We start from the raw sequence: 57,671 nt of genomic DNA on the forward strand, positions 1-57,671 counted from the left end.
GATCTCTCGTGAGCTTCGACGCAACGCCGCTACACGCGGCGGAAAGCTTGAGTATCGGGCCGGGATTGCGCAGTGGAAGGCGGAGCTGGTGGCGCGCCGACCCAAGACAGCGAAACTTGTCACAAACGACCGGCTACGTGAATACGTTCAGGACCGTTTGTCCGGCAAGATCGAGCGGCCGGATGGCCAAGTCGTTGCTGGCCCGGAGGTGAAGTTCGTTGGTCGGCGCCATGGTCGTCGAGCGGACCGGCGTTGGGCAAAGGCGTGGAGCCCCGAGCAGATTTCGAACAGGCTTCGCGTCGACTTTCCTGCAGATGAGTCCATGCGAATCTCACACGAGGCCATCTACCAAGCCCTCTACATCAAGGATCGGGGCGCTCTGGAGCGTGAACTCGTCACATGCTTGCGAACCGGTCGAGCGCTCCGTGTCCCACGAGCAAGGACCAGCCAGAGAGGTAAGAAGTTCGTCACGCCAGAGGTGATGATCTCCAAACGCCCTTCCGAAGCCGATGACCGAGCGATTGCCGGCCACTGGGAGGGCGACCTCATCATTGGTTTGAACCGCTCGGCGATTGGCACGCTGGTCGAGCGGACCACGAGGTTCACGATGCTTCTCCATCTGCCACGAATGGAAGGCTATGGCGAGGGGCCTCGGGTCAAGAACGGGCCGCCCCTGGCTGGTCTTGGTGCTGAGGCGGTTCGAACCGCGATCGCTGCATCTGTCTGGTGTTTGCCGCGGGAACTCTGGCGATCACTGTCCTGGGACCAGGGGTCTGAGATCGCCCAGCACGCACAGCTGACCATCGACACAGGGCTGCCCATCTACCTCTGTGACCCCCGAAGCCCGTGGCAGCGAGGAACCAACGAGAACACCAACGGACTGCTTCGCCAATACTTCCCGAAGGGCACCGACCTTGCCAGACACTCGCGAGATGATCTCGATGCTGTTGCCCTCGCCCTCAACACCCGACCCCGCAAGACCCTCGGCTGGAAGACACCCACTGAAGCGATGGCCGAGCTTCTAGAGTCTGCTCAACAGCAAAGTGTTGCTTCGACCCCTTGAACCTGAGCAATACCTGTCGATTCGCTACTCGCAGCGCTTGGCCGACAACGACATCGTCGCCTCGGTCGGATCGAAAGGCGACAGCTACGACAACGCCATGGTCGAGTCGTTCAACGGGCTGTACAAGTGGGAGCTGATCTACCCCCAGGGACCCTGGCGGGGCCTCGAGGACGTCGAGTACGCCACCCTCGAATACGTCGACTGGTTCAACCATCGGCGCCTCCACGGAGAGATCCTCAGTGGCCGCCGCAGGTTCACCACCCCCGCAGCCCACGAAGCCGCCTACTACCGTCAAACGAGCACAACCAACACGGTCGTGACTCAATAAACCGAGTCTCTACAGAACCCGGGGTGCTTCACCTCACCTGAACGAGAATCCACAAAGACCCGTCAACCAGTACCGACCCACGCTCCTAGGAGTGTGCCGAGCGACCTACGGTGCGCGTCTCGGGGACCGTTCATGACCCATCACACAGATCAATCCGACCGTTTCACAGGGTCGACGCGCCGTGTCTTCCATTTCGACTCGGTGCACGGCCGTGCCTTCGTCGTGTTGGAGCCGTCATCCCCGCCCCGCGGTCTTGCGATGGTCGTCGCGATACGAAGTACAAAGCGCCCGGTAGCCGGCACCGAGAACGCATCGTCGGTCCGGAGTACTTGTCTCCGGAGTTGATACACTCGCCCGATGCAGCCTGCACGCATCGCCCCTTCGCTTCTCGCTGCGGACTTTGCACACCTCGCAGAAGAGGTCGCGATGGTCGAGCCGCATGTCGAGTTTCTGCATCTCGACGTGATGGACGGACACTTCGTTCCCAATATCACGTTTGGAACTCCGGTCATCGCCGCTCTGCGGCGCTTTTCCTCCTTGTTCTTCGATTGCCACTTGATGACGACGAATCCCGACGCCCACTTCCCGGCGTTGCATACCGCAGGAGCCGATCTCGTCACGGTGCACATCGAGGTGTGCCCGGATCCGACGAGAGTGGCCGCACGGGCACGGGCCGAAGGGTTGTCGTTCGGCCTGGCCCTGAACCCTTCCACGCCGTTCGAAGCTGTGGAGCCCTTCGTCGAACTCGTCGACCTCCTGCTCATCATGTCGGTGCATCCGGGCTTGGGAGGGCAATCGTTCATCAGCGATTCGCTCAAGAAGGTCGAGATTGCGAGAAAGTTCATTGATTCTCACTCTCTGACGACCGATATAGAGATCGACGGAGGTGTGAGCTCTGAGAATGCCCGTGCAGCACGGGACGTCGGAGTTGACGTGTTCGTGGCCGGAAGCGCGATCTTCGGGTCACCGGATCCGGTCGCAGCCGTACGGCACCTCAGAGCGGCAGTCGAATCGATGGAGTGAGATGGCACAGCGGATTCTGGTGGCGGACGACGATCCGGACATCCTGCAGTTCATTCGCGTGAACTTGGAGTTCGAGGGGTTTCAGGTCACCGAGGCGCGAGATGGTCTCGAAGCGATCGAGTCGGTCATGAAAGAACCTCCCGACCTCGTCCTTCTCGATGTCATGATGCCCAAGTTGGATGGTTTCGACGTCCTCCGTCGTCTGCGGACGCATCCTTCGGCTGCGAATACGTCCGTGATCCTGCTCACGGCGCGAACGATGCCAGAAGATCGCATTCGTGGTCTCGACCTCGGTGCAGACGACTACATCAACAAGCCCTTCGATGTCGAAGAGCTCGTCGCGCGCGTCAAGGCCGTCATGCGCCGCTCCCAGACGATGCGAGACGTGTCACCGCTGACGGGGCTACCGGGGAACTTCAGGATATCCGAGGAGATGGAGCGGCGTGTTGCGGAGCGCGGGCCGATCGCCATCGTCCACGCCGATCTCGACAACTTCAAGTCGTTCAACGACCACTACGGCTTCATGCGAGGCGACCAGGTCATCAAGTACACGGCCCACGTTCTGCTCGAGGCCGCGGCGGAGAACGAGGATCCTCGAGTCTTCGTCGGACACATCGGCGGTGACGATTTCGTCGCCTTGATCCACCCGGAATCGGTCGTGGCGTTCTGCGAAGCGACCATCCGGATCTTCGATGCGGGCATTCTCGACTTTTACGACACCGCGGACGCGCTGCGGGGATACGTGGAGGTGGCCGACCGGCGGGGAGAACAGCACGCGTTCCCCATCATCTCGATATCGCTCGGCGTTGCCACCAATCGATACCGGGCCATCACTTCACAATGGGAGGCCTCGGCGGTGGCGGTCGAGATGAAAGAGTTCGCCAAGGCAACGGCCGGATCCGCCTACGAAATCGATCGCCGCACATCCTGAGCAGGGCGCCCTCGTTGCCGACCAAGACACGAGGGCCTCGACGAGCAGCTCCTGGGCCGTTGCGTAGGCCGAGTCGCGATACGAAGTGCGGACCGAGTCGGTGAGCGACGTTCCTGGCCTGCTGTCGACACCATGGTTTTCAGATACCAGGGTGTCACTAGACTGTTGAGCAGCCCCCTTCAGGGCAGGGTGCAATTCCCGACCGGCGGTGAGAGTCCGCGACCCCTTCGGGGTGGATCCGGTGGAACTCCGGAGCCGACGGTGAAAGTCCGGATGAGAGAAGGAGGGCGTCATGCGTTCGCGCGCGTCCGCCCCACAGAAGAGGTGACGTGTGGACGAACACTGGATGGCCCGGAGTCTCGATATCGCACGAGATACGTATCCCCATCCGAATCCGCGTGTGGGAGCCGTCGTTGTCGACGCGAAGGGCGAGCCGGCAGGCGAGGGCAGCCACGCCGGCCCGGGCAGACCCCATGCCGAGGTGGTTGCGCTCAACAGCGCCGGCATTTCGGCGCGAGACGGAACGATCTACGTCACGCTCGAACCGTGTGTCCATGTTGGTAGGACTCCACCTTGTGTCGGCGCCATCGTCGCTGCCGGGATCCGGCGTGTCGTCGTGGCAGCCGAAGATCCGGATGTCCGTGTTGCCGGCAAGGGTATGGAGGCGCTGCGGGCGGCGGGACTCGAGGTCGAGGTCGGTGTGATGGCGGACGAAGCTCGAGCGCTCGATCCCGGTTACTTCCACCATCGCAGAACGGGGCGTCCGATGGTCACGCTGAAGGCGGCGGCGACACTCGACGGTCAGGTGGCGGCCCTCGACGGTTCGTCGCAGTGGATCACCGATGAGGTCGCACGAAAGGATGCACATCGTCTGCGTGCCACGGCAGATGCCGTGATGGTGGGAGCCGGGACGCTGCGCGCCGACGATCCCCGGCTGGACGTTCGGCTGCCGGAATACTCGGGTCCGCAGCCGGTGCCCGTTCTCGTCGCTGGGACACGGCCGATTCCCGTCGATGCTCGGCTGGTGGCTCGCGACCCGATCGTGCTCAGCCCCGTGGCGATCGAGGGCCTCGACACGATCGTCGCGCCTGCAGACGGAGCGGTCGATCTTCGGCTCGGCCTCGAGGGTCTCGGCAGGCGGGGCATCGTGGATCTTCTGGTCGAGGGCGGCCCGAGGCTGGCTGCTTCGTTGCTGTCCGAAAACCTCGTCGACCGGATCGTTCTCTACCTCGGCGCCCGAGTTGCCGGAGGTGCAGGGAAGACCGTGTTCGAAGGGGAGTTTGCCACCCTGTCACAGAGTCGGCGGGTGCGCATCACACATGTGGGGACGGTGGGTGTGGACGTGAAGATCGAGGCCATCTTGGAGGATGATTGATGTTTACCGGAATCGTTGAATCGCTCGGCAGTGTGCGGGGCGTCACGGTGACCGACCTGGGTTGTCGACTCGACATCGAGACGGAGCTTTCCGGGCTCGACATCGGTGACTCGATCGCGGTCAACGGCGTGTGTTTGACAGTCGTGGCATGCCCGCAAGGGGGCTTCGAAGCCGACGTCGTGCACGAGACCCTTCTGCGCACCGATCTGGGCGCGTTGGAGGCGGGCATGTCCGTTGATTTGGAACGTCCGCTACCGGCATCGGGGCGCTTCGACGGTCACATCGTCCAGGGGCACGTCGACGGGGTCGGGCATGTGCGGGCACTGGAGCCCGAGGGCGACAGCCTGCGCATGCGTGTCGGCGTTCCGGAGGCGATCGCACCGTACGTGGCGGAGAAAGGATCTGTCGCCGTCGACGGTGTCAGCCTCACGGTGACCTCCGTGGGCGAGGACTGGTTCGAGGTTGCGCTGATTCCGCACACGCTCGAAGTGACGGTCCTCGGGCTTCGAGGCCCAGGTGACCCCGTGAACATCGAGGTCGATGTGATCGCCAAGTATCTCGAACGCCTGATGGAGATGAAACGATGACCTTCGCACCGATAGAAGACGCAATCGCAGCGATCTCGAGCGGCGAGTTCGTCGTCGTTGTCGACGATGAGGACCGAGAGAACGAGGGCGACCTCATCCTCGCAGCCGAGAAGGCGACACCGGAGAAGATCGGATTCATGGTGCGTCACACGAGTGGCATCATCTGCGTGCCGCTCACGGGGGAACGCCTCGACGAGTTGCGTATCCCGATGATGGTGATGCAGAACACCGACGTCCGAAACACCGCCTTCACCGTCTCGGTGGACTACGCACCGGCGACGACGACGGGAATCTCGGCGGCCGACAGGGCTGCGACGATCCGAGCGATGGTCGATCATGCGACCGAGCCCGAGGATCTCACGAGGCCCGGTCATCTCTTTCCGCTGCGGTATCGGGCCGGCGGAGTGCTCCGGCGGGCAGGCCACACCGAAGCCGCGGTCGATCTGGCCACCTTGGCCGGACTCCGACCCGCCGGAGTACTTGCCGAGATCGTGGGTGACGACGGTTCCATCGCTCGCCTCCCGGACCTGGAGCGGTTCGCCCGCAAGCACCATCTCGTCATGATCCAGATAGCGGATCTGATCGCATACCGTCGCCGGCGCCAGCGGTTGATCCGGCGCGGGGCCGAGGCACGCATTCCAACGGAGTTTGGTGTCTTCGAGGCGATCGCCTACGAATCCCTCGTCGATCATCGTGAGCATCTGGCGCTCGTCAAAGGGGAGATCGCGGGCAAGGGAGACGTGCTGGTGAGGGTTCATTCGGAATGCCTGACCGGGGACACGCTCGGCAGTCTTCGCTGCGATTGTGGTTTCCAGCTGCGGGACGCGATGAGCAAGATCGCCGCCGAGGGGAGTGGCGTTGTGCTCTATCTGCGTGGACACGAAGGCAGAGGAATCGGGCTGATGCACAAGCTGGAGGCATACGCGCTGCAAGACCACGGTCGCGACACGGTGGAGGCGAATCTCGAATTGGGGCTGCCAACGGACGCCAGGGACTATGGAGTGGGTGCCCAGATCCTCGCCGACCTGGGGATCACCACGATGCGACTGCTGACGAACAACCCGACGAAACGTGCGGGTATCGAGGGCTACGGCCTCGAGATCACCGAGACCGTCCCACTGGAAGTGAGGCCGAATCCCGAGAACCTCGGCTATCTGACGACGAAGGTCGAGAAGCTCGGGCATTCCATTCATCTGGAGGATGTAGATGCGACTTGATGAGATTCGAGGGGAGCCGACGGGTGCCGGGCGCAAGGTTGGTGTCGTCGTCGCTTCTTTCAATCGTGTGGTCACCGACGGTCTGCTCGCCGGCGCGCTGGAGGCGCTCGAGTCCGCCGGTACCGAACAGGTGAGCGTCGTTCGGGTTCCCGGATCACTGGAGATTCCCCTTGCCGCGCAACGTCTCGCGCAGACAGGATACGATGCAGTGGTTGCGATCGGCGCGGTGATCAAGGGGGGAACCGACCATTACGAGCATGTGGCGAGTCGGTCGATTGCCGGGATCGCGAACGTTTCGCTCTCCACGGGGACACCCGTGGGCAATGCGATCCTCACCGTGACCGAATTCGAGCACGCCAGAGATCGTTCGTTGCCAGGGTCGGCAAACAAGGGGTACGAGGCCGCCATGGCGGTGCTCGTACTGCTCGATGTGCTCGAGAAGATCGGTTGAGGCCGAGTCCGGGTTGCGAGCGGTCCCCGTTGCCGGAAGTCGCCGCATTGACAGGATGAGGCCCAACCGTATACTGCTGCAGACAATTGAGCACAAGTGGAGACCATCCCACCCGGCCACCGAAGGTGCGCCGAGGTTCTGTTGAGACGGCAGTGGGCTTTGCTTGCTGTCGTTTTCCATAGAGGAGGATTGCGATCGCCGAATTACGCGTCAATGGCTATATCCGAGCCCGAGAAGTCAGAGTCGTCGCCCCCGACGGGGGTCAAATCGGAATCAAGAAGCTGCAGGAGGCCTTGTGGCTGGCCGAGCAGCTGGGTTTGGATCTCGTTGAGGTGGCACCGAGCGCGAATCCGCCGGTTTGCCGGCTCATGGACTATGGCAAGTACAAGTACGAACAGTCCGTGAAGTCCCGGGAAGCTCGAAAGAACCAGACCCGGACCGTGATCAAGGAAGTCAAGTTCAAGCCGAAAATCGGCCAACACGACTATGAGATCAAGCGGAATCGGGTTCTGAAATTCCTCGAGCACGGTGACAGGGTCAAGATCACGATCTGGTTCCGAGGTCGTGAGATGTCCCGTCCCGAGTTGGGGCTGAAGATCATCGATCGCCTCGTCGAGGAGATCGGCGACGCTGCCAAGATCGAGCAAGCACCACGACAAGAAGGACGGAACATGCACATGGTCCTCGTGCCGGTCCGCCAGAAGAAAGTCGTGAGACAGGACGAAGGTGCAGACGTCACCGAGGAAACCGTCCCTGTCGGAGCCGTCGTTCCTGTCGAGGGTGTCGAGGGTGCGGATACCGACGCCGAGATGCCCGGGGACGCCGTTGGTGTCGAGGGTGTCGAGGGTGTGGATACCGGTGCCGGGACCGATCCAGATGAGAGGAGCAGCTGATGAAAACGAAAAGTCACCGGGGTGCCGCAAAGCGTATGCGACGCACCGGATCAGGCAAGATCGTGCGAGCGCGCGCGGGTCGAGGCCATCTGAAGCTCGCCAAGAGCCGGAAGCGTTTCCGTCAGCTCAAAGGCACTACCGAAATGACTCGCGGCGATCGGCGTACGGCGTCGCGTCTGCTGGGCCGCTAGGAGGCATCGTATGGCACGGGTAAAACGCGCCCTTCACGGTCGGAAGAAGCATCGCAAGGTCCTCAACCGCGCCAAGGGCTACAAAGGTGCGAAGAGCCGCAGATTCCGCACGGCGAACGAGCAGGTCATGCATGCGATGTCCGACTCGTATCGAGACCGTCGCGCGAAGAAAGGCGAGTTCCGACGGCTCTGGATCTCCAGGATCAACGCCGCGGCACGGCAAAACGGGACAACCTATTCTCGCCTGATGGCCGGGTTGAAGGCGGCAGACATCGAGGTCGACCGAAAGATGCTCGCAGAGATGGCGGTCCATGACCCCGCGTCCTTCAGTCAGATCGTCGAGGCAGCCAACGCAGCCCAGCACTGACCCGATCCGATCGACGCGAAACTCGCGGGTCGCTGCAGCCCTGAGGCTTCGGCGCTCCCGCGAGCGTCGCGCCACCGGTCGGACGCTCCTCGAAGGCCCCAACCTGGTGCTCGCGGCGATCGCCGCCGGCCATGAACTCGACACGATCTTCGCCGTGGTGGGTGATCCTGTGGTCGAGGATCTCTCAGGGGTCTCCTATGTGAGTGAAGAGGTGCTCGAGCGGCTGGCCCCAACACAGCATCCGAGAGGACCCATCGCCATCATGAGGATCCCGGCGTCGGCAAGGGTCTCCCGCTCCTGCCTGTTGCTGTGGGGTGTCGGCGACCCGGGCAACATGGGCACCCTCATCCGCTCTGCGGCAGCCTTCGGCATGGACGTGGCAGTCGATTCGAGGAGCACGGATCCATGGTCCCCGAAGACGCTGAGAGCTGCGGCGGGCGGCCATTTCCGAACGGCCATCGAAAGGGAGGCGACACCGGAGAGCCTGCAGGAGCGGGGCTTCACGACGGTGGCCGCCGTCCCGCGAGGCGGGATCGACCCGGTGGAGCTTGCATGTCGAGACCAGATTGCGATCATCGTCGGGCCCGAGGCTCACGGCCTTCCCGCAGACGTCGTGGCCGCATCCGATCTGTTGGTCACCATTCCCATGCCGGGGGACATGGAGAGTCTGAATGTCGGAATCGCCGGAGCGATCCTGGCCTACGAGCGCAGCCGACATCATCTCGGGAGGGAAGACACCTGAGAATCCGTCGCGAGCGTCCGGTGCGGCACGTGCTCGTCTCGGCACGATTGGAGGGCAGCAGCCGCGGGCGCGCTAACCTCCCGGCACGATGGACCGCATCAAACAACTCCGCGCAGAGGCCCCCGGCCGTATCCAAGCGGCTGCGAACCTCGATGTGCTTCAAGACCTCGAACGAGAACTGATCGGAAGATCGTCGATCATCGCTCGGCAGCGCAAGGCACTCGGCAAACTTCCGCCCGAAGAACGACCCGCCGTCGGCGCGGCGCTGAACGAGGCGTATCAGGAGTTGAAGGCGCAGCTGGACGCGCGACGAGTCGAGCTCGAAAGGGCCGCGGAGGACGAGCTCCTGGAGGTCGAACGCACCGATATCACGTTGCCCGTCTACGAGATTCCGAGGGGCCACCATCACCTGCTCACCGAAACCGTGGAGGAAGTCTGCGACATCTTCACCGCCCTCGGGTATGCGGTGACCACCGGGCCCGAGGTCGAGACTGCCGCCTACAACTTCGATGCACTCAACACGCCGCCGACACACCCTGCGCGGCTCGAGTCGGACACGCTCTATGTGGATTGGGGCGACCCGGCGGACGAGCTGCTCTTGAGGACACAGACGTCGCCCATGCAGGTCCGTTACATGGAGCAACATGAACCGCCGGTCTACGTGATCGTGCCGGGAAGGGTGTACCGGTCCGACGCCCTGGACGCGACCCATTCGCCCGTGTTCACGCAGGTCGAGGGCCTTTCGGTCGACGATGCCCTCACGTTCGCCGACTTGAAGGGAACGTTGCAGTATTTCATGGAGCGGTTCTTCGGCGCCGGTAGGAAGATACGCATGTACCCGCACTTCTTTCCCTTCACGGAACCCTCCGCAGAGATGGCGGTGTCCTGCTTCAACTGCGAGGGCAGCGGATGCCGGGTGTGCGGGCAGACCGGATGGATCGAGCTTCTCGGGTGTGGAATGGTCGATCCGAACGTGTTCGAGGCCGTGGGCTACGATCCGACGGCGGTGTCCGGATTCGCGTTCGGGGTCGGGGTGGAACGGCTCGCGATGGTGCGGCACGGCATCGGGCACATCAAACACTTCTTTGACAACGACCTGCGCGTGTTGGAGCAGTTCCGATGAAGGTTTCCCTGCGCTGGTTGAAGGAGTTCGTCGCCGTCCCGACGGACGATCCTGCCGAGCTCGCCGAGGTGCTTGCATCGGTCGGTCATGAGGTCGAGGGGTACGAACTCTTGGAGACGGCGTTTTCGGGCGTGGTCGTCGGAAGGGTCGAGCAGATCGAGCGGCATCCCAACGCAGATCGACTTCGCTTCTGCAAAGTGTCTGTCGGGGGAGCCCCACAGGACATCGTGTGTGGAGCCGACAACTTCGAGGTCGGCGCGCTCGTGCCGGTGTCGCTCCCCGGGGCGGACCTTGCAGGGGGGCTTCACGTGGAGACTCGAACGATTCGAGGGGTGCAATCCCACGGGATGATCTGCTCGGAATCCGAGCTGGGTCTTGGTGAGCGACACGACGGGATCATGGTGCTCGACCCCTCGACGCCGGTCGGCACGGACTTCTCGACGCTCGTGCCCTACCCGGATGTCGTCTTCGATCTCTCGATCACGCCGAATCGTGGCGATGCAATGTCCATCCTGGGAATCGCGCGGGACCTGGCTGCCTACTACTCGCTCGATCTGACCGTGCCGGCAGTCGATCTCCAGGAACACGGCGAGGCCTCGGCGGTTTCCATCGTGCTGGAGGATCCGGTGGGATGTCCGCGGTACGTGGGCCGCGAAGTTCGCGAGGTGACGGTGGCGGATTCCCCGCTGTGGATGCGTCTGAGGCTGCGAGACGCCGGAATCCGCTCCATCAACAACGTTGTGGATATCACGAACTACGTCCTTCTCGAGTATGGGCAGCCGTTGCACGGCTTCGATCTGGACACGATCGCCGAGGAGACGATCATCGTGCGCAGAGGTCGGCACGGAGAGAATCTGCGGACGCTCGACGGGGAAGAACACGAAATCACCTCCGAAGACCTGCTGATCACGGATCCCGAGCGAGTGATCGCCTTCGCCGGAGTGATGGGAGGCGAAGAGACGGAAGTCGGCCCGACGACGAGGCGGGTGCTCATCGAAGCTGCCCATTTCGACGCTCCCACGGTCATGAACACGGCGAAACGACACGGGTTGCGGACAGAAGCTTCGTCCCGTTTCGAACGAGGCGTGGATCCGGACCTTCCGGCACGGGCCGCGGCTCGTGCGGCACAACTGATGGCACAACTCGCCGACGGTGTTCCCGCTCCGGGGACGAAAGACGCGTACCCGAGTCCGATCCATGAGGGAACGGTGACGCTCCCCCTCGGCGAGCCTGAGCGTCTTCTGGGGATATCCCTCCCCCGGGAGGAGATCGTCGATCTACTGGAACGGCTCGGCTTCGGCGTGCACGGAGACGATCCCTTGGATGTCACGGTGCCGACGTATCGCCCTGATGTGACACGGCCTGCGGACCTTGTCGAAGAGATCGCCCGCCTGTACGGGCTCAACCGCATACCATCACGGCTGCCACACGGCCCCGGATCCGGACTTGGCCAATCCGCCCGGCGGGCGAGAGTGCTCCGGGCGGCTCTGGTTGGAGCGGGCCTCTCCGAAGCGTCGACGCTGACATTCCTCGCTCCGGAGGATCTCGAGAAGCTGCACGTGGACGGCACGACCCCCATTCGGGTGCGAAACCCGTTGCGTGAAGAGGAGTCGCTGCTGCGCACGACGCTGCTCCCCGGGCTGCTGAAGTCGGCACGATTCAATGCGGGCCACGGGTTCCCTTCCGTCGCCCTCTTCGAGACCGGGAAGGTGTTCATCGACACCCCGGATCGTGTCGATCCGAGAATCCCGTTTCAACCGGACACCCTGGCTTTCGTTGTCGTTGGACGATTCGGCGCCAAGACGCTCGGTGGGAAGAGCCGCCCGGCCGATTTCGCCACCGCAGGAGCCGTCTGGAGGGTGATCGAAACAGCCATGGGTCTGGAGGGAGAAGTGCGCGCGGAGCACGTCGCAGGTTTCCATCCCGGCCGCGCCGGGAGGCTGTTCCTCGACGAGCAGCCGATCGGCGTGCTCGGAGAGCTGCACCCCGGCGTGACGCGCGCCTACGGAATCGAAGGACGTGTTGCGGCCGGCGAGTTCCGCCTGGAGAGGCTGCTCGAGACGCACGGCTTCTGGACGTTCGAGGAACCGAGTACCTATCCGCCGGTCGTCTTCGACCTGGCGTTCGAGGTGTCTGACACCGTGCCCGCCTCCGAACTCGTCAAGGTGATCAGGGTTGCAGCGGGTCCCATGCTCGAGTCGGTGCGTCTGTTCGACGAGTTTCGCGGAGGCTCGGTGCCCGAAGGCCACAAGAGTCTCGCCGTCCAGCTCACCTTCAGGTCGCCCGACACGACGTTGACGAACGAGGATGTCCGAGAGGACCGAGGCCGCATCATCACAGCCGTAGCCGACGAACTCGGAGGGCGACTCCGAGGGGGAGCGTAACAATGGATTTTCTGCGTATCGACGACCTCACACCCGACGGGCTGCGTGCCGTTCTGGCCAGCGCCGAATCCGCCCGCCATGATCCGTCGGCCGTGGCCGGACGCCTCACCGGGCAATCGGTCGGCCTGTTCTTCCAGAAGCCGTCGACGCGGACCCGTGTCTCCACGGAGCTCGCATCCGCTCAACTGGGCGCGATTCCCGTCGTGCTCGGCCAACAGGAAGTTGGTTTCGGTAGCCGAGAGGCCGTCAAGGACGTCGCAGCAGTTTTGGATCGATACCTTGACGTGATTGCCATGCGGGTGTTCAAGCACGCCGACCTGGTCGAAGTGGCGGAACATGCGCAAGCTCCCGTGATCAACCTGCTCTCCGATGTGGAGCATCCATGCCAGGCTCTGGCAGATCTGCAGACCATCGCCGAGGAACGCCCCATGGCCGGTACGACGATTGCCTACGTTGGTGACGGGAACAACGTGCTTCACTCGTTGATGGTCGGTGCCGCGATGATGGAGATGAACGTTCGCATAGCGACACCTGACGGATATGAACCCGATCCCGAGTATGTCACGAAGGCCGAATCGTTCGGTGACGTGTTGATCACCAACGATGCCGAGGAGGCCGTTCGGGGGGCCGACGTCGTCTACACGGACGTGTGGGCCTCGATGGGTCAGGAAGAAGAGGCGGAGGAGCGCAGTCGCTTGTTCTCGCCGTATCGAGTCGATCTCGCTCTCTTCGAGCAGGCGGCGGAAGACGCCATCTTCCTGCATTGTCTGCCGGCACACAGGGGGAGCGAGGTCACCGACGCGGTTCTCGACCATGTTCGATCTCGGGTGCTCGATCAGGCCGAGAATCGGCTGCATACCTTCAAGGCCTTGCTCCTGCATGTGATCGAGTGAGCACTCTGCCCGAAGGTCCGGTCGAGGAGGTCGCGAAACGTCTGCTCGGTGCCCGACTGCGGACCGAGTTCGACGGTCTCGCCACGGAAGTGATGCTCACCGAAGTGGAGGCGTACGGTGGAACCGACGACCCTGCCAGCCACGCGTTCGGGGGGGTCGGCGAGCGTAACAGGGCGATGTTCGGCCCGGCGGGCACGCTCTACGTGTACCGATCCTACGGTGTGCACTGGTGTGCCAACGTGGTGACGGGGCCGGTGGGGGTCGGGGAGGCGATCCTGCTCAGAGCCGGAGTCCCGACCGAAGGGGAGGAGACGATGCAGCGGCGCCGGGGGAGGGCGGACCATCTGTGTGACGGTCCCGGGAAACTCTGTCAGGCGCTCGGGATCACCGGGAGTCAGGATGGGACCAGTCTGTTCGAAGGACCCGTGAGGCTGCGCCTGCCTGCAGCCCCTCCGTCACAGACCGTGCTCGCCACAGGCCGCGTCGGGATCAGCAAGGCGAAGGAGCGACCGTGGCGCTTCACGATTCTCCCGTTCTCGTGACGTTTCGTGGGAATAGTCCGATCCAAGCGTCACGAGAACGGATCAAGGGTTGACCCAGAGCGTGACCGGCCTACCGGCGGACGTCCCTGGGATGGGTTCCTGCTTCCAGACGACTCCAGTTCGTCGGGCGGCATCGTTGGGGTTGGCTTCTGCTTCGGTGACGATCTCGACCGCGGCGCCGATCGCCTGCAGCTCCGAAACCGCCTGACCGACGGGAAACCCGAGCAGCGATGGGATGACCGACCCGGGCTCCGGGCCGGCGACGACGAGGCGGATGCGGCTTCCCGCCTGGGCGGGAAAGCCGGCGGATGGACTCTGGTTGAAGACCGTCCCTGGAGCGAGGGCCCCACCGTCGGTCCAAACGATACGGTTGGCGAAGCCGACAGCGGTCAACGCCTCGACGGCAGATCCGAGATCGAGTCCGATCACGTCGGGAACGGTTGCCGCGCCGGCCTCAACGACACCGGCGGGGTTGTGTACCGGGCACACTACGGTCGGAACCTGATCGGCCGGAACGCGAATGCGCGCAACGTGAGACCTGGGGCAGTAGGGACCGGCGAGGAAACCGGTCGAGAGATCGACCTCCACCGTGACCATGCCCTCCGTGTCGGCCTCGGCGAGCCGGCCGTACGGAGTACCCGCGAGCGCCCCTGACGCGAAACGCGCCCAGATCTGTGCCGGCCACGACCCACCGGTGATCGTGAAGGGAGTTGTCGGAGGCTCCATGGCAATCTGGCCTTCTGCAAAGCCGACCCAGACGGCTGCCGAGAGTTCCGGCGTGTAACCGACGAACCAGGCGTCACGATGTTCCTGCGACGTCCCGGTCTTTCCGGCGATCGGCCGGCCGATCTTCGCCTGCTGGCCGGTACCGCGGCGGACCGTCTCCGTGAGTGCCGCGGTGACGGACTGTGCCACCTCCTTACTCATCGCCTGTGTGACGATCGGAACGGGTTCCCAGATGTTCACGCCATCGTGTGTCTCGATAGAGGTAACGAGAATCGGATCGATGTGGATGCCATTGGCGGCGAACGTTCCATATGCGGAGGCCATGTCCAGCGGAGTGACCTCTTGAGCACCGAGGGCAATGGCCGGAAACGGCCGAAGGTTTGTCGTGATGCCTGCGGCCTTGGCGACGTCGACGACATGCTGAGCGCCAACGGCGGCGACGACCTGCGCGTACACCACGTTGACGCTGTACACGGTACCTTCGAGCAAGGTCAGATTCGGAAACGCGGCATCGTTGTAGTTGTCCACGGTCCAGGGGCCGGAGTCGGTCTGTATCGTTATCGACCGACCACCCTGGAACATCGACTTGAGTGTGAAGCCCTGCTCGAGGGCTGCCGCCAGTACAAAGGGTTTGAACGCCGATCCCGGTTGTCGGCGGGCCTGGACCGCAAGATTGAACTGGGCGTGTGAGTCGGTCGGATCATAGAAGTCCCGACCGCCGACCAGTGCCAGGACGTGGCCGGTACGGGGGTCCACGGCAGCGACCGCTGCGGACGGGTTGCCGCCCTTGATCACGGACGCCACGGCTGCGCGGGCCGCTTCCTGCGCCACCGGATCGATGGTCGTGTAGATGCGCAGACCACCTCGAAACAGCGCGTTGTAGCGGTCCTGAGGAGTCGCTCCGAGGCTCGGGTCGGCGAGGAGGCGTCGTTTGACCTCTTCGGTGAAGTACGGGAAGCGATCCTCGTTGGAGCGTTCGCGCGGTCGAAGAATCAGAGGCTCCCGGTCGGCAGCCTCGGCATCGCCAGAACTGAGCCAACCGAGTTCGACCATCTTGTTGAGCACGACCCTGCGACGTCGCAGGGCGGCGTCGGGGTGCCGGTAGGGATCGGTGTCCGATGGCGACTGAATGAGTCCGGCGAGGAGAGCAGCCTCACCCACGGTGAGGTCGGCGGGTGCTTTGCCGAAGTAGTGCGCCGTCGCCGTGCCGACACCGTAGGCGCCGTCGCCGAAGTAGACGGTGTTGAGGTAGCGCTCGAGGATCTGCTCTTTCGTGAGCCTTTCCTCGAGGCGCAACGCGAGGGCGGCTTCGGTGAGCTTGCGATCGAGCGTGACCTCGGGAGTGAGCACGACATTCTTGAGGTACTGCTGGGTGATGGTGGACGCTCCTTGCACGACACCACCAGCGTCGAGGTTCGCGACGATGGCACGAGCGAGAGCGTGAAGATCGACACCGGCGTGCTCCCAGTAGCGCTCATCTTCGATGGCGACCACCGCGTCGATGAGAGAGCGGGGGAGCTCGTCATAGGCGACGAGCGCCCGGTCCTCCTCCGCGTGCCACTGGGCGAGCACGGAGCCATCGGAGGCATAGACGACGGTCGTCAGGCCCCGTGTACCCAACCCGGGATCGTCGATAGGTTCCAGCCGGCACGACGCTGCGAGCAGCGCGAAGCCTGTAAGGACCAACAACCAGCGCTTCATAGCCATCCTTGATCGTCCCTCGGCCGCGACGGATCTGGGGACGATGCACCACGTGTGGGCCAGGGTACCGAGATGCCACACGAAGGCGTGGATTTGGTGCGAGGGAGTACGGGCCCGGGCCACTAACCTGCCCCTTCGAAGGAGGGCAGATGCTCGACGTGCTATTACGCGGGACGGATCGGGTGGTGACCGAGGAGGCGCTCGCGAGTCGCCTCGCAACGAAGCGGCCACTCAGAGTGAAACTCGGCCTTGATCCCACCGCTCCGGCGGTTACCCTCGGCTGGGCCGTGGTCTTGCGGAAGCTCCGCCAGTTCCAGGAATTCGGCCACACCGCCGTATTGATCGTCGGGGATTTCACCGCTCAGGTTGGCGATCCTTCCGGCAAGAGTGAAACTCGACGAAGGCTGTCGCCCGATGAGGTCAACGCGTACGCGCAACACGTGCTGGCAGGATTCCGGAAGATCCTGCTTCCGGAACCGTTGGAGATCCGCTACAACTCGGACTGGCTCGCAAAGCTCGACATGCAGGCGATTCTCGAACTCACCTCACAGGTGACGGTCGCACAGATGCTCGAGCGCGGGGACTTCGCCAAGCGGTACGCGACGAACCAACCGATCACGCTCATGGAGTTCGTATACCCGCTCCTGCAGGGCATGGACTCGGTTGCGGTCAATGCAGATATCGAACTCGGGGGATCGGACCAGCTATGGAACCTGATGATGGGGCGCGTGCTTCAGGAGCGCGCCGGCCAGGAACCGCAGATTCCCATGACGATGCCGTTACTCGTCGGGACGGACGGCGTCAACAAGATGTCCCAGTCACTCGGCAACTACATCGCTATCGACGATCCGCCCGCCGAGATGTTCGGCAAGATCATGAGCATTCCCGACGAACTGTTGGTCTCGTACTTCGAACTGTGCACGGACGTCTCGGAGGAAGATGTCGCCGATATCGCCAGGGGGCTGGCCGATGGCTCGTTGCATCCGGGCGAGACCAAGCGCCGACTCGGATCCGAGATCGTGAAGATCTACTGGGGAGACGAGGAGGCCCTGGCGGCGGAGGCAGCTTTCGATCAGGTGTTCAAGCGGCACGAGGCGCCGGAAGACATTCCCGAATTCCGGCTACCGGGAGACGACCCCGTCTACCTTCCCTCTCTCTTGCGGTCTGCCGGGCTCGTGGCTTCGGCGTCGGAGGCGAGACGGCTGGTCGATGGGGGAGCCGTCAAGGTCGACGGTGAGCGGATAGGCACCTTCGAGGTCTCCCACGCCGCGCTGCGCGGGAGGGTTCTCCAGGTCGGAAAGCGGCGTTTCGTCCGGTTGGTCGAGTGACCGCCGGGACGATGGCCGACGTTCAGGCTCGGCTTCGACAGATCGTCGATCCAGAATGCGACGTAACGGCCATCGTCCAGGTGGGAAGGGGCAGCGGATGCAGCGTATCCCGCTGTCGGGTCCATACCCGTGCCGGCGAGAAGGATGTTCACATCAAGATCTACGAGCGGGGGATGGACGACTACTCCCGTCTTGGCCCGGTCGACACGGCGAAGAAACAGTTTCTTGCACTCGTCGAACTCCCCCGCTTCGGCATTCGTGTGCCGCAGGTGATCGGCATGAAGGCGTCCGCGGGCGAAGCTGCCATCGTCGTCGAGACGGTTGGCGGCGGAGAATGGGCGCATTCCGCCCGACTCCGTGCGGCCGGGACGTTGTCGCGGCTGCATCAGATCCGCCCCGCGGATCTCTCGGAGGACTTGCAGGCGCTTGTGGGGCGTTCCTGTCCGAATAGGAACCGTGTCGCTCGGGGCGTCGCCGAGTATTGGGGGCAACTGAATCGACAGCATCCGGGTTGGCATCTCGAACGAGCCGATCTGGCTCGGAAGGCCGGGGGAGTGCTCGCATCCGAAGAGCCGGTTTGCTCGAGTCCCACACTCGTTCATGGGGATTTCTTTTCACGAAACCTGGTCACGGATGGTGATGTCGTGGTCATCGATTGGGACCTGCTGGCCCTCGGAGATCCGATGTGGGATCTGGGCCATCTGCTTTGCGCAGATCGGTGCGTGGCCGAAGACGAACGTCGCGAGGTCCTGGCGAGCTATGGCACCGGAGCTGCACAAGCTGGTCTGCGATGGCATGAGGCCGCATGGGCAGCCTTCTGGGATCTACGGGATCTGCTCGAACTCTCCTGAAGCGTCGACGGTGTTCACCGGGCCGGCCGCGACCAATCGGTGCCAACGCCAGATCTCTTCCATGCCCGCGCCGAAGTTCGGTGCCCGGCCGGTGTCGGTGAATGGACTCGACGGCCTCCTGGACGAGGAAGGCTTCGCCTTCCACCGGGACGATGATCGCGGGGGCGAGAGTGCGAGAATCGATGCTTCGTCGAGCAGTGAAGGTGCGATCCGGCGGTGGCATGTTGTTCCGGCGCGGCCGGATCGAGTCGTGAGCGTCGCAGGGACGGCCCGCGAAGCACCTGAGACACCTACGTCGCGGGCTGTGGCTCGAGTGCCGGCTCTTCGATCTCCCAGACTCCGGTCTCGAGGTAGTCGTTGATGGACCGTGCAGCCCTCCGGCCCGCTCCCATGGCAAGGATCACGGTTGCTCCGCCGGTCACGATGTCGCCGCCGGCAAAGACCCCGCGCTTGGTGGTCCGCCCAGTGGACTCGTCGACGACGACGGTTCCCCGGTGTGTCTGCTCGAGATCGGGGGCCGTCTTGAGCAAGAGCGGATTTGGGGCATTCCCGATCGCCATGATGACGATCTCGACGGGCATGTCGTACTCGCTGCCCTCGATCGGCACGGGTCGACGCCTGCCGCTCTCATCGGGTTCCCCCAACTCCATCTTCTGGACACGCATTCCGGTGACCCGGGCGTTCTCGTCGCCGTATATTTCGACCGGGGCCGACAAGAGGACGAAATCGACGCCTTCCTCCTTGGCATGTTCGACTTCTTCGAGGCGGGCCGGCATTTCCTCCTCGGACCGCCGGTAGATGATCGACGCCTTCCCGGCGCCGAGCCGCAGCGGCGTGCGCACGGCATCCATGGCGGTATTGCCTCCGCCGATCACCGCCACCGCTTTGCCGCGCACGTCGAGTACCGGAGTGTCCGCCTCCGGGAGGTACGCCTTCATCAAGTTGACGCGGGTGAGGTACTCGTTGGCGGAATAGACCCCGACGAGGTTCTCACCCGGGATGCCCATGAAGCGAGGGAGACCTGCACCCACGCCGACGAATATGGCGTCGTAGCCTTCTTCGTCGAGGAGGTCGTCGAGCGTGTCGATCATTCCGATGACCTCATCGGTGCGGAACTCGACTCCCATATCTTCGAGCTGCTGGATCTCGATACGAACGATCTCTTTCGGGAGACGGTATTCAGGGATTCCGTAGACGAGCACACCGCCGAGTTCGTGCAGGGCTTCAAATACCGTCACCTGGTGACCGGCTTGTATCAGGTCGGCTGCGCACGCGAGTCCCGCGGGTCCGCTGCCGACGATCGCGACACGCTTGCCGGATGGTTCAAAGGTGCGCTTCTCAGGCTGCGAGTGCTCGCGTTCATAGTCGGCGACAAAGCGCTCGAGTGCGCCGATCGCGATCGGACGACCCTTCCTGATGAGCACACATGCACCTTCGCACTGGATCTCTTGAGGGCACACACGGCCGCAGATGGCAGGGAGTGAGTTGTCCTCCTTGATGATCTTCGCGGCTTCCAGGAAGTGACCTTCGGCCATTTCTTCGAGGAAATCCTTGATACGGATGCTGACCGGACAGCCGTCTTCACATTTCGCCACGGGACAGAGCAGGCACCGGGAAGCTTCGAGCGTGGCGGCGGCCTCGTCGAGCCCCAGATTGACCTCTCCGAAGTTGGAGATACGCTGCAACGGATCCTGCGCGGGCATGTCGACCCTCGGCAACTGCATCCGTTCTTTCCGACTGATCATGTGATGTCTCCGCTCTGTGTCCTGCACTGGAATTCCTGGAGCTTCCGGTGTTCGAATTCGAGATAGGTCCGGTTGCGGAGCGTGAGGAGTTCGAAGTCCACCTGGTGCGCATCGAACTCGGGGCCATCGACGCAAGCGAACTTGGTCTCGCCGCCGACGCTCACGCGACAACCACCGCACATGCCGGTGCCGTCCACCATGATCGGGTTCAGACTCACCACCGTCTTGATGCCGTAAGGCCGGGTTACGTCTGCCACGGCTTTCATCATCGGAATCGGGCCGATGGCAAGAACGTGGTCGATCGTGCGCCCGGTGTCGAGGAGCTCTTGGAGCTTTTCGGTGACGAAACCGTGGAATCCGTAGCTGCCGTCGTCCGTGGTCGGGTAGACCTCATCACACACTTCGCCGAGTTCCTGTTCGAGAATGACGTACTCGCGGCTGCGACCACCGACGATGGCGAGGACGCTGTTGCCGGCCTCCTTGAGTGCGACGGCGGTAGGGTAGGCGATGGCGGTTCCCACGCCTCCACCGATGGACACCGCCGTTCCGAAGTTCTCGATGTGCGAGGGGACGCCGAGCGGACCTGCCACATCGGCGATCAGATCTCCCGATTCCAGCAGGTTGAGGGCCATGGTCGTCTTGCCGACTCCTTGTACGATCAGGGAGATCCAACCTTCTGTGACATCTGCGTCGCTGATGGTCAGGGGGATACGCTCGCCGTGTTCGTCCAGCCGTACGATGACGAACTGTCCTGGCAGGCGCTTCCGAGCGATACGGGGTGCCTCGATGTGGAAGCGCTTCACTTCGGGAGCGAGGAAATCGGCCTTGAGAATACGGAACATGCTGTCTCCTTGTCCCGCCATTCTTGTCCTTTCCGGAGCGATAGTGAAACCTGGCGGGATTCGGATTCGGGCTCGGATGGTCACGATGTACGCGTCCTGGCAGTTCTGGTTGCCCGGTTTGACAACCACCCGGAAACAGTTACAGTTCCACTCCCCGGGGGTTGTCCGCCGGGGTCGGTGCCCGCCGACATGAGTCGGTAGAGCGAATTGAAACCCCCAGGGGTTGGAACGCTGCCCAGACATTGTCTGAGCGCTCCGGGCTCCTTGACAACTAAACAGCGTGCCAAATAGTCAGTAATCCATCTCGGCGGTTCGCCGTTCGAGGTGGACGTACTCCAGCGCGTCTCGGGATGTCAAGCTCGAGGCGCATAGGAAACCTCTCTGACAGTGTGAAGGCGACCCTTCGGGGAAGCTTGAATCTGTACGTTGGAGAGTTTGATCCTGGCTCAGGACGAACGCTGGCGGCGCGCCTAATGCATGCAAGTCGAGCGACGCATATCGGATGGGTAACCAACTGGTATGACGGAGCGGCGAACGGGTGAGTAACACGTGAGCAACCTACCCCAAAGACTGGGATAGCCCGGGGAAACCCGGATTAATACCGGATACCCTCGCAGGGTCGCATGACCCAGCGAGGAAATGGTCCGCTACTTTGGGAGGGGCTCGCGGCCTATCAGCTTGTTGGTGAGGTAACGGCCCACCAAGGCAACGACGGGTAGCTGGTCTGAGAGGACGATCAGCCACACTGGGACTGAGACACGGCCCAGACTCCTACGGGAGGCAGCAGCAGGGAATCTTGTCCAATGGGCGAAAGCCTGAGACAGCGACGCCGCGTGAGGGATGAAGGCCTTCGGGTTGTAAACCTCTTTCAGGAGGGACGAAAAATGACGGTACCTCCAGAAGAAGCCCCGGCTAACTACGTGCCAGCAGCCGCGGTAATACGTAGGGGGCGAGCGTTGTCCGGATTTATTGGGCGTAAAGGGCTCGTAGGCGGCTCAGCAAGTCGATCGTGAAAACCCGGGGCTCAACTCCGGGACGCCGGTCGATACTGCTGTGGCTAGGGTCCGGTAGAGGAGAATGGAATTCCCGGTGTAGCGGTGAAATGCGCAGATATCGGGAGGAACACCAGTAGCGAAGGCGGTTCTCTGGGCCGGTACCGACGCTGAGGAGCGAAAGCGTGGGGAGCAAACAGGATTAGATACCCTGGTAGTCCACGCTGTAAACGTTGGGCACTGGGTGTGGCGGATTTATCAACGTCTGCTGTGCCGTAGCTAACGCGTTAAGTGCCCCGCCTGGGGAGTACGGCCGCAAGGCTAAAACTCAAAGGAATTGACGGGACCCCGCACAAGCGGCGGAGCATGCGGCTTAATTCGATGCAACCCGAAGAACCTTACCTGGGCTTGACATCATGGGAAAAACCATAGAGATATGGTGTGCGGAAGCGTCCATGACAGGTGGTGCATGGCTGTCGTCAGCTCGTGTCGTGAGATGTTGGGTTAAGTCCCGCAACGAGCGCAACCCCTGTCCTATGTTACCAGCACGTTATGGTGGGGACTCATGGGAGACTGCCGGGGATAACTCGGAGGAAGGTGGGGATGACGTCAAGTCCTCATGCCCCTTATGCCCAGGGCTGCACGCATGCTACAATGGTCGGTACAATGGGCTGCGAACCCGCGAGGGTGAGCGAATCCCCCAAAGCCGGCCTCAGTTCGGATTGGAGTCTGCAACTCGACTCCATGAAGTCGGAGTCGCTAGTAATCGTGGATCAGCAAAGCCGCGGTGAATGCGTTCTCGGGGTTTGTACACACCGCCCGTCACATCACGAAAGTCGGCAACACCCGAAGTCAGTGGCCCAACCCTTTTGGGAGGGAGCTGCCGAAGGTGGGGTTGGCGATTGGGATGAAGTCGTAACAAGGTAGCCGTACGGGAACGTGCGGCTGGATCACCTCCTTTCTAAGGAGCAAACCCGAGGCTTAGGCCTCGTAGCTCTTAGTTGATTTACTGAGTATTGTTCACCGAAGAGGCTTCGGTCTCAAACGTGGACATGGCACGCTGTTTAGTTGTGAGGGAGTTCGGTCTAAGGATCGTCTCTCTTGACGGCACCTTGAGAACTGCATAGCGAGCATGTATAACGTTTTGGATTCTATCTATCCAAGCTACTAAGGGTCTACGATGGATGCCTTGGCGCTAGGAGCCGATGAAGGACGCGGCAGGCTGCGAAAAGCCCCGGGGAGCTGTCAAGCGAGCTTCGATCCGGGGATGTCCGAATGGGGAAACCCGGCTGGGGTAATGCCCAGTCACTCCGGTCTGAATATATAGGACCGGCAGAGGGAACCGGGGGAATTGAAACATCTCAGTACCCCGAGGAACGGAAAGCAATAGCGACTTCCCGAGTAGCGGCGAGCGAAAGGGAATGAGCCTAAACCGGTGTGGTGGAATAGCCCGGTGGCGTTGCCACACCGAGGTCGTGGGACCTACCCGACGGGACACCGGAACCGTCAAGGAGTTACAAAATCGAACGGTAGCTGAACCTGTCTGGAACGACAGGCCGCAGAAGGTAACAGCCCTGTAAGCGAAGCCGTATCGATCTCCTGGTGGAGTTCCCAAGTAGCACGGGGGATATCCCGTGTGAATCTGCGAGGACCACCTCGTAAGGCTAAGTACTTCCTAGCGACCGATAGTGAACTAGTACCGTGAGGGAAAGGTGAAAAGCACCCCGGTGAGGGGAGTGAAAGAGAACCTGAAATCGTGGACCTACAAGCAGTGGGAGGGGATCTTTGATCCCTGACCGCCTGCCTTTTGAAGAATGAGCCGGCGAGTCAGCAGTACGTGGCAAGGTTAAGGCGTGTGCCGAAGCCGCAGCGAAAGCGAGTCTGAATAGGGCGTCGAGTCGCGTGCTCTGGACCCGAATCCGAGTGATCTATCCATGGGCAGGGTGAAGCGAGGGTAAGACCTCGTGGAGGCCCGAACCCACCAAGGTTGAAAACTTGGGGGATGACCTGTGGATAGGGGTGAAAGGCCAAGCAAACTCGGTGATAGCTGGTTCTCCCCGAAATAGCTTTAGGGCTAGCGTTGTATGTTTCGCCATGGGGGTAGAGCACTGATTGGGCTAGGGGGCCAACAAGCTTACTGACCCCAGTCAAACTCCGAATCTCATGGCTTTAGAATACAGCAGTCAGACTGCGGGGGATGAGCTTCGTAGTCGAAAGGGAAACAGCCCAGACCGCCAGCTAAGGCCCCTAAATCCGAACTTAGTGGGAAACGATGTGGAGTCGCCCAAACAGCCAGGAGGTTGGCTTAGAAGCAGCCATCCTTGAAAGAGTGCGTAACAGCTCACTGGTCGAGTGATTCTGCGCGGAAAATGTAACGGGGCTCAAGTTCGGTGCCGAAGCTGCGGGATTCTGTCATGAGCTCGACCTGTACCTCTAGGGGTGCGGGTCCAGGCGACAGGATCGGTAGGGGAGCGTCGAGCAGCCCTCGAAGCGGCGGCGTGAGCCAGCCGTGGAGGCTGCCCGAGTGCGAATGCCGGCATGAGTAGCGAAAGAGGAGTGAGAATCTCCTCCGCCGAATGTCCAAGGGTTCCTGGGGAAGGTTCGTCCGCCCAGGGTTAGTCGGGACCTAAGGTGAGGCCGAAAGGCGTAATCGATGGAGAACGGGTTGATATTCCCGTACCGCCTCGCGTGCGATCCGGCCGAATCCAGTGTGCTAAGGAAAGCCCTTCGGGGCCTACCGAACCTGCTGGTAGTAGGCGAACAATGGGGTGACGCGGAAGGGTAAGCGGACCCGGGCGTTGGTTGACCCGGGGTAAGTGTGTAGGGAGAGGTCCAGGCAAATCCGGATCTCGTGATTCCCGAGGCACGATGCCGAGCCGATTCAGGCGAAGCCGCTGAACGCCCAAGCCGCCAAGAAAAACCTCTAGTGAGTGCGCAGGCGCCCGTACCCCAAACCGACACAGGTGGACAGGTAGAGAATACCAAGGCGAGCGAGAGAACCCTGGTTAAGGAACTCGGCAAATTGGCCCCGTAACTTCGGGAGAAGGGGCGCCCCGGTAAGGTGTAGGACTCGCGTCCGAAGCCTGAGGGGGCCGCAGAAACCAGGCCCAAGCGACTGTTTACTAAAAACACAGGAGCGTGCTAAGTCGCAAGACGACGTATACGCTCTGACGCCTGCCCGGTGCCGGAAGGTCAAGCGGAGGGGTTAGCCGTAAGGCGAAGCTCTGAAGTCAAGCCCCGGTAAACGGCGGCCGTAACTATAACGGTCCTAAGGTAGAAGCACTCTTCGTGCAAGAGTGTCTGCCCTCCGCGGTGGCGACATCGCGGGTTGCAGCTGGCTATATGCTGGAAACCCCGTGTATCCGACAGTACTCATTCGTGTCATACCCTCTCGGTAGGGTGAGACACGGAAAGTGAAAATCTGATCGGTGCGGACAATCAGCAGGAAAGGCCAGGAATTGAGCAGTGGGTCGTCGGCTTTGTCGACGGCGAGGGCTGAGTTCGATCTGCAGAGATCGAGCGCAGCCGACACGAAAACCATCGAGTGAACGTCATGCGCTTCTTCGGGAAGCGTACGGGCGGATCTCTTGGAACGTGTCGTGCCGTTCTTCGAAGAGCACCCACTGAGAACCGCCAAGCGAGCAGACTTTCGGAAGTTCGCGTTGCGCGGTCTCGATTCCTGGAATCCTCAGAGGCCATACGCCAGCCAACTCGGCATCGACTGCCGAGTCGAAGATATGGTCCTATCCCCATGGCGACATGGGGGCACAATAGAGCGAAATTCCTTGTCGGGTAAGTTCCGACCTGCACGAATGGCGTAACGACTTGGGCACTGTCTCAACCAGGGACTCGGCGAAATTGCATTGTGAGTAAAGATGCTCACTACCCGCGACAGGACGGAAAGACCCCGGAACCTTTACTGCAACTTGGCATTGGAGTCTGGTATACGATGTGTAGGATAGGTGGGAGACTTGGAAGCGTCGGCGTCAGCCGGCGTGGAGTCAACCTTGAAATACCACCCTTCGTATAGCGGGCTTCTAACCTCGATCCGTTATCCGGATCAGGGACAGTGCCTGGTGGGCAGTTTCACTGGGGCGGTGGCCTCCTAAAGAGTAACGGAGGCGCCCAAAGGTTCCCTCAGCCTGGTCGGCAATCAGGCGTTGAGTGTAAAGGCACAAGGGAGCTTGACTGTGAGACCTACAAGTCGAGCAGGGACGAAAGTCGGGCTTAATGATCCCATGGTGGCATGTGGAAGCGCCATGGCTCATCGGCTAAAAGGTACTCCGGGGATAACAGGCTTATCGCGCCCAAGAGTCCATATCGACGGCGCGGTTTGGCACCTCGATGTCGGCTCGTCGCATCCTGGGGCTGGAGCAGGTCCCAAGGGTCGGGCTGTTCGCCCGTTAAAGCGGCACGCGAGCTGGGTTTAGAACGTCGTGAGACAGTTCGGTCCCTATCCGTCGTGGGCGTAGGAGATTTGCGGGGATCTGTCCCTAGTACGAGAGGACCGGGATGGACGTACCTCTGGTGTGCCAGTTGTCCTGCCAAGGGCACGGCTGGTTGGCTAAGTACGGAAGGGATAAGCGCTGAAGGCATCTAAGTGCGAAGCCCACCTCAAGATGAGATCTCCCACCGAAAGGGTAAGGCCCCTGGTAGACGACCAGGTTGATAGGCCGGATGTGTAAGCACAGTGATGTGTTGAGCTGACCGGTACTAATCGGCCGAGGGCTTGGATTTGAATCCAACTCTGCATACATGCTCGCTATGGAGTGCTCGGGGTGCCGAGCGCTCACCGGGTTTCCGGTGGTGATAGCGGCGGGGAACCACCCGTTCCCATTCCGAACACGGAAGTTAAGCCCGCCTGCGCCGATGGTACTTGGGGTTCACACCCCTGGGAGAGTAGGTCGCCGCCGGATACATATGTGACAGATGGGCCGCCTCGTTGGCGGCCCATCTTGTTGGAGGAGCTACGCATGCCCAGCGATGGACGGAATAGAGACCGAACCAGAAAGTGGCGGGACGGCGACGGTCCGCGGCCCGGTCGGGGAGGACGGGACACGGAGCGACGCATCGTCACCGGCAAGGGCACGACACTCCCCAAGTGGTTACGTGAGGAGATCACGCGGGTGACCCGAAAGGACCGCCTGGAAGAGACCCTGTACCTTCTCGAGGCAGGCACGGACGCGTTCGCCGGCGGGCAGTTCCGCAAAGCACGTTCTCTGCTGCTCAAGACGAAGCAGTTGTCTCCGCGAGCCTCCGCCGTTCGGGAATTGCTCGGACTCAGCTCCTATCGCAGCGGGCTCTGGAAAGAGGCGTTGACGGAACTGAGAACCTACCGTCGTCTCACCGGAGACACCGTGCACATGCCGGTGGAGATGGACGTGCTCCGTGCGCTCGACCGTGACGAGGACGTTCGGCGTGTGTGGGAAGAGCTCATGGAACTCGGCGGAAGACCGGAGGTGGTCAAGGAAGGTCGTGTGGTGTTCGCCTCCTTTCTGATCGACCATGGCGATGCTCGTGCCGCATGGGAGATCGCCAACCCGAAGCGCCTCTCCCAGAATCCTTTCGAGGATGACCTGCGCCAGTGGTTCGTGGCTGCTCGCGCCGCTTCACTCCTCAAGGACCGTGAGACCGCTCTCAAGCTTGCGAAGGCCATCGAGAAGCACGATCCGGCGATGCCCGGGTTGGATGACCTGCGAGCTGCGATACGAAACATCGACGCCTAGACTCAAGCGCAGGGCGTCGGCTGCCGATGCCCACTGTTGTGTCAGGGAAACAGATGCTGCAAAGAGGTTTTCTCGTCATCGCGGGAGTGGTTCTGCTGACGGCGCTTCCTTTTGGGAGTCGTGTCGCTGCCGTCTCCTTCGACGACCCGAACGTTTTCGGGTACGGCGAGGGTTGGAGCCCTCCGGCCGAACTCCGTGTCGGATCCAGTGGGCATGGTGTGGTCCAGCTCCAGCGGCGCCTCGGTGAGATCGGATTCCGACCGGGTCCGATCGACGGGCGGTATGGTGAGGCTCTGAGCGCGGCCGTGGTTGCCTTCCAGAAAGCTCATGGTCTCCCTCGTGATGGCATCTTTCGCTCAGCGGACTGGGAGCTTCTCGATGAGCCCATCAGCGTCGGAGACGCGGCGGCGCCGGATCGTGTGGAAATCGACTTGGGACGTCAGGTGCTGTTCCTCATCGAGAACCAGACGGTGGCGAGCATCCTGCCGATCTCATCGGGGAGTGGAGGCACGTATCGCGGACAAGGCGGGGGACTCTCGAAAGCCCGCACTCCCGAAGGGGCATTCTCCTTCTACCGTCATGTCGACGGGTGGAGGATTTCGTATCTCGGCGGGCTCTATGAGCCGTACTACTTTCGGGGAGGGTACGCGGTTCACGGGTCTGGGAGCGTTCCCGCCTACCCGGCCTCTCATGGATGCGTGCGCGTCCGGATTCCGGACATGAACTATCTCCTCGGACGGTTGCGACTCGGAATGCCGGTCTACGTGTATGGTGACACGTCGAGCAGAAGTGACGTGGTCACCCCTCTGCAGATGCCCGTGATCGAGCGTGTCGAGTTCAGCCTTCCCGCTCGGCTAGCCATCGCCTGATCCCGGCAGCCTGCATCGGCCAGTTGGTCTTTTCGGCATACGAGGCGATCGCCTCCTCCGAATGACCGAAGGCGCGATACTTGTCCGCCGTCCACACCCTGAGGCGCTCGCCCGCCGCTTCGTTTGACATCCCGGAGAATGTCGACATCACCTCCACCCATTCGCGCAGGCGTTCTTCGGCTTCGATCATCGTGGTCTCGACGTCGTAGCGTGGACCGAAGTGGGCAAACCCGAGGAAGCTCGGACGACGATCCAGCATTCTTCCCATTTGTGCAATCTGCTCGTCCGGATCGAAATCCGGCGGCGGTGTCACAGGCTGAACGAAGTGCCCGTGCGGATAGCAGAGGCCGAGGGCGTCCCCGACGAACATGCCACCCGTGTCCGAATCCTGATAGACGACATGGTGTTTCGCGTGCCCCGGCGTGTACATGACGTCGAGGTACCTTCCGTTGCCCAGGGAGATTCGGTCTCCCTCGTCCAGAATCATGAGGCGTTCGGGATCCACCGGTTCCATGGGACCCCATTGGGACGTGAGCCACTCTTCTCCGAATACGTGAATGGCCGAGGCCCACAGACGCTCCGGATTCACGAGATGTCTGGCACCCCGAGTGTGGACCCCCACCTTTGCATCGGGATATCGCTTCGCCATCTGCCCGGCACCGCCTGCATGATCCAGATGGATGTGCGTGACGACGAATGCCGCCAAATCATCCACGCCCAGTTCGTCGAGAGCCTCGATCAGATGTCCGAGTGTTGCAGAGGGCCCAACTTCGATGAGTACCCGTTCGGGCGTATCGAAGAGGTAGCAGGCGAGACGCTCCGGTCGGCCTTCCATCCAGGCGTCGATCGCGTAAAGGTGGTCACCTATTTCAACGGCACGTACGTCATTCATGGGGACACTCTACGTCGTTTGCCGGGCGGACATGTCACACCCCTGTCCTACGGTAACCATCACCTCCCGCCTTCCCCGGAAAGGCACTGTCATGGATCTCAACCTCGCAGTTCTCTGCGGACACCTGGCTGCTCCCCCCGAAGTCCGCACCTTTGATTCAGGGACACGTCTGGTCCGGTATCTCCTCACGGTTCGGAGTGAGCGGCCCCGGCGACGTGTCGACGTCCTGCCGATCACGCTGTGGGATCCGCCGGAAGAGTTGGTCGAAGACGCCCCATCGGCAGGCTCATGTCTGTGGGTGGTCGGATCGATCCAACGGCGATTCTGGGATGGACAGGAGGGTCGGCGAAGCCGTCTCGAGATCGTTGCCGAGCAGGTGACTGTCCGCCCAGAGGAGACGGCGCTTGCTCCGTGAGCGCGGTCGCAACCACTGCCGGCTGTCGGCGGGCCTGGAGACACCCGGCGCGGGCCCATGGTCGCTGCGGGGTCGACGCTCCGGTTACGCTCAGGGCCTCATGACTCGAATCGCCGCTGCAGCAGTCTCGACACACGCGGCCGGCGCCGCCGAACGGATCGCGGATCAAGGTGGCAACGCCGTCGATGCGGCGATCGCTGCATCGATCGCCGGCATGATCTCGGAACCTGGCATCGTTGCGTTGGGAGGCGGTGGTTTTCTCACCATCTGGCCTTCTGACGGGTCTCCCTGCACCGTCGACGGCTACGCGAGCATGCCCGGAAAAGGGAGGGATCCCTCCCGGTTCGGGAGTGGCATGTTCGATGCGTGGATGGCGTACGGTGGCGGCATGACCACCACCGTGGGGCATGGATCGGTGGCCGTTCCAGGCGCACTTGCAGCTTGTCAAGTTGCATCCACTCGTTTCGGGGAGCTTCCCTGGAGGCTCCTGATCGAACCGTCGGTGGATCTCGCCGAGCGCGGGTTCCCTCTCTCCGTTGCGTCGTCGCGTTATCTGGAACACTGCCATGACACCATCTTCGGCTGGCACGAACCGAGCTACGGCGCGCTTCACGATGAGAACGGCAGGGTGTTGCAGGTGGGTGAGACGGTGCATGTCGACGGCCTTGCGGAAAGTTTGCGCTTGATCGCGGAGTTCGGTGCCGACGTCTTCTACACAGGGTCCCTCGCACAGAAGATCGTTGCCGACATAGAGGCCGGCGGTGGGCTCTTGACGCAAGAAGATCTTGCAGGATACGAAGCGATCGTTCGAGATCCCCTTCGCCTGGAGGTCTCCGGATGGGATATCGCTTCGAATCCACCGCCCGCGGTCGGGGGCGTGGCCCTGGCGGCGATGATCGCTCTGATGGATCGGGAGCCTGTCGGCGGATGGACGAAGGAGGCACTCGACCGCCTCGTCAAGGTCCAGCGCTCGGTCTTGGCGTATCGCCGGGAGCATCTCGACGAGGCAGAGGACCTGGCGGTCGAAGCCGAGATTCTGTTGAAGATGATCGATGCAAATGGACCGGCCTGGCTGGACGCGTCTCCGTCGACCATCCACACATCGGTCGTCGACGAACGTGGGCTTGCATGCGCCGCAACGTTCTCCGCCGGCTATGGCTCGGGAGTCATGGCCCCTGGCACGGGGATATGGTTGAACAACTCCCTCGGTGAGATCGAACTCAATCCTCGAGGTCTTCACGCGCTGGTACCGGGAGAGCGTCTCCTCTCGAACATGGCTCCGACGGTTGCCAGAGACGAATCAGATTCGGTGGTGGCCATCGGATCGCCGGGCGCCGAACGCATCACCACGGCCATCCTTCAGGCATTCCTCAACATTGCCCATCTGGGTATGAGTCTTCAGGATGCCGTGGCACATCCGAGGATTCACGTTGAGTTCGTGGATGGGCAGGCCCGGGTCGCCTACGAGCCGGGGCCTGCAGTCGAAGGTCTGGGGTATCCAACGAGGCCCTTCGAGCGTGAGGACATGTTCTTCGGGGGTGTTGGCGCCGTTGCCCTCCATGCCGACGGCACGATGGAGGCGGGAATCGACCCGCGTCGGTCGGGAGCCGCAGTCCTGACCTGAGAGTCGCCGTTCACGTATACGCGGGTGAAACTCCACGACTGTGTTTCCGCAGGTCCGGTGCTCTTGACACGAGCGGTACGGTGAGATCGTCTTCCTCATCCACCCACTCATTCTCTGGAGGTGCACAATGCGATGGTTCTGGACCGACGATCTGGCGGCTGCTCTCACAGCTCACGATCATCTCGGTTCGGAACAGATCGCCCGGTGGATCGAACGTCCGGTGGCCCACGCGGCAGCCGACGACGCTACCGCGCTCGAAGTCGCTCTCGGCCTTCTGGAGGCATCGGAGCAGGACTCGGCTGCATAGAATCCGGAGCCGTTGTGGGGAGCACACACCCCCTCGGCGGTCGGATCCCTCGTGCTCGACACGGCCGTTCTTGCTCGCGGTCACCGCGCGAAATGCTGGTTGCCGGTCTGTCGGAGACTCAGGAGGTACCATCCGTCACGTGACGAAACGTACGAATCGCTGTTCGTGGTGCGGGGGAGAGCTGCCCAAACGCAAGGGCCCTGGAAGGCCAAGGCGCTACTGCAAGCAGAGCTGCCGCCAGCAGGCCCACATCGCTCGCAAGCTGGCGAATGCGCACGGTCTCGGTGCAGACGACGTTCTGGTATCGCGCGGCGACCTCGAGGAGCTTCAGGGACTTCTGTACGGTCTCGAGACGGCGCTGGAGGATGTTGCAGGCGATCTGGATGGAGCCGGAGCGGATGGCGCCGCCTATCGGGAGGCCTTCGAATGGCTGCGTACCGCGGCGGAACCGCTCGCCGCGTTCTGGATGGAACCCAAGGCTGCTCACAGCGGTTCGAAGGTCGCTCCTCGCGCCGATTCGACGACGTAGCAGTGTCCTTGGAGGCCTGTCGCCTCATGGAATTCGTCTTCCACGGCGCGGATGAATCGTTCGGCCGACTCTCGCGTAACGAGGGCAACGGCAGCGCCGGCGTAGCCGCCTCCTGTGAGGCGAGCGCCAAAACATCCGGGTGTGGTCTGAGCAGCCTCCACTATCGCGTCGAGCGGTCTGCTGGAGACTCCGAACAAATCGCGCAATGAGGCGTGGCTCTCGTTCATGAGACAACCGAATTCTCCGAGCGAACCTCGACGTAGTGCTTCTGCGGCGGCGAGTGTGCGTTCGTTCTCCGTTACGACGTGCTTGGCGCACTCGTACAGAGGTTCCTCCAAATCGCCTCTGTGCTCGGCGAGCTGGTCGATTGTGACGTCTCGTAATGCGGTCACGCCAAGCTTTGCCGCGGCGATTTCACACTGAGATCTCCGTCGGTTGTAACCGGCCTCGATCAGGTTCCTCCGGGTTCCGGTGTCCATCACGACGATCGCGGCCTGGGGTGGGATCAGGACATGGACACCCTTGAACGAGAGGCAGTCGATGAGCATTGCATGGCCTTTGTGGGCGCCCGTCACGATGAGTGGGTCCATGATGCCGCTGCGGACTCCAACCCATTCATTCTCAGAGATCTGCTGGAGCTGTGCGAACGAACCGGGATCCCAGCCGAGGTCCGAGACGTTGGCAAAGACGACTTCGATGGCGATGCCAAGCGCTGCCGAAGATGACAGGCCGGCGGCCATCGCGATATCGCTCGCGATGACCCCTTCCCAGCCGTGCAGACGATTGCCGGCCCTTTCCATGGCCCATGCGACACCTTTGGCGTATTCCGCCCAACCCTCGCCGCGTGTCAACTCGTCGAGGTCGAGCCGTGCATCATCGACAAAGGCTTCGGAGCGGAGGATGACCTTTCGGTCGGAACGGGGTCGAAACGCTATCCAAACGGCCTTCTCGATGGCCACGGGGAGCACGAACCCGTTGTTGTAGTCCGTGTGCTCACCAATCAGGTTGACGCGTCCTGGAGAGCGCACGAGCCCTGTTGGCTTGGCGTCATACTTGGTGGCAAAGAGCATCGTTGCACGGTCGCGTCCAGGCACTGTGTCACCTCCAGCCGATCGGTGCCGTCCCGTAGGTCATGGGAGCTCCGGCCCAGATCGGTGCATCGTGAGGACACTAGCTGTACTTCGTAATTCCGAAAAAGGCACCACCGCCGGGGGAGTCGGCGGTGGGCACGGCAGATTGGCGTCTGCTCAGGCGTCGGCTTCGGCGGTCTGTTCCTGGATCTTGCGGTGCACGTCTTCCATGTCGATCTCCCCGGCCTGAGTAATCAGGTCCCTGAGCATGGGCTCGGGAAGGGCTCCCGCCTGAGAGAAGAGGATGACCTTCTCACGAAAGACCATGAGGGTCGGGATCGAGCGGATGCTGAAGTAGCCGGCCAGTTCTCTCTGTGCCTCGGTGTCGACCTTGCCGAACACGATGTCCGGGTACTGTTCCGACATCTTTTCGAATACGGGTCCAAACATCTTGCAGGGTCCGCACCAGTCGGCCCAGAAGTCGACGAGAACCATATCGTTGTTCGTGATGGTGTCTTCAAAGTTGTCTTTGGTCAGTGTGACGGTTGCCATTATCTCTCCACGGGTACGATGACGAGTATACCCCTAGGGGGTACATTCTAGCCTTCCTCGAATCAACGCCGGAATTGCTCCATTCATTCCCGCCGGCTCGCGAACCACCATGAACCTCACGGCACGTACCTCGCGGGCTCCGCAAGACCTTCTGTCGGCCTCTCGCTCCGTCGGTGCCACGTGGGGGAGAAGGAAGCCATGCGCGCGATGCACCCGGCCACGGACCAAAGCAGCAACGCCACTCGACAGAGCCTGGCAACCCACAGGCGTCTGCCGGGCCCAGATCCGTCGACCATTCCGTCACGTGACGTTTCTAAGCCCGAAGTCAGGTGCCGTGGGAAGAGGGCGCGAAAGGCCGTGTGCGTTTTGCCACCGGCGAAGGATTCGGTTGGGCGGGCCTCACGTCATGCCGCATCGCGAAGTTGCAGGAATCCGCTGCGTGCGAAGGTGTCGTACGGGCGCGGACTGCGGAGGGTTCGGCCCATGAGGGAGGTACGGACCCCGTCGGGCGGGAAACCCACGTACGGGCTGGATCGCGGCGGGGTCGGCAGTGCTTGGGGTTCGAGCCGAGGACGTGTGGAAAAGCACAAGGCGCCCATAATCTCCGTTATGTCAAGTAATGATGGCTTTATGTCAAGTAGTGACGGCTTTATGTCAAGTAGTGACGGTTTGGTCCTTTCGTCCGAGGACATGGGCCCTGCAGCCGCACGTGCTCTCCCTCGATCTCGCCCGCGCGCTCTCCCACTGCCGGCATTCGTGCGTGCGGCGGAAGCGCACACCGCCGTGCGATGGTGCCTTCGGGCGACCGTCGGTCTCGGCCGGGTATGGAGAGCGTCGCGTCGGCCCGTGACGATCCCGCGGTCGCTCTGCAGAGCGAGAAAGGGACGAGCGACCCGTGAGCAGACGGAGACGTGTTCGTCGGCAGCCGAATCGGTGACCACAAAGGTGCCGAGCATCGAGCACACCGAGCGGCCGACCTGCTTGACGACCCGGGTGGATCGGCCACGGGAGGTCACGCCGGAGGCCCGGTCTCAGGGTGCTGGTGGAGCCCAAGGCGCGAGCTCCCTTAGAATCCCCTTCCACAAGGCGTCCCATGGAAGGCTCCGCTGGTGTTCGACGATCCGATAGTGCAGTTGGGTGGCATCATCGTCCTTGCCTTTGCCATCACGTGGCTCGGAGAACGCATCCGCGTGCCCGTGATTCTCCCGCTGCTGCTGACGGGATTCCTCATCGGTCCCGCCTTCGGACTGATCGATCCGGATGCCCTGATCGGAGACCTGCTCACACCGGCGGTCTCGATAGCGGTCGGCCTCATCCTTTTCGAAGGAGGCCTCAGCCTCCGCATGAGGGAGATGGCCGGCCAACAACGGGTGCTGTGGCTGCTGGTGACCGTCGGCGTACTCATCACCTGGGCGATCGGAGCGGCGACCGCCCTCGCCTTCACCGACCTCAAGCCCGGTCTCGCAGTGCTGCTCGGATCGATTCTGGTCGTGTCCGGGCCGACCGTCGTGGGGCCTCTCCTGACCCACGTTCGGCCGCGGCGCTCGGTCGGTTCGATCCTGAAGTGGGAGAGCATCTTCATCGACCCGATCGGGGCACTGGTCGCCGTGGTGGCGTTCGAGGTGTTTCTCGTCGGCAGAGTTGCCGCGACGCCAGGCGAAGTGATCAGTCAGGTCGCCCAGTTCGTGTTTGCCGGAGTTGCCGTCGGTGGGCTCATCGCCCTCGGTGCGATTCCCGCGCTCCGGCGTCACTGGGTACCGGAGCATCTTCTGTCGCTGTTCGGTGTGAGCGTCGCTCTCCTGGCGTTCATCGTGGCGGATTCCTTGGCTCCCGAGTCCGGCCTGCTGGCCACGACCGTGCTCGGTCTGGTCCTCGCCAACCACAAGACGATCCGTACCGAACAGATGGTCCAGTTCTCCGAGGTGCTGAGGGTGCTGCTCATCGGGGTGCTGTTCATCATCCTGAGTGCCCGGCTCTCGATCGAACAGCTCCAGGTCGACCTGACGGCGGCCGTCGCGCTCGTGCTTGCTCTGGTGCTCGTTGCCCGACCCGTTGCGGTGGCGGTCGCAACCTGGCGATCGCGCTTCTCGTGGAAGGAGCGGGTACTTCTCGCCGGGGTGGCTCCTCGCGGTATCGTGGCTGCTTCGATCGCATCCGTCTTTGCACTGGAACTCCAACGCGAGGGCATTCCCGGCGGTGACGAGCTCACGCCGCTCGTTTTTGCGGTGATTGTCGCCACGGTCACGATCTACGGCATTGGCATGGGCCCTCTCGCCCGCAAACTCGGATTGGCGGATCGGCACCAAGAGGGTGCGTTGATCCTGGGTGCCGGACCGGTGGAACGCGCAATTGCCGACGCCTTGGCGGATTCGGGTGTGGAGGTCGTGCTCGCCACAACCAACCGTGACGACCACGTGGACGCGGCGATGGCAGGCCGGCGGACCTACTACGGCAATATTCTTGCCCGCGATGTGGATCTCGATCTCGATCTGTCAGGTATCGGACGTCTCCTGGCGCTGACGCCCAACGACGATGTCAACACCCTCGCGGCGGGCCGTTACGCGGCCACCTTCGGCGGTGCCGAGACCTACCAGTTGGTGCCTCGGCGCCGGGACACGGGGATCGACCCGACCTCCGCATCGGACTTGGGCGGTCGCCTGCTCTTCGGACCCGACTGGGATTACAACGCGTTGCTTCATCTCCTCGAGAACGGAGGGGAGATCCGGTGCACGAAGCTTGGTGACGGTGCCGCCGGCCCGGGCACGACCCTGCCGAGTGACCGGGCTGTCGCAGTGCTCTTTGTGGTCAAACCCAACGGGAAGGTACTCGTCGTCGAAAACGGCAATCCTCGGCCGCTACGTGATGCTGCGCCGGGCGACACCGTCATCTCACTCGTGTCGGCCGAGTCCGACGTCGAAGCCTGAAGGGCCGAACCGTTCCCGGCTCTCGGACCGGCGACGTCGCGCGACAGCAAACCCGAACGGCTCGTTCCGAAGGCGGTGAATGCATCGGGGGACCTGCATCACTGCCCCACTCCCCCGCTGGTCGCCCTCAGGCCTGCTCGGAGCCCACGGGCACGCGTCACATGCGGGGACCCCCACGCACAGTGGCCGATCAACGCACCGGCGTCACTCGACAGACCCCTGGCGGCGGTTCGTGACCGACTCGGGCGGATCCATACCGATGACGGCCCGAGGCCGATAGGGTTTCTCGAGGGCAGCGATCTCCTCGTCGTCGAGTTCGATCTCCAGAGCTGCGACAGCGTCGTCTATGTGGGAAACCCTGGTGGCACCGATGATGGGTGCAGTGACCGCAGGACGCGAGAGAAGCCATGCGAGAGCGATTTGTGCAGGAGGCACATTCCGCCTGTCGGCCACCTCCCGTACCGCCTCGACGATTTCGCGATCGGATGAGCTGTTGTACCAGAGCTTGTCGAGGCCATCGGTGGCAGCCCTCGAAGTCGCGGGTTCCGTTTCAGGGCGTCGGGTCCTGGCGAGGAACCCTCTTGCCAGCGGAGACCACGGGATTACTCCCAGACCTTCTTCCTCGCACAGCGGCAGCATCTCCCTCTCTTCCTCCCGATACATGAGGTTGTAGTGGTCCTGCATAGAGATGAACCTGGCCCAACCTCGGCGCTCGGACAGCGTCAGGGCACGCATCAGCCGATATGCAGGCATCGAACTTGCGCCGATGTAGCGCACCTTGCCCTGATGAACGAGATGATCGAGAGCGGCCAGAGTCTCCTCGAGAGGAGTGTGGGGATCGAACCTGTGGATCTGGTACAGGTCGATCGTATCCACGCCCAGGCGCCGGAGGCTTGCCTCACAGGCCTGCACGATGTGCTTACGGGACAGTCCCCCCATGTTCGGCCTGTCCGACATCGGGAAGAACACCTTCGTGGCAATGACGACCTCATCGAGCAGAGCGAACTCACGGACCCACCGGCCCGTCACTTCCTCGCCGACTCCGAGCGAGTACATGTCGGCGGTGTCGAAGAAGTTGATACCCAGTTCGACGGCACGTTGAAAGAACGGCTTGGAAGCCTCTGCATCGAGCACCCACGGACGCCATGACGGGGTCCCATAACTCATGCAACCCAGAGCGATGCGGGAGACTTCAAGACCGGATGAGCCGAGTTTCGTGTACTGCATGCCGTCGAGCGTACACGCTGTGGGAAACCTGCGTTGCGAGTGTCCGACCTCGTGGCGTCGCGTGTTTCCGTGGTGAGGGAGGGGTGCCCGGACGATGGATGCTCCCCCATCGAGCAGACAGGAATGGGAGGGGTGGCCGGGCAATCGATGAGGTTCACCGGGCGCGGCACTAGCCTTCCTGCGATGGACATCCAGTTCCTCGGCGCGACAGGCACCGTCACCGGTTCCAAGTATCTCGTCACGACGGAAAGTAGGCGGGTCCTCGTCGACTGTGGTCTCTTCCAGGGCTACAAGAATCTGCGGGAACGTAACTGGGCTCCCCTGCCCCTGGATCCGGCATCGCTCGACGCGGTCGTGCTCACGCACGCTCACCTCGATCACAGCGGGTACCTCCCCCTTCTGATCAAACACGGGTTCTCCGGGCCCGTATTCGCCACACCGGCGACCATCGATCTCGCTGCGATCCTCCTTCCGGACAGCGGGCACATCCAAGAGGAAGATGCCGAGTACGCCAACAAGAAGAAGTTCTCGAAACACGAACCCGCACTTCCCCTCTACACCGAAGCCGACGCGCTCGCAGCACTCGGCAGCTTCCAGCCGGTCGACTTCGACACACCGCACCGTGTTGACGGGGACCTTTCGTTCAGCTTCCTTCCGGACGGCCACATCCTTGGAGCATCGATCGTCCGGATCGAGTCTGGTGAGACGACCTTGACGTTCAGCGGAGATCTCGGCAGGCCGAACGATCCGGTCATGTCCGCCCCACGAACGGGACTGGACACCGACTTCCTGGTCTGCGAATCAACGTATGGCAACCGGATCCACGAGCACGAGGATGCAGCATCGCGCCTCGAGACGATCATCAACGGCACGGCCGCACGCAAAGGCGTCGTCCTCATTCCCTCGTTCGCGGTCGGACGTGCACAGGCCGTGCTCTATGCCATCTACACCCTGATGGAAGCGGACAGGATCCCGAGGATACCCGTGTATCTCAACAGTCCCATGGCCGTCAAGACCACCGATCTCTATCTCAAGTACCCGCAGGACCACCGCCTCACCGTCGACCAACTCCAAGGCTTGGAACGTGATGTACACCTGGTCCGGTCCGTGGACGAGTCGAAGGAGCTGAACCACCTGGAGGGTCCAGGCGTGATCGTCTCCGCCTCGGGCATGCTCACCGGCGGGCGGGTCCTTCACCACCTCAGATTCATCGCTCCCGACGAGCGAAACACACTCGTGTTCGTCGGGTATCAAGCCGGCGGAACCCGTGGACGCAGGATTCTCGATGGCGAGAAGAAGGTGAAGATTCACGGTGAATGGATCCCCGTCCGCTGTCATATCGAACGCATCGGCGGCCTGTCGGCTCACGCCGATGCAGACGAGATCATGCAGTGGCTTCAGAGCTTCGAACGTCCGCCGAAGCGGACCTTCATCACCCACGGTGAGCCCGACGCTGCAGAGGCGCTGCGAGTGCGCATCCGATCTGAGCTCGGGTGGGACGTTCGGGTGCCGCTTCTCGACGAACAGGACGAGCTGGTCGAGTTCCCGGAATCGTGACGTTCAGCCGAACCGGGACAGCACGATTCCGGCTGCGGTTCTCCCCGATCCGATCGCGGTGCTCATCCCTCCCCCACCGACCCAGGCTCCGGCCAGGAAGACGTTGGGGATCGGCATCTTGGGGGAAACTTTCCTCAGTAGGTTGTCAACCGTCTGCTCACGGCCATAGATGGAGCCGTGCGTTGCCAACCCATAGCGATGGTTGGTCAGCGGCGTCGCCACCTCCATCACCTCGACGGAGTCGCGCAGGCCGGGGATGAGGCGTTCGGCACGCGTGAGCAGAAGCTCACCGGCTGCACCCTTCAACGCCCGGTATCGAGGATTCCGCCGGTATCCGTCCAAGTCTCCGCCGGTACCCCAGGTGTCCGCATACTCCCACGGTGCCAACGTCAGAATTGCCAGGACACTCTTGCCGGCCGGTGCACAGCCGGGATCGATGTGCGTGTAGTCCGCGATCACCATGGATGCCTTTGAGAAATCTCCGGAGATCGCGGCCTTGTAGTCGGCGTCGGTATCGAAGGTATCTGCAACGAAGACCTCATGGGCCTTCCACCCCTCGGCACCGATGTCTCGATCGAGTCCAAGGTACAAGACAAGCGTGGACAAAGAGGGCACATCGGCGCGCCGACGTTGCACATACTCGTCTGGAAGCGCATCCGTGCCGAGGAAACGCATCGTGTCGACGGGACTGGCGTTCGAGATGACGATATCCGCATCCACGGTAAGCCCGCGCTCGGTGGTTACGGCGACGGCGGTACCGTCTCGCACCGTGATTCCGTTCACCGTCTGGCGGTAGAGGACCTTCCCCGCGTGCCGGGTGACGACATCTTCGAAGGCTCGGCTCAGTGCTTGGCTTCCCCCGGCCGGGTAGTAGCCACCACCGACGTGGTAGCTGATCCACGCCAGGGCAAACAGTCCGGCACTCACCCGGCTCGGTGGCAAACCGAGATAGCCCCACAGGGTGGACAGGATCGTCGCGAGCCTCGCGTCACCGATGTGGCCTCCGACGAGTTCAGACCACGTTTGGGAGAACGCGGTTGTCATGGCCGGATAGCGCTCGAGCATCTCGAAGGGAGCCGGCCGCTCCCCATGCCGACGGTCGAGCGTGTAGCGGCCGACGTCGTGGGAGACCTGCCTGAGCGCCTCGACCAGACTTCGGATTCCCTCACGCTCGAGAGGGAACAGAGACTCGAGCTGCGCCCGATACTCGGCCAGATCGGCCGGCACGACGATGTCGACATCTGGGTACCGCGCCCGGTAGAGAGGATCGAGTCTCGTCATCGCAAGATCGATTCCGAGTTCCTCCAGGATCGGGTGCAGCCATCCTCCGGGACCGGCGCCGTCCAGCGCATGCAGAGCCACATCGAAGCGGAAGTCGCCTCGCTTGAATTCGTGGGCATAGCCGCCGGGCACCGAGTGGTGTTCGAGCACGGTCACATCGAGGCCTGCTCGTGCCAGGTGCGCTGCGGCACTCAGTCCCCCGAGCCCTGCTCCGATCACGACAGCCTTCACGCACAGCAGCCTAACCGGCCGTGTCGCGCCGGACCCACCATCCGGGCCCTCGACGTGATCTTCAACCGATCGCGAACGCTCCATAGCCCACGACACGATCCTTGTCGCCGGCAGTGTCTCCTGAGTTCCGAAGGTCGAGGAGGCGGACGGGCAGGTGGTGGCGTTTGGCGAACAGCAGCACGCCTTGAATCCCGCGAAGCCCGCAAGCGGAGTCTCGAGCGAGTGCGCTCGCCTGCCTGTTCACGATCCGAGACGCCGTTGCCGAATCCACACGTCGGGCATCTTCGTAACGAAGATAGTGGGATAGATCGGAGCTGATGACGATCAACGTCTCCGGTCCTCCCTGGAGCGCTTCGAGCGCGGCGGCGACCAGGGCCGGATCGGCGTCGCCAACGACCAGCGGGATCAGGTCGAACTCGTCGAGCACGACCTGGAGGAACGGAAGTTGAACCTCGATCGAATGCTCTCTGGCGTGTGCGGCAGGAACGACGGGGAACTGCATGGGCAGAGGATCGACCAGTGGGATGTCTCCGAGCGGAGTTCGGAAACTCTCCACACCGGGGAGGGCCAGGCCTTCGAACCAGATGAAGTGGGACGGTCCGATCACTACGACCCTGTGGATGAGATCCCGGTCGAGCGCAGCGTACGCTGTGGCGGCAACGGGGCCCGAGTAGACATACCCGGCATGAGGGGTGATGATGGCCTTCGGGTGATCGATCATGTCGGCCTCGGCCGTGGCGAGGAATCCTTCGATCATGCTGCGAAGGCGGTTGGGGTCTCGCGGATAGAACGTACCGGCAACGGCGGGTGGACGCACCCTCATGAGTCAAGCCTACCGCGCCGGATCGACTTCTGACGCCTGTGTGGGGACCCCAGGAGTCGGATTCGGAGAGGGGCGCCGTCCGGCGTGTGTCCCTCTGGGAGCACCCTGACTTCGCTCCAGGTGGTTCTCGTGTTCTCACGTTCTCGATACCGGGCACAGGAGCGATCGTGGACTCTTCGACAACGCTCCACGGCATCGGTCGGACACGAGGAACAGAGGTCGGCTCGAGTCCGGCAGCCGATTCGCTTTCCATGCGTGTCTCCTGCCGGAGGCTGCCCACATGGCCTTCGACCGTTGCGCCCCGTGGTCCTCGGTCGGCCAGAACTTTCGAGACCATCTGCGGCCGGTCCGCTCGGCCGGGAGACCACGCGGACGGCTCGTTCTCGGTCCTGTGAGGCTCCTGCAACGTCTCGTGGTGGGCGTCGCAAGCCGACTACCGGTGCTCGCTGTCGGTCTCCACGAGGGCATCCGTTGCGGAGGTTCTTTCCACGCCGTCGCCACCCTGTCGGGTCGGCGGATGCTTCTGCCACATGAGTTTGTCCATGAAGCCCCATGACGTCCGGTGGAGGGTCGATGGACCCCATACCTGAAGCGCTGCTCGATGGGCCGGACTCGGATAGCCCTTGTTTCGCTCAAAGCGATACCACGGCAGGTTGCCGGCCAGGGCTCGCATGAGTCTGTCCCGGGTCACCTTGGCGAGAATCGAAGCGGCCGCGATCGAAAGCGAGGTCCGATCTCCGTGAACGATCGTGCGGCTGTTGCCCCGGGCCACGAAGTCCCACGGCCCGTCCACGAGCATACGGTCGGGCGGACACGTCAGACCTTCGATTGCCCTGGAAGCAGCGAGACGCTGGGCCTGTGACATGCCAAGACGATCACACTCGACGGGGGTCGCATGCCCGACCGCCCAGTCGTCGCACCACTGCACGATCCGATCGAACAGGGCCTCACGTTCAGGTTCGTTGAGGAGTTTGGAGTCTCGGATCCTGTAGACGCGCCGTTGTTTCGGGACTACGGCCACGGCGACCGTCAGAGGACCTGCCCACGCTCCACGGCCGACCTCGTCGATGCCTGCGACGACGAGATCACCCGAGTTCCAATACTCCTTCTCGACTCCCAGATTCGGGGGGGCATTCCTGATGGATGGACGAAGTCGTGCCGCTGCCACCGGGCGAGCCTACTTGACGGGCTCCTCAGTTCACGCTCGGATCGACGGGAAAGTTCGCGAACAGGGCGATGTCTCCACGTTGGCGTCGCAACACCCTGGACCAAAGTCCGGGAGCATCGGACGTAAAGAGGTCCCGATCTTCCGGCTCGAGCACGAACCAGGCGGCCTCGGTGATCTCACTCTCGAGCTGACCGGGTCCCCACCCCGAGTAGCCGGCGAAGACTCGCACTGCCTCGATGCCGGGGATCTGCGTCGGGCTGAGACTCAGGTCGATGAGACCGATGTCACAACAGATCGGCGTCCACAGATCCGAATCTACGCTCCCTTTTCCGAGACCGATGGCCGCTTCGGTATCGACCGGTCCTCCGAAGCCGACGAAGGGTTGCGAGAGCAAGTGGCTCCATTCCGGGAGGTGATCGGCTGCGGCAACGTCCGAGGGTCGATTGAGTACCAGGCCGACAGCTCCTTCGTCTCCGTGGTTGCACAGGAGCACAACCGTGCGCGCAAAGTTGGGGTCGAGAATCGTTGGAGTGGCGACGAGGAGTTTCCCTGCCTTCAGCATGGTCCCATGTTCGCAGAAAACCCCGAACCCAGGGCTCGTAGGGGTCGTCACGACCTCTACGAGCCCTGGGTTCAAAGAAGGGGGGCCGGTTTCGGCGTCGGGGTGCGGCGCAGAAGGCCACGAAGCCTGCCTGTCGACGCACTAGTTTGGAGGGCGTGAAGATCCGCAGGGCAGACAAACGGGACCTGGTGTCCGTGGCGCAGATAGCGAGTGTCTCATGGCGCACGACGTACGGGGACCTTCTGGATGCCGACACGATCGAGCGATGGCTGGCGGCGGCATACTCGCCTTCGGCCCTGCAACAGCGGTGGCAGGACCATCCGATCTTCCTGGTCGAGATCGATCGACACCCTGTGGCATTCGCCGACGTCTATATCGAACGGAACATCATCGTGGTGGCGGCGATGTGTACCCACCCGGAGTATCGCAGACACGGTGCGGCAACATCGCTCCTCGAAAAGGTTCGATCTCTCGCACCTTCCCTTCCGGTCACCGTCGATCTGATCCTCGGGAACCGATCTGGAGAAGGTTTCGTCGAGAACCTGGGTTTCAGCCCGGGCGAGACGATCGAGGTTCATCTCTATGGGGAGCCGTTCTTGGAGAGGCGTTGGTGGATAGAGTCGGTTCTGATGAGGTCATCATGAATACGCTGCCGAAGGTGCTGTTGCATGACCATCTGGATGGTGGCCTTCGAATCGACACGATCCTCGACCTTGCGGAGGCACAAGGGTATCCGTCACTCCCCGAGACCGATGAGCGGGCTCTGGCCGCGTGGTTCTACCAGGGCGGATCGGGTTCTCTGGCCAGGTACCTCGAATCTTTCCGGCACACGATCGGTGTCATGCAGACCGCAGAGGCTCTGCAGCGCGTGAGTTACGAGGCAGTTCTCGATACTGCAGCAGACGGAGTGGTGTATGCAGAGTTCCGGTTTGCCCCGACCAACCACACAGAACTCGGCCTCACTCCCGAGCAGGTCGTCGAAGCCACCCTTGCCGGTCTCCGGCAGGGATCGATCGAGACCGGGATGTTCTTCGGCCTGATTCTGGATGCGATGCGTGAGCGTGACGACTCTCCTCTCGTGGCCAGACTTGCATCGGCCTATGCACATCTGGGCGTTGTCGGCTTCGATCTGGCCGGTCCCGAACTCGACGCTCCGGCCGACCGTCACCTCGTGGCGACCAGGATGATCCGGGGCGCCAACATGGGCCTGACCATCCACGCGGGAGAAGTGGACGGTCCTCACAGCATTTGGACGGCTCTGCAACGCTGTGGGGCGCACCGTGTCGGTCACGGTGTGCACATCATCGATGACTGCAAGCTCGACGGCACCGAGATCGTCGAACTGGGATCTCTCGCGACGTATGTGCGTGACTTTCGAGTTCCTCTGGAAGTCTGCCCCACGTCCAACCTGCACACCGGCGGCTGGTGTGCAGCCAACCACCCGGTAGGGGCGCTCTACAGGGCGGGGTTCACGATCACCCTCAACACCGACAATCGGTTGATGAGCAGGACCTCTCTGTCCAGCGAGTTCCGCCTGGTCGTCGAGCATCACGGGTTCGGCATGTCGGACCTACTGCAGGTGACCGAAAACGCGATGATGGCCGCATTTGCCCCGCTTCCTCTCAAGCACAGCATTCTCGGGGAGCGAATCCGCAGTGCCTACATCTGAACCTGCGACTCCACCCACGACGCGATGTCATCCAGGACTTGCTCCTGCTCTGGTTCGTTGTGGCACTCGTGCCGCAGTCCTTCGTACAGGATGCGTTTCGCATGGGGCTCCAAGAGCGCACTCGCGGAGGGGGGAACGAGCGAGTCTTCGGATCCTTGAATCGTCAAGGTCGGGACCGAGATGTTCGTCAAGCGTCCGATTGTGGTGACTTGCGCCTGCAACGCCTCCGCTGCGAGCCGCAGGGTGGCCTTTGTCAGGACGAGCGGATCCGCGAAGTACGCCTCTCCGACCGCCGGGTCTCGTGACAGTTGATCGCCGGTGATGCCGGTTGCCACCGCGAGCGTGGGCAGCAGCGGACCGAGGATCTTCGGAAGTACGTGCAGCATCGGTTTCAGATTGTCTTGGAGGCCGGGTGCGCTCGCGATGAGGGCATCAGGCTGCGGACGCCCCGACGTGGCATACGAGATGGCGATCAGTCCTCCGAGGGAGTGTCCGTAGAGCACGACGGGAACTCCGATGGATCTCGTTTCCACGAGTCTGTCCTCGACATCATCCAGATAGTCGCTCCATCGTCCGACGTAGCCTCTGCGCCCGCCGGACAGGCCGTGTCCTCGCAGATCGAAGGCGGTCACGTCGATACCCCGTTTGTTGAGAAACCGGGCCACGTGGTCGTATCGTCCGCTGTGCTCACCAAGTCCGTGAATGATGAGCATCGCCGCCTTCGGGCCTTGGGCCGGCCAGCGCCGAACCGCGATCATCGTTCCGTCTCTCGCTGCCTTCTCTTCCATGATCTACTCCTCCGTGAACCAACTGACGTTCAGATGACGTGCGGCAAGGGCGTCGTCGGGCCGGCGCACGGGCGTCAGAAGGGGAGCATCCTCGACGGCAGCGGCATCGGTGTAGGCCTTCTCGGCGATCGTGTTCATCGCGTCGGCCATCGCTTCCAGGGTCTCTCTCGACTGCGTCTCGGTGGGCTCGAACATCAGCGCCTCGTGAACGATCAGCGGGAAGTACATCGTCGGTGCATGGAAGCCTTCGTCGAGGAGGGCCTTGACGATGTCCATGGTGTGTACGCCCGTTTCGGTCTTGATCCGATCTGCGGACGCCACGAACTCGTGCATGCACGGCGCGGGGTACGGAATCTCGAAACGATCGCTCAGGAGGGAAGCGAGGTATCTGGCGTTGAGCACGGACCGCTCGGCGACACGCCGGAGCCCCGATCCGCCGAGCGCGCGCATGTAGGCGACGGCGCGTAGCACCACGCCGAAGTTGCCATGTCGGCCATGCACCCTGCCGATCGAACGCGCCGGCATTCCCCACCGGAGGAGGCCTTCGTCGTCACGTACCGGCAGCGGTCCCGGCAGGAAGGGAGCGAGCTTCCTGGAAACCGCCAGGGGGCCGGATCCCGGTCCACCACCTCCATGAGGAGTTCCGAACGTCTTGTGGAGGTTGGAGTGGACGATGTCGAACCCCATGTCACCCGGTCTGGACACACCGAGGATCGCATTCAGGTTGGCTCCGTCGTAGTAGAGGAGGCCTCCCACATCATGGACCGCATCGGCGATATCGAGTATGTCCATTTCGAACAGCCCAAGCGTGTTCGGGTTGGTCAGCATCAACCCTGCGACCTCGTCGTTCAGGAGCGTACGGAGCGCATCGAGGTCGACCATCCCGCGACCATCGGATGGCACTTCTTTGACCGCGTAGCCGCTCAGCGCCGCCGAGGCCGGGTTCGTGCCGTGGGCGGAGTCAGGGACCAGTATGACACTGCGCGGATTCCCGTTGGCAGAGTGGTAGGCCCGGGTGATCATCATTCCCGTGAGCTCTCCTGCGGCTCCGGCTGGAGGCTGGAACGTCGCCCGGAACATGCCGGTGAGTTCACACAGGATACGCTCGGCTTCCACCAGCACCTCCATGGCGCCCTGCGCCGCGTACGGCGGCGTGTCCGGGTGAAGCGTCTGAAACTCCGGGAGATCGGCAACCCAGTCGGCGATCTTGGGGTTGTACTTCATCGTGCAGGATCCGAGAGGATACGCACCCAGGTCGACGGCGAAGTTCCGGTGCGCCAGGCGGCTGAAGTGCATCACGAGGTCGTGCTCAGACACCTCCGGCAACCGGACGACGTTCTCGCGTCCCTCTTCGAGATTCAGCGCAGTCTTCGGCACGTCGAGTGGAGGGAGAGACCACGCCCTCCTTTCGGGACTCGAGAATTCGACGAGTGTCGGTTCGGTCGTGCCGCCCAGCAGCGGCAGGGATGATGCGCGTCCTGCGGGTTCAGCCATGTGCGATCACCTCCTTCATGGCATCCACATAGCCGTCGAGCTCATCTTTGGTCCTCCGTTCGGTGACGGCTATCAGTAGTCCACCGGGGAGATCGGGATAGTCCTTGGAAAGCGCGATCCCTGCCAGGTAGCCACGATCGGCCATCGCCTCTATCACGATCTCGGGCTCCATGGGGAGAAGGACGGCGAACTCGCGCACGAACGATGCCTCGTTGGCCCGCCGGACACCAGGAATCTGCTCGAGACGTTTTGCGAGGTAGTGCGCCTTCTGTGCCGACCGCTCTCCGACCTCGACGAGGCCATCCGGACCGAGCCATCCGAGTTGCACGGCGGCGGCGACCGCGTTGAGCGCCTCATTCGAACAGATGTTGGAAGATGCCTTTGCTCTTCGAATATCCTGTTCCCTGGCTCGTAGCGTCATCACGTAGGCGGTTGCCCCATCACGATCCACGGTTCGACCGATGATCCGACCTGGCATGCGCCGTACGTGCTTGGCCGTGATCGAGAAGAGTCCAAGCCCCGGCCCTCCGAATGAGAGAGGGTTCCCGAGTGCTTGGCCTTCGCCTACGGCGATGTCCACTCCTGCCGAGCCGGGGCTTCGGAGGACGCCGAGCGTCATGGGGTCGTAGGAGACGATTGCAAGGGCATCATGCTGTCGTGCCGTGGCCACTGCAGCGTCATAGTCTTCGATCACGCCGAGGTAGTTCGGCTGGGCCCACAGGACGGCAGCGGGTTGTGGGCCGGCCTCCGTCGCCCAGACGGTTCTTCCACCGACGAGCGGATGTTCGACTACCTGGAGGTTCCTGGCCGTCGCCAAGGTTTGGATCGTTTCACGAATCCGTGGACCCAGTCCCGACGAAACCCAGACCACAGAGCGCCGGGTCGCCAGCACGGCCGCACTCACCGCTTCCCCGGCGGCCGTCGCTCCGTCATACATCGAGGCATTCGTGATGTCCATCTCCGTGATACCGCACACCATCGACTGGTATTCGTAGAGGACCTGGAGCATGCCTTGGGATACTTCTGCCTGGTAGGGCGTGTAGGCGGTGGCGAATTCGGGACGAGAAGTGAGCGCCTTCACGGTCGGCGAAACATAGTGGTCGTAGTAGCCGCCACCGGCGAAGCAGATGAGATCGGAGTGATTCGACCCGGCCCAGGCGGCGAACAGGGCCTGCAATTCCGGTTCGGAGACACCGTCGCCGATTGTTGGGGAACGGTCGACGAGCACGCTGATCGGCAGATGTCCAAAGAGATCGTCGATGTCACGAAGCCCGAGATGCTCGAGCATCATCGTGATGTCCTGTTGCGTGTGAGGGGTGAAATCCATGGACTATCGCTTTCCGATGAACGGCAGCTTCGACTGGTGGGCGGAGACCCATTCTCCGCGGATCTGCACTTCGATGGGCGCATCGGGCTCCGGCGGCGGGGTGAGATACCCGAGGCCTATCCCCCGGCCGAGCACCGGACTGAAATTGCCACTTGTGACCGTCCCGGAAGAAGCTCCTGCACGCATCGGGTATCCGTGTCGAGCGATCTGTCGGCCGTCCATCACGAACGCAACTCGACACTTGGTCAGGCCCTGTTCCACTTGCCGCCGCAGGGCGGCCTTGCCGACGAATTCGTGCTCCCACGCAACGACCCAGCGCAGCCCCGCCTCCAGAGGGGTGATCGTCTCGTCGAGATCCTGTCCCCAGAGGGGGTAACCCATCTCCAGTCTCAAGGTGTCACGCGCACCGAGTCCACACGGCGTGGCACCGGCATCCAACAATGCGCCGAACATGGCGACGCCGGCCTCTCGCGTGATCGCGATCTCGCCACCGCGTTCGCCCGTGTAACCGGTTCCGGCGATCTGGACCGGTGTGCCACGGAAATCCCCTGTGGTGACCCGGAAGCGCTCCGGAACGAGGCCGAAGACCGCGTTGAAGACCCAGGGCGAGTCGGGTCCTTGAAGCGCGACCATGGCTGTGTCGTCGCGTATCGATTCGATGGTCACCCCCGAGGGTGCTGCGGCGTGAAACCTCGCTCGGATCCCATCATCGTTCGCGCCGTTGGGAATGACCCAGTAGCGCTCGTCTGACCAGCGCCACACGATGATGTCATCGAGGACACCACCCTCTTCATTGAGAGACATCGTGTACTGTGCGGCACCGGGCTCGACGTCGGCGATGTCGTTGCAGAGGAGGCTGCGGAGCAGTTCGGTGCTTCCGCTTCCCTCGACGAGGAACCTGCCGAGGTGCGAGACGTCGAACACGCCGGCCGTTTCTCGAACGGCCTGGTGTTCGCTCAGCACACTCTCGTACCGAACGGGCATCTCCCAGCCCGCGAAATCGACAAACCTGGCGCCGAGTCGGACATGTTCGGTGTGCAACGGGGAACGTGGCATCAGAGCGACTCCTTCCGGCTCGTCATCGTGCGACTCAGCTTAGACATCGCCGGTGGAACCTGATCGTCGCCGATTCAACCGGCCGAGACGTCTTCGACGACGTTCACGTCCGGCGGGCCGGGGATGCGCGTCGGTGTCGCCAGTCCTTCGAGCTGGTCGGGCTCGTCCAGACCGTATTTCACGAGGAGGTGCAGGTAGTCCCGCTGGTAGAAGATCTTGCAGGTCACGTCGGGGTACAGATTCCTCAGCCGGCGAACTTTGCGGTTCTTTCGGGTCACGAGCCGCTGGTTCATCGTGGTGATCTCGATGAACACGTCTTCGTCGGGGAGGTAGAAATCGGGGGCAAAGAAACCGGTTGCGATGCCATCCTCGTCCCATGAGATGGCGAAGGCTCGCGGTTCGTACTCCCAGTCGATCCCGTAGAAGTCGAGAAGTCGTGCGAACTGCCGCTCGCTGTTGTGGGCAAACGCAACCTGGTCGGCGCGCCCGTTCTCGAACGTAGCGTCTTCGTTCAGACGCCCACCTCCGTAGCCTCGGCGTCTTCCTCTTTCTCGGCCCACAGAGCATGAATCTCGCCTTCCAGCTCCTTCTGAACGGGGCCAACGGCGATGCCGAACACTCCCTGGCCACGTCGGAACACGTCGACGACTTCCTGTGAACTGTGGGCTGCGTAGATCGTCTGTCCGTCCGAGAGCAACGTGACGTCGGCGAGAGGACGATCGGACTGTAACTGGACACGGAGAATCCCGATCGCCTGGCGGATCTTCTTGAGGCTCATGCCTGCGTCGAGGAGACGCTTGACCACCTTGAGCTGTACGACGTCGCCGAATGCGTACAGGCGCTGGGACCCGGAGCCCCGAGCGGCCTTCAGTGAAGGCTGCAACAGACCGGTGCGGGCCCAATAGTCGAGTTGTCGGTAGGTGATACCGACGAGATGGCATACTTGCGGTGCTCTGAATCCCTGTTCGCCCACGGTGTCGCTCCTCGGTAGCAGGTTACACGCTCGTAATTCGGATGCTCAAGTTACCGGCGAGACAGGTGAGTTGTCAACAACCTCTGTGGATAACTCGGTCGGACCGTGGCTCGTGTTGCCCCGCACTCCCCCGCGCCGGCTCGTGTTGTCTGTAGAGGGCGGCAGGGCAGCCTTGCGAAGTCGAGGGGGCCTACCTTGCGCACGCATCCACGAGACGTTCGAGCTGACCGGGAACGCCGACTCCGACGAGGACGTCTCCGGGCATGAGGACGAGATCCGGGTCGGGGTTGAAGAGGAGTTCGCCGGTTTCGGCATGCTCCACGGCCAGGACCATCGCGCCGGAACGTTCCCGAATGGCCGCATCCTTCAGGCTCCTGCCGGCAATCCCACAGCCGTCGTGCACCGGTACACGCTGGACGCGATACTCGACGGGGCCCTGGCTGGCGATGAGATCGATGAAATCGGCAAGTTCGGGTTGGATGACAAGGGACGCCAGCCGCCGGGCCCCGACACTCTGGGGCGAAACCGCCCGGTCGGCTCCGGCGAGGAGCAGCTTGTGTTCGGCTTCCATGTCCGAGGCCCGAGCAACGACTATGAGGTCGGAGTGCAGAGCTCTTGCGGACAGGACGATGACCAGGTTGTCGGAATCGGAGTTCACCGCGGCGACGAGGGCCCTGGCCTTTCGGACGCCGACGAGCTCGAGTGTCTCATCGTGTGTGGCATCACCTTCAACGACCAGAGCGCCGGCCTCGCGAGCGCGATCGGCAGCCGATCGTTCACGTTCGATGACTGCGCACGGGACCTTGCGTTCCTGGTGAATCTCCCACACACCCTTGCCGACACGCCCCCAGCCGCAGATGATCGTGTGACCCGTCAGACGTCCGGTTTTCTGCTCCATTTGCGCTCGCCTCCGTTCCGAGATGCTCTCGACCGCCATTTCCAGGACGGCAGTCGCGGTGAAGAACAACGTCCCGACGCCCACGATGATCAAAGCTATCGTGAGGACACGTCCTGTCTCCGAGAGCGGCACCACTTCCCTGAATCCGACCGTAGAGATCGTGATCACGACCATGTACAGTGCCTCGAGAAAACCTGCGTGCTCCAGGATGACGAATCCAAGCGTTCCCAGCACGACCACGGCGACGAGCACGGCCGCCCCGATGCGGATCCTGCCGGTGCTTGTCATCCCCCCGGTGGCCCTTCCGGTGGGGCAAAATCCTCAGGTGTGACTTCATCGAGGAACTCCCTGAATTTCTCGATCTCGGACTCCTCGTCCTCGTCACGAATCTCGATGCCGGCATCGTCGATGACCTCCGCCGAGGCGAAGATCGGCGCGCCTGTTCTCGCCGCCAGGGCAATGGCGTCAGATGGTCGCGCCGAGACGTGCACCTCTTTCCCCTCCTGATCGAAGACGAGGTCGGCGTAGAACACGGCGTCACGCAGTTCGGTGACCTCGACCCTCGCCACGGTTCCACCGAGAGCGTCGGCGACCAACTTCAGCAGATCGTGGGTCAGTGGGCGCTGGGGTACCAGGCCTTCTACGGCATAGGCGATGGCGGTCGCTTCGACTGCACCAATCCATATGGGCAGGAACCGTGTACCGGCCGTCTCGCGCAGAAGTACCACCGGCTGGTTCGTCGGCAGTTGGAGGCGCACTCCGATCAGCTCCACGGGGATACGGTCGCTCACAGACTCAGCCTATCACCGCCCAAACGCGTACTCTGCCAGCAAGCCGGGCTCGTCCTTGAACCGGGCGAGATCCAATACCGCCCAGATCGAGCGTAGGTTGCGGTAGTACCCTTCCCAGTCGAGGCCGTAGCCGAGCAGGAACTCGTCTCCCACCTCGAATCCTCGATATTCGACGGGGACATCGACGATGCGGCGCGGCACCTTGTCCAACAACGCAACGGTCCTCAAGCTCGCCACGTCTCTCGTGGAGAGCAGCCGTCGTAGAAATGTCAGAGAGAGCCCGGTATCGACGATGTCCTCGACGATGAGCACATCCCGATGTTCCAGCGAAGTCTCCGTGTCCATGGAAACACGAGCCCGTCCTCCTTCGGCGAAACGGTTCAGCAGAAGAAAGTCGATCTCGCAATCACCGGTGATTGCGCGTGAGAGGTCGCTGAGAAAGGGAAGAGACCCCGCAAGAACACCTACCAGGACGGGGACGGTGTGGGCATAGTCGGCACTGATGAGTCGACCGAGCGTTGCGATGCGGCTCTCGAGAGCCTGCTTGGTGATGACTTCGACGACCGGCTCAGCCATTGCTCCACAACCATGACCAGTAACGTCCCACCCATCCAAGTGCATCTCTCAGGGTCGGAAGATGAGAAGAGTCGGCGCCGACGAGCGCGGCCTCCCCGGCACGTTCATCGCCGATGGTGGCGGTGACCACCGGGATCACGCCTTGGAAGCCGGTGCGCAGGGTGACGGTTTCCTCCTTTGCGGCGAACGTCTTCACGGTGGAGTCGGCAGCCATGTCCTGCACGTCCGCGGAGGACCGCCGCTGTGCGTAGGTGACTCCCTTCATGATCACTTCGATCACTCCGAATTCCGTCGCACCGTAGTCGAGCAGCGCCGCCGCATCGGCGAAGCTGTCCGTCGATCCCATGACGACCGCGTAGAGTCGGCGGCCCGAGTTCTCTGCTGCTGCGACGAGGACGAGGCCGGCTTTGCCCGTGTAGCCCGTCTTGACGCCGATGGCACCTGCGTAGCTGCCAAGGAGCTGATTCGTGTTGTGGACGATTCGTTCGGTTCCATCCGGTGCATCCGGAAGTCTCGCCGTCTGCGTACGGACCAAGGTTGCGAAGAGAGGGTTCTTCATGGCGACCCTCGCCATCGTCAGGAGGTCGCGGGCGCTGGTGAAGTGTCCGGGTGCATCCAGCCCGTGCGGATTGACGAAGTGAGTGTTCTCGAGTCCCAAAGAGCGAGCTTTTCCGTTCATCAAGGCCACGAAATCGTCCACGCTGCCACCAACACCTTCGGCCACCGCCACGGCGGCATCGTTGGCCGAACGAACCAGCATCGCGGTGAGAAGGTCTCTGAGCGTCCACGTCTCCCCCTCGACGAGACCGGCTTCGGCTTCTCCGATCCCTGCGGCGCGAGCACTGATCCGGATGGGATCATCGAGGTTGCCTTGCTCGAGAGCAACGAGTGCCGTCATGATCTTCGTCGTCGAGGCCATTGCTCGCCGTTCGTCGGCATTGTGCTCTGCAAGGACACGATCGAAGGTGTCATCGTAGAGAATCCACGCCTCTGCGGTCACATCTGGGGGAGCCCCGGAAAAGGCACCGTGGACCGGCAGGGGCGGCACGTCGCGTATGGCGCCGGCCGCCGGGGTGGCAGTGGCGACCATGGCGACGATGGACAGGAGAACGAGTGTGATCCGGCGCATCTAAGACCTCGGAGCCTGTTCCCGTGTTTGCGCCGTCTCGATGACGGACACCGGAGTACCGGGTCGTGGGTGGGGAGAACCGGAAACGTCGAGGCTCGTTCGGTGCATGATCTGTGGCTTCGGCTCTTACTCTGCTGCCATGAGTGCGCGCAGTTGCTCCGAGAGAGCGGCGCTTCGCATCTTTGCGATTGCGTCTGCGCAGGCGGCGAGCGTCTCGGCGGCTCGTTGTCGTGCCTCCGGGTTCCTGGCGCGTAGCAGTGCAGCCGTGAGGGCCTCCAACAGTTCGGCATCCCGCTCGCTGGAGATGCGGACGGAGCGCAGGTGACGGCCCTCGAGGCCGTAGGCGAGCAACCTCTGCGCCTGGGTGGCGACGGCTACCTCTTCGGCCGAATAGCGCTCGGGTGTTCCCTCCTCCGGTCTCACCACACGGTTGTCGATCAGATCGCTCAATTGCCGAGAAGACAGTCCGGTCAGTCGCCGAAGCTCGTTGCGATCGACTTCTTGGCCGGCGGGCTGGAAGAGCTGTTCCGGTGGTGGGCCGGCAGGTGCGGGAACCGGCATCTCTTCTCCGCGTTCCCACATCGTCAACTTCGACTTGATCACTTTCAGAGGAAGGAAGTGATCTCGCTGTTGTTGGAGGATGTAGCGGAGCCGGGCCACGTCTTCGTCAGAGAAGGACCGATAGCCCGAAGCGCTGCGACTCGGATTGATCAGGCCTCGACCTTCCAGAAACCGTACTTTCGATACGGTCAGGTCCGGAAACTCATCCTTGAGGAGGGTGATCACCTCGCCGATCGACAACCCTTCACTCATTGCCTTTGGCCACCACGAGATGAAACTTCCCGACGATCACCTCGTCCCCCGTCTTGAGCGTTGCCCTATCGACACGCTCTCCGTTTACATAGGTACCGTTGGTTGAGCCGGAATCTTCGACGATGAGGTTGGTACGGTCGAGAATCAACCGACAGTGGTGGCGAGAAACCGTGATGTCATCGAGGAAGATGGCAGAGTCCGGATGTCGGCCGACGGTGGTCGTCCCCTCCTGGAGAACCCATCCCATGCCTGCCCTCGGGCCACGTTTGACGAGAAGAATATGGTCCCCGGAAAGCGTTGCTTCCGCTGCCTCCGGGACCAGCGCGGCCATCTCGGGTACGAAGGTCATCGTCGGTTCGTGCTCGATGGAGATCCCACAGACGGGACATTGAGCCGCGTCGTTGGGAATCTCGGCATGACAACTGGGACAGTGCATTACCCGTATCGTAGCCGCCGATCACTGCACGCTGTGCAATGCGTGAGGAGCGACCGGGCATCGTGTGCATATGAAGCGACCGCGCCCTCGACCTCGGGCAAGACGGAATCGTTGCGTGCAGACGTCAGGCGTGGGCCGTCAGCTCCGCATACGCAGCCGCATCCAGCAGAGTGGCGGCCTCTGCGGCGTCGGTCGGCTGCATGAGCGCAATCCAGCCTTGGCCGTAGGGATCGGCGTTGATGAGCTCCGGGTGATCGGCAAGGGTCACGTTGACGGCCACGACGGTGCCCGAAATCGGAGCGAAGACGTCGGACACCGACTTGGTGGACTCGAGTTCACAGAGCGAGTCTCCCTTCGCATACGTGGTTCCCACATCGGGGAGATCCACATATACGACGTCGCCGAGAGCATCCTGAGCGAAGTCACTGATGCCGATGCGGATCTTGCCGTCCGGTTCCTGGAGTATCCACTCGTGATCTTCGGTGTAGCGCCTATCTTCTGCAACCTGCATTCGGCTCTGCCTCCTGTTGCTTCACGGCAGCTTACAGCGCCCTGCGTACATCCCCGACGTAGAGGACGGCCACCCACCAGTACAGAACCAACCCGACCACACCGAAGCTCCACGCGATCGCGGCGAACAGGCTCGGGAGCAACGAACCGTGGGAAACGTAGAAGGCGGGAATCGCTCCGTAGAGGATGAATGTGGCGAGTTTACCGAGCCGGCGAACATCGATCTTCTTGCCGTGTCCTGCGAGGAACAGCGCACCCGCCCCGACGAGTACATCCCTCACCGCGATCCCGATGCCGAGACCGAGGGGAATCACCCCGACGAACATCCCGCCGATCACCGCGGTTGCGATGGCGAGCCGGTCGGCAAGCGGGTCCAGCACCTTTCCGAGTTCGCTCACCTGGTTCAGACGTCTGGCGAGGTAGCCGTCGATCCAGTCGGTCCAGCCGATCAGAAGGAGGAGCCATCCTGCCGCAGCCGCTTCGTTTCGGCTGAATGCGAGCCATGCGAAGATGCCGACTCCAACCAGGCGCAGCGCCGAGATCAGGTTTGGGATGGTGAGAATCAGTGCGTTTGCTCCACGACATAGCACGCGACGAGGTGCTCGGGACTTGTCTCGATGAGTTCAGGATGAGGGTTGGTACGACACTGCTCGGTGGCCCATCGGCAACGTTCGATGAACCGGCAGAGGGGAGGCGGATCGATCGCCTTGGTGATGCCGCCTTCGATCTCGACGTCAGGCCGTTCGTAACTGGGGTCCGGAACGGGAACGGCGGAGAGGAGCGCTCTGGTGTACGGGTGGAGTGCGTTTGCGAGCAGGTCTTCGGTTCTGGCGATTTCGACGATCTTGCCGAGGTACATCACCGCGATCCGGTCGCACATGTAGCGTGCAACGGCGAGGTCGTGGGTGATGTAGAGGTAGGAGACGCCGAATTCTTCGGCGAGTCGAAGCATGATGTCCATGATGGAGATGCGGATGCTCACGTCGAGCATCGACGTCGGTTCGTCGGCCACCACGAATGCAGGGTCGATAACGAGGGCACGAGCGATGGCGACTCGTTGCCGCTGACCGCCGGAGAGTTCGTGCGGGTACCGGAACAGGAACGTGGTCGCGGGTGTGAGTCCGACCATCTCCAGCAGCTCGGCGACACGGTGCTCCCG

Annotated in this window: 53 protein-coding genes, 3 rRNA genes, 1 pseudogene and 1 riboswitch (1 of these 58 running past the window's edge); of the genes and pseudogenes, 31 read left to right on the top strand and 26 right to left on the bottom strand. The window is 62.5% G+C overall.

Features of this window, described 5'->3' with window-relative positions; all coding sequences use genetic code 11:
• The 16 genes and pseudogenes from GXP34_02410 to GXP34_02485 form a co-directional block, all read left to right on the top strand.
• The coding region (locus GXP34_02410; protein ID NOY54818.1) for an IS30 family transposase at window positions 1–1,063 on the top strand (1,063 nt) is incomplete at its 5' end.
• Window positions 1,044–1,391 carry a transposase gene (locus GXP34_02415; protein NOY54819.1) on the top strand — a complete coding sequence of 116 codons (348 nt, stop codon included), beginning with the start codon at window positions 1,044–1,046 and terminating at the stop codon, window positions 1,389–1,391. The genes GXP34_02410 and GXP34_02415, both read left to right, overlap by 20 nt.
• A 357-nt stretch (window positions 1,392–1,748) precedes the next feature.
• Window positions 1,749–2,414, top strand: coding sequence for a ribulose-phosphate 3-epimerase (gene rpe / locus GXP34_02420; GenBank protein ID NOY54820.1), 666 nt, complete (start codon window positions 1,749–1,751; stop codon window positions 2,412–2,414).
• Window position 2,415: 1 nt separating this feature from the next.
• Window positions 2,416–3,345, top strand: coding sequence for a response regulator (locus GXP34_02425; GenBank protein ID NOY54821.1), 930 nt, complete (start codon window positions 2,416–2,418; stop codon window positions 3,343–3,345).
• A gap of 171 nt (window positions 3,346–3,516) precedes the next feature.
• A riboswitch (FMN riboswitch) is annotated at window positions 3,517–3,634 on the top strand.
• 42 nt (window positions 3,635–3,676) lie between these two features.
• A complete protein-coding gene (gene ribD / locus GXP34_02430; protein ID NOY54822.1) occupies window positions 3,677–4,720 on the top strand; it encodes a bifunctional diaminohydroxyphosphoribosylaminopyrimidine deaminase/5-amino-6-(5-phosphoribosylamino)uracil reductase RibD in 1,044 nt (347 codons plus the stop codon).
• A complete protein-coding gene (locus tag GXP34_02435; GenBank protein NOY54823.1) occupies window positions 4,720–5,307 on the top strand; it encodes a riboflavin synthase in 588 nt (195 codons plus the stop codon). Before ribD ends, GXP34_02435 begins: the two co-directional genes overlap by 1 nt.
• Complete coding sequence (locus tag GXP34_02440; protein NOY54824.1) at window positions 5,304–6,524, top strand: bifunctional 3,4-dihydroxy-2-butanone-4-phosphate synthase/GTP cyclohydrolase II; 1,221 nt, start codon at window positions 5,304–5,306, stop codon at window positions 6,522–6,524. Before GXP34_02435 ends, GXP34_02440 begins: the two co-directional genes overlap by 4 nt.
• Entirely contained in the window at window positions 6,514–6,975 is a 462-nt protein-coding gene (locus tag GXP34_02445; GenBank protein ID NOY54825.1) for a 6,7-dimethyl-8-ribityllumazine synthase, read from the top strand. The genes GXP34_02440 and GXP34_02445 overlap by 11 nt, the downstream gene beginning before the upstream one ends.
• Before the next feature lie 188 nt (window positions 6,976–7,163).
• Window positions 7,164–7,679 (top strand): annotated as a pseudogene (locus tag GXP34_02450) (translation initiation factor IF-3).
• A gap of 188 nt (window positions 7,680–7,867) precedes the next feature.
• Window positions 7,868–8,059 (top strand): 50S ribosomal protein L35, encoded by a 192-nt coding sequence (gene rpmI, locus GXP34_02455; GenBank protein ID NOY54826.1) that lies wholly within the window; start codon window positions 7,868–7,870, stop codon window positions 8,057–8,059.
• Between the two features lie 10 nt (window positions 8,060–8,069).
• Window positions 8,070–8,426, top strand: a complete 357-nt coding sequence (gene rplT, locus GXP34_02460) for a 50S ribosomal protein L20 (GenBank protein ID NOY54827.1) — start codon at window positions 8,070–8,072, stop codon at window positions 8,424–8,426.
• A 106-nt stretch (window positions 8,427–8,532) separates the two neighbouring features.
• Complete coding sequence (locus GXP34_02465; protein NOY54828.1) at window positions 8,533–9,168, top strand: RNA methyltransferase; 636 nt, start codon at window positions 8,533–8,535, stop codon at window positions 9,166–9,168.
• Between the two features lie 88 nt (window positions 9,169–9,256).
• Window positions 9,257–10,291, top strand: a complete 1,035-nt coding sequence (pheS, locus tag GXP34_02470) for a phenylalanine--tRNA ligase subunit alpha (protein NOY54829.1) — start codon at window positions 9,257–9,259, stop codon at window positions 10,289–10,291.
• Window positions 10,288–12,675, top strand: coding sequence for a phenylalanine--tRNA ligase subunit beta (locus tag GXP34_02475; GenBank protein ID NOY54830.1), 2,388 nt, complete (start codon window positions 10,288–10,290; stop codon window positions 12,673–12,675). The genes pheS and GXP34_02475 overlap by 4 nt, the downstream gene beginning before the upstream one ends.
• 2 nt (window positions 12,676–12,677) lie before the next feature.
• Complete coding sequence (gene argF, locus GXP34_02480) at window positions 12,678–13,568, top strand: ornithine carbamoyltransferase (protein ID NOY54831.1); 891 nt, start codon at window positions 12,678–12,680, stop codon at window positions 13,566–13,568.
• Complete coding sequence (locus tag GXP34_02485) at window positions 13,565–14,110, top strand: DNA-3-methyladenine glycosylase (GenBank protein NOY54832.1); 546 nt, start codon at window positions 13,565–13,567, stop codon at window positions 14,108–14,110. The genes argF and GXP34_02485 overlap by 4 nt, the downstream gene beginning before the upstream one ends.
• A gap of 42 nt (window positions 14,111–14,152) precedes the next feature.
• On the opposite strand, the gene GXP34_02490 is transcribed toward GXP34_02485, so the two are convergent.
• A complete protein-coding gene (locus GXP34_02490; protein NOY54833.1) occupies window positions 14,153–16,537 on the bottom strand; it encodes a PBP1A family penicillin-binding protein in 2,385 nt (794 codons plus the stop codon).
• Window positions 16,538–16,686: 149 nt separating this feature from the next.
• Here GXP34_02490 and GXP34_02495 point away from each other — a divergent pair, with 149 nt between their 5' ends.
• Window positions 16,687–17,865, top strand: a complete 1,179-nt coding sequence (locus GXP34_02495) for a tyrosine--tRNA ligase (GenBank protein NOY54834.1) — start codon at window positions 16,687–16,689, stop codon at window positions 17,863–17,865.
• Window positions 17,862–18,716, top strand: coding sequence for an aminoglycoside phosphotransferase family protein (locus tag GXP34_02500; protein ID NOY54835.1), 855 nt, complete (start codon window positions 17,862–17,864; stop codon window positions 18,714–18,716). Before GXP34_02495 ends, GXP34_02500 begins: the two co-directional genes overlap by 4 nt.
• A gap of 290 nt (window positions 18,717–19,006) precedes the next feature.
• Here GXP34_02500 and gltA read toward each other — a convergent pair whose 3' ends face one another.
• Window positions 19,007–20,440: an NADPH-dependent glutamate synthase gene (gene gltA / locus GXP34_02505; protein ID NOY54836.1), complete on the bottom strand. Its 1,434-nt coding sequence runs from the start codon at window positions 20,438–20,440 to the stop codon at window positions 19,007–19,009.
• 17 nt (window positions 20,441–20,457) lie between these two features.
• Window positions 20,458–21,303 (bottom strand): sulfide/dihydroorotate dehydrogenase-like FAD/NAD-binding protein, encoded by an 846-nt coding sequence (locus tag GXP34_02510; GenBank protein ID NOY54837.1) that lies wholly within the window; start codon window positions 21,301–21,303, stop codon window positions 20,458–20,460.
• A 424-nt stretch (window positions 21,304–21,727) separates the two neighbouring features.
• On the opposite strand from GXP34_02510, the gene GXP34_02515 reads away from it, so the two are divergent.
• The 5 genes from GXP34_02515 (at window position 21,728) to GXP34_02535 (ending at window position 28,890) form a co-directional block, all read left to right on the top strand.
• Window positions 21,728–23,266: ribosomal RNA gene (locus GXP34_02515) — 16S ribosomal RNA — on the top strand.
• A 186-nt stretch (window positions 23,267–23,452) separates the two neighbouring features.
• Window positions 23,453–27,034: ribosomal RNA gene (locus GXP34_02520) — 23S ribosomal RNA — on the top strand.
• A 60-nt stretch (window positions 27,035–27,094) separates the two neighbouring features.
• Window positions 27,095–27,211 (top strand): 5S ribosomal RNA (rrf, locus tag GXP34_02525).
• Together the 16S, 23S and 5S rRNA genes form the textbook arrangement of a ribosomal RNA operon.
• A gap of 57 nt (window positions 27,212–27,268) precedes the next feature.
• On the top strand, window positions 27,269–28,021 hold the full coding sequence (locus GXP34_02530) for a hypothetical protein (GenBank protein ID NOY54838.1): 753 nt from the start codon (window positions 27,269–27,271) through the stop codon (window positions 28,019–28,021).
• A gap of 53 nt (window positions 28,022–28,074) precedes the next feature.
• The gene (locus tag GXP34_02535; protein ID NOY54839.1) at window positions 28,075–28,890 is read left to right on the top strand and encodes a murein L,D-transpeptidase; all 816 of its coding nucleotides are present in this window, start codon (window positions 28,075–28,077) and stop codon (window positions 28,888–28,890) included.
• Here GXP34_02535 and GXP34_02540 read toward each other — a convergent pair.
• Entirely contained in the window at window positions 28,859–29,782 is a 924-nt protein-coding gene (locus tag GXP34_02540) for an MBL fold metallo-hydrolase (protein NOY54840.1), read from the bottom strand. The two genes, GXP34_02535 and GXP34_02540, sit on opposite strands and share 32 nt — an antisense overlap.
• 91 nt (window positions 29,783–29,873) lie before the next feature.
• Between GXP34_02540 and GXP34_02545 the strand changes: the two genes are divergently transcribed.
• The 4 genes from GXP34_02545 (at window position 29,874) to GXP34_02560 (ending at window position 32,657) form a co-directional block, all read left to right on the top strand.
• Window positions 29,874–30,197, top strand: coding sequence for a single-stranded DNA-binding protein (locus tag GXP34_02545; protein ID NOY54841.1), 324 nt, complete (start codon window positions 29,874–29,876; stop codon window positions 30,195–30,197).
• A gap of 100 nt (window positions 30,198–30,297) precedes the next feature.
• Entirely contained in the window at window positions 30,298–31,821 is a 1,524-nt protein-coding gene (locus tag GXP34_02550) for a gamma-glutamyltransferase (GenBank protein ID NOY54842.1), read from the top strand.
• Window positions 31,822–31,948: 127 nt separating this feature from the next.
• A complete protein-coding gene (locus GXP34_02555; GenBank protein NOY54843.1) occupies window positions 31,949–32,128 on the top strand; it encodes a hypothetical protein in 180 nt (59 codons plus the stop codon).
• A gap of 139 nt (window positions 32,129–32,267) precedes the next feature.
• On the top strand, window positions 32,268–32,657 hold the full coding sequence (locus GXP34_02560; GenBank protein ID NOY54844.1) for a hypothetical protein: 390 nt from the start codon (window positions 32,268–32,270) through the stop codon (window positions 32,655–32,657).
• Here GXP34_02560 and galK read toward each other — a convergent pair.
• Both galK and trxA read right to left on the bottom strand, forming a co-directional pair.
• Complete coding sequence (gene galK, locus GXP34_02565; protein ID NOY54845.1) at window positions 32,612–33,727, bottom strand: galactokinase; 1,116 nt, start codon at window positions 33,725–33,727, stop codon at window positions 32,612–32,614. The genes GXP34_02560 and galK overlap by 46 nt on opposite strands.
• 177 nt (window positions 33,728–33,904) lie before the next feature.
• On the bottom strand, window positions 33,905–34,279 hold the full coding sequence (gene trxA / locus GXP34_02570) for a thioredoxin (GenBank protein ID NOY54846.1): 375 nt from the start codon (window positions 34,277–34,279) through the stop codon (window positions 33,905–33,907).
• Between the two features lie 1,109 nt (window positions 34,280–35,388).
• On the opposite strand from trxA, the gene GXP34_02575 reads away from it, so the two are divergent.
• Window positions 35,389–37,203, top strand: coding sequence for a sodium:proton antiporter (locus GXP34_02575; protein ID NOY54847.1), 1,815 nt, complete (start codon window positions 35,389–35,391; stop codon window positions 37,201–37,203).
• Window positions 37,204–37,407: 204 nt separating this feature from the next.
• Here the strand turns inward: GXP34_02575 and GXP34_02580 are convergent, their stop codons facing one another.
• Window positions 37,408–38,430: an aldo/keto reductase gene (locus GXP34_02580; GenBank protein NOY54848.1), complete on the bottom strand. Its 1,023-nt coding sequence runs from the start codon at window positions 38,428–38,430 to the stop codon at window positions 37,408–37,410.
• 183 nt (window positions 38,431–38,613) lie between these two features.
• Between GXP34_02580 and GXP34_02585 the strand changes: the two genes are divergently transcribed.
• Window positions 38,614–39,987, top strand: coding sequence for an MBL fold metallo-hydrolase (locus tag GXP34_02585; GenBank protein ID NOY54849.1), 1,374 nt, complete (start codon window positions 38,614–38,616; stop codon window positions 39,985–39,987).
• A gap of 3 nt (window positions 39,988–39,990) precedes the next feature.
• On the opposite strand, the gene GXP34_02590 is transcribed toward GXP34_02585, so the two are convergent.
• The 4 genes from GXP34_02590 to GXP34_02605 all read right to left on the bottom strand — a co-directional run bounded on the left by GXP34_02590 (window position 39,991) and on the right by GXP34_02605 (window position 44,052).
• Window positions 39,991–41,499: an NAD(P)/FAD-dependent oxidoreductase gene (locus tag GXP34_02590; GenBank protein NOY54850.1), complete on the bottom strand. Its 1,509-nt coding sequence runs from the start codon at window positions 41,497–41,499 to the stop codon at window positions 39,991–39,993.
• A 61-nt stretch (window positions 41,500–41,560) separates the two neighbouring features.
• Window positions 41,561–42,322 carry an AmmeMemoRadiSam system protein B gene (gene amrB, locus GXP34_02595; protein ID NOY54851.1) on the bottom strand — a complete coding sequence of 254 codons (762 nt, stop codon included), beginning with the start codon at window positions 42,320–42,322 and terminating at the stop codon, window positions 41,561–41,563.
• Window positions 42,323–42,755: 433 nt separating this feature from the next.
• Window positions 42,756–43,391 (bottom strand): ribonuclease HII, encoded by a 636-nt coding sequence (locus tag GXP34_02600; protein NOY54852.1) that lies wholly within the window; start codon window positions 43,389–43,391, stop codon window positions 42,756–42,758.
• A gap of 124 nt (window positions 43,392–43,515) precedes the next feature.
• Window positions 43,516–44,052, bottom strand: coding sequence for a YqgE/AlgH family protein (locus GXP34_02605; GenBank protein NOY54853.1), 537 nt, complete (start codon window positions 44,050–44,052; stop codon window positions 43,516–43,518).
• A gap of 155 nt (window positions 44,053–44,207) precedes the next feature.
• Here GXP34_02605 and GXP34_02610 point away from each other — a divergent pair, with 155 nt between their 5' ends.
• Together GXP34_02610 and GXP34_02615 are read left to right on the top strand one after the other, a co-directional pair.
• Window positions 44,208–44,696 carry a GNAT family N-acetyltransferase gene (locus GXP34_02610; GenBank protein ID NOY54854.1) on the top strand — a complete coding sequence of 163 codons (489 nt, stop codon included), beginning with the start codon at window positions 44,208–44,210 and terminating at the stop codon, window positions 44,694–44,696.
• The gene (locus tag GXP34_02615) at window positions 44,693–45,721 is read left to right on the top strand and encodes an adenosine deaminase (GenBank protein NOY54855.1); all 1,029 of its coding nucleotides are present in this window, start codon (window positions 44,693–44,695) and stop codon (window positions 45,719–45,721) included. The genes GXP34_02610 and GXP34_02615 overlap by 4 nt, the downstream gene beginning before the upstream one ends.
• Here the strand turns inward: GXP34_02615 and GXP34_02620 are convergent.
• The 15 genes from GXP34_02620 to GXP34_02690 all read right to left on the bottom strand — a co-directional run.
• Window positions 45,712–46,509, bottom strand: coding sequence for an alpha/beta hydrolase (locus GXP34_02620; protein NOY54856.1), 798 nt, complete (start codon window positions 46,507–46,509; stop codon window positions 45,712–45,714). The two genes, GXP34_02615 and GXP34_02620, sit on opposite strands and share 10 nt — an antisense overlap.
• Window positions 46,510–46,512: 3 nt before the next feature.
• The gene (locus GXP34_02625) at window positions 46,513–48,003 is read right to left on the bottom strand and encodes a glycine dehydrogenase subunit 2 (protein NOY54857.1); all 1,491 of its coding nucleotides are present in this window, start codon (window positions 48,001–48,003) and stop codon (window positions 46,513–46,515) included.
• Window positions 47,996–49,330 carry an aminomethyl-transferring glycine dehydrogenase subunit GcvPA gene (locus tag GXP34_02630; protein ID NOY54858.1) on the bottom strand — a complete coding sequence of 445 codons (1,335 nt, stop codon included), beginning with the start codon at window positions 49,328–49,330 and terminating at the stop codon, window positions 47,996–47,998. The genes GXP34_02625 and GXP34_02630 overlap by 8 nt, the downstream gene beginning before the upstream one ends.
• Window positions 49,331–49,333: 3 nt before the next feature.
• Window positions 49,334–50,386, bottom strand: coding sequence for a glycine cleavage system aminomethyltransferase GcvT (gene gcvT / locus GXP34_02635; protein ID NOY54859.1), 1,053 nt, complete (start codon window positions 50,384–50,386; stop codon window positions 49,334–49,336).
• 74 nt (window positions 50,387–50,460) lie between these two features.
• A complete protein-coding gene (locus tag GXP34_02640; protein NOY54860.1) occupies window positions 50,461–50,946 on the bottom strand; it encodes a hypothetical protein in 486 nt (161 codons plus the stop codon).
• Window positions 50,898–51,380, bottom strand: a complete 483-nt coding sequence (locus GXP34_02645) for a MerR family transcriptional regulator (GenBank protein NOY54861.1) — start codon at window positions 51,378–51,380, stop codon at window positions 50,898–50,900. Before GXP34_02645 ends, GXP34_02640 begins: the two co-directional genes overlap by 49 nt.
• 169 nt (window positions 51,381–51,549) lie before the next feature.
• Window positions 51,550–52,545 (bottom strand): potassium channel protein, encoded by a 996-nt coding sequence (locus GXP34_02650; protein NOY54862.1) that lies wholly within the window; start codon window positions 52,543–52,545, stop codon window positions 51,550–51,552.
• Window positions 52,542–53,036: a bifunctional nuclease family protein gene (locus GXP34_02655; protein ID NOY54863.1), complete on the bottom strand. Its 495-nt coding sequence runs from the start codon at window positions 53,034–53,036 to the stop codon at window positions 52,542–52,544. The genes GXP34_02650 and GXP34_02655 overlap by 4 nt, the downstream gene beginning before the upstream one ends.
• A 24-nt stretch (window positions 53,037–53,060) precedes the next feature.
• A complete protein-coding gene (locus tag GXP34_02660) occupies window positions 53,061–53,624 on the bottom strand; it encodes a hypoxanthine phosphoribosyltransferase (GenBank protein ID NOY54864.1) in 564 nt (187 codons plus the stop codon).
• A complete protein-coding gene (locus tag GXP34_02665) occupies window positions 53,617–54,753 on the bottom strand; it encodes a D-alanyl-D-alanine carboxypeptidase (GenBank protein ID NOY54865.1) in 1,137 nt (378 codons plus the stop codon). The genes GXP34_02660 and GXP34_02665 overlap by 8 nt, the downstream gene beginning before the upstream one ends.
• A 126-nt stretch (window positions 54,754–54,879) precedes the next feature.
• Window positions 54,880–55,566 (bottom strand): MerR family transcriptional regulator, encoded by a 687-nt coding sequence (locus tag GXP34_02670; GenBank protein ID NOY54866.1) that lies wholly within the window; start codon window positions 55,564–55,566, stop codon window positions 54,880–54,882.
• On the bottom strand, window positions 55,559–56,002 hold the full coding sequence (locus GXP34_02675) for an FHA domain-containing protein (GenBank protein NOY54867.1): 444 nt from the start codon (window positions 56,000–56,002) through the stop codon (window positions 55,559–55,561). The genes GXP34_02670 and GXP34_02675 overlap by 8 nt, the downstream gene beginning before the upstream one ends.
• A gap of 124 nt (window positions 56,003–56,126) precedes the next feature.
• Window positions 56,127–56,513, bottom strand: a complete 387-nt coding sequence (gene gcvH / locus GXP34_02680) for a glycine cleavage system protein GcvH (protein NOY54868.1) — start codon at window positions 56,511–56,513, stop codon at window positions 56,127–56,129.
• A 31-nt stretch (window positions 56,514–56,544) separates the two neighbouring features.
• Complete coding sequence (locus GXP34_02685; protein NOY54869.1) at window positions 56,545–57,102, bottom strand: CDP-alcohol phosphatidyltransferase family protein; 558 nt, start codon at window positions 57,100–57,102, stop codon at window positions 56,545–56,547.
• Window positions 57,075–57,671, bottom strand: the 3' portion of a protein-coding gene (locus tag GXP34_02690) for an ABC transporter ATP-binding protein (protein ID NOY54870.1). The gene runs 420 nt beyond the window's last position; only the last 597 of its 1,017 coding nucleotides appear in the window; its start codon lies off the right edge, out of view — the gene reads right to left on this strand; it ends in the stop codon at window positions 57,075–57,077. Before GXP34_02690 ends, GXP34_02685 begins: the two co-directional genes overlap by 28 nt.

Source organism: Actinomycetota bacterium (assembly GCA_013152275.1).
Taxonomy (GTDB): Bacteria; Actinomycetota; Acidimicrobiia; order Spongiisociales; family UBA4744; genus BMS3Bbin01.

Bases quoted from the DNA above. Each gene is read 5' to 3' on its own strand.
- galK (NOY54845.1), bottom strand. From the start codon at position 33,727: ATGCTCTTTGCCACCAAGTATGACGCCAAGCCAACAGGGCTCGTGCGC.
- GXP34_02580 (NOY54848.1), bottom strand. From the start codon at position 38,430: ATGCAGTACACGAAACTCGGCTCATCCGGTCTTGAAGTCTCCCGCATC.
- GXP34_02475 (NOY54830.1), top strand. From the start codon at position 10,288: ATGAAGGTTTCCCTGCGCTGGTTGAAGGAGTTCGTCGCCGTCCCGACG.
- gltA (NOY54836.1), bottom strand. From the start codon at position 20,440: ATGCAGTTGCCGAGGGTCGACATGCCCGCGCAGGATCCGTTGCAGCGT.
- GXP34_02670 (NOY54866.1), bottom strand. From the start codon at position 55,566: ATGAGTGAAGGGTTGTCGATCGGCGAGGTGATCACCCTCCTCAAGGAT.
- GXP34_02625 (NOY54857.1), bottom strand. From the start codon at position 48,003: ATGGCTGAACCCGCAGGACGCGCATCATCCCTGCCGCTGCTGGGCGGC.
- GXP34_02540 (NOY54840.1), bottom strand. From the start codon at position 29,782: ATGAATGACGTACGTGCCGTTGAAATAGGTGACCACCTTTACGCGATC.
- GXP34_02615 (NOY54855.1), top strand. From the start codon at position 44,693: ATGAATACGCTGCCGAAGGTGCTGTTGCATGACCATCTGGATGGTGGC.
- GXP34_02605 (NOY54853.1), bottom strand. From the start codon at position 44,052: ATGCTGAAGGCAGGGAAACTCCTCGTCGCCACTCCAACGATTCTCGAC.
- GXP34_02445 (NOY54825.1), top strand. From the start codon at position 6,514: ATGCGACTTGATGAGATTCGAGGGGAGCCGACGGGTGCCGGGCGCAAG.
- GXP34_02585 (NOY54849.1), top strand. From the start codon at position 38,614: ATGGACATCCAGTTCCTCGGCGCGACAGGCACCGTCACCGGTTCCAAG.
- GXP34_02510 (NOY54837.1), bottom strand. From the start codon at position 21,303: ATGTTCCGTATTCTCAAGGCCGATTTCCTCGCTCCCGAAGTGAAGCGC.
- GXP34_02675 (NOY54867.1), bottom strand. From the start codon at position 56,002: ATGCACTGTCCCAGTTGTCATGCCGAGATTCCCAACGACGCGGCTCAA.
- GXP34_02490 (NOY54833.1), bottom strand. From the start codon at position 16,537: ATGAAGCGCTGGTTGTTGGTCCTTACAGGCTTCGCGCTGCTCGCAGCG.
- trxA (NOY54846.1), bottom strand. From the start codon at position 34,279: ATGGCAACCGTCACACTGACCAAAGACAACTTTGAAGACACCATCACG.
- GXP34_02630 (NOY54858.1), bottom strand. From the start codon at position 49,330: ATGGATTTCACCCCTCACACGCAACAGGACATCACGATGATGCTCGAG.
- GXP34_02620 (NOY54856.1), bottom strand. From the start codon at position 46,509: ATGGAAGAGAAGGCAGCGAGAGACGGAACGATGATCGCGGTTCGGCGC.
- GXP34_02425 (NOY54821.1), top strand. From the start codon at position 2,416: ATGGCACAGCGGATTCTGGTGGCGGACGACGATCCGGACATCCTGCAG.
- pheS (NOY54829.1), top strand. From the start codon at position 9,257: ATGGACCGCATCAAACAACTCCGCGCAGAGGCCCCCGGCCGTATCCAA.
- GXP34_02530 (NOY54838.1), top strand. From the start codon at position 27,269: ATGCCCAGCGATGGACGGAATAGAGACCGAACCAGAAAGTGGCGGGAC.
- gcvT (NOY54859.1), bottom strand. From the start codon at position 50,386: ATGCCACGTTCCCCGTTGCACACCGAACATGTCCGACTCGGCGCCAGG.
- GXP34_02550 (NOY54842.1), top strand. From the start codon at position 30,298: ATGACTCGAATCGCCGCTGCAGCAGTCTCGACACACGCGGCCGGCGCC.
- GXP34_02555 (NOY54843.1), top strand. From the start codon at position 31,949: ATGCGATGGTTCTGGACCGACGATCTGGCGGCTGCTCTCACAGCTCAC.
- gcvH (NOY54868.1), bottom strand. From the start codon at position 56,513: ATGCAGGTTGCAGAAGATAGGCGCTACACCGAAGATCACGAGTGGATA.
- GXP34_02665 (NOY54865.1), bottom strand. From the start codon at position 54,753: ATGCGCCGGATCACACTCGTTCTCCTGTCCATCGTCGCCATGGTCGCC.
- rplT (NOY54827.1), top strand. From the start codon at position 8,070: ATGGCACGGGTAAAACGCGCCCTTCACGGTCGGAAGAAGCATCGCAAG.
- GXP34_02495 (NOY54834.1), top strand. From the start codon at position 16,687: ATGCTCGACGTGCTATTACGCGGGACGGATCGGGTGGTGACCGAGGAG.
- GXP34_02545 (NOY54841.1), top strand. From the start codon at position 29,874: ATGGATCTCAACCTCGCAGTTCTCTGCGGACACCTGGCTGCTCCCCCC.
- rpe (NOY54820.1), top strand. From the start codon at position 1,749: ATGCAGCCTGCACGCATCGCCCCTTCGCTTCTCGCTGCGGACTTTGCA.
- GXP34_02535 (NOY54839.1), top strand. From the start codon at position 28,075: ATGCTGCAAAGAGGTTTTCTCGTCATCGCGGGAGTGGTTCTGCTGACG.
- GXP34_02660 (NOY54864.1), bottom strand. From the start codon at position 53,624: ATGGCTGAGCCGGTCGTCGAAGTCATCACCAAGCAGGCTCTCGAGAGC.
- GXP34_02435 (NOY54823.1), top strand. From the start codon at position 4,720: ATGTTTACCGGAATCGTTGAATCGCTCGGCAGTGTGCGGGGCGTCACG.
- GXP34_02650 (NOY54862.1), bottom strand. From the start codon at position 52,545: ATGACAAGCACCGGCAGGATCCGCATCGGGGCGGCCGTGCTCGTCGCC.
- rpmI (NOY54826.1), top strand. From the start codon at position 7,868: ATGAAAACGAAAAGTCACCGGGGTGCCGCAAAGCGTATGCGACGCACC.
- GXP34_02440 (NOY54824.1), top strand. From the start codon at position 5,304: ATGACCTTCGCACCGATAGAAGACGCAATCGCAGCGATCTCGAGCGGC.
- argF (NOY54831.1), top strand. From the start codon at position 12,678: ATGGATTTTCTGCGTATCGACGACCTCACACCCGACGGGCTGCGTGCC.
- amrB (NOY54851.1), bottom strand. From the start codon at position 42,322: ATGAGGGTGCGTCCACCCGCCGTTGCCGGTACGTTCTATCCGCGAGAC.